The sequence below is a fragment of the Coprococcus hominis (ex Arizal et al. 2022) genome, assembly GCF_040094675.1.
GTDB classification, from domain to species: domain Bacteria; phylum Bacillota; class Clostridia; order Lachnospirales; family Lachnospiraceae; genus Coprococcus_C; species Coprococcus_C hominis.
Window position 1 is genome coordinate 1 of the sequence record NZ_JBBNHG010000019.1, and the last position, 57,671, is coordinate 57,671.

The window sequence follows — 57,671 nt, forward strand, 5'->3', positions numbered from 1 at the left end:
GAAAAACTCCCCAATCGGAAGCTGATAGGAAGCAAGCGGGTTGGGGAGAAAATCGAGGAACGGGAAAAACTCCCCAACCGGAAGCTGATAGGAAGCAAGCAGGATGGGGAGAAAGTGGAGGAACGGGAAAAACTCCCCAATCGGAAGCTGATAGGAAGCAAGCGGGTTGGGGAGAAAATCAGGGAAACAGGAAAATTCCCCAACTGGAAGACAGAGAGAAGAAAGTTGATTGGGGAGAAAATCTGAAAACAGAAAGATTCCCCCAATTTGGAGAATGGAGAGAGAAAAGATAGTTGAAACGGGGGAATTGCATATGTATAATAGGGATGCTTAGCAAGAAATAGAGACAGATAAGAATAATATAGAATATTTAACCTCTGTCGAAAAATAAAACAAGAATAATAGGAGAAAAATCATGCGAATTGTAATACAGCGTGTTAATCACGCGTCCGTAAAAGTAGATGGAGAGACAATCGGAAGCATCGGCAAGGGCTATCTGCTTCTGCTCGGTGTGGCAGAGGGAGATACGAAGGAGATGGTTGACCGCTATGTGAAGAAGCTTTCAACCCTCCGGATATTTGCAGACGAAGAGGGCAAGACGAACCTGTCAATTACCGATGTAGGTGGAGAAGTGCTGGTCGTATCCCAGTTCACATTATATGCGGACTGCAAGAAGGGAAACCGACCAAGCTTTGTGAAGGCGGGTGCGCCGGACTTTGCTGAGGAAATGTATGAGTATTTCAAGGCAAAATGTGTGGAGACATTTGGAAAAGTGGAATGCGGAAGCTTCGGTGCTGATATGAAGGTCGAACTGGAGAACGATGGCCCATTCACAATCTTGTGGGACAGCGAGGAATGGTAAAACATGAAACAAGACAGCCAGATGTTTGGCACAGAGAAAATCAGTAAAATACTATGGAATATGGCACCGCCCGTGATGCTGGCGCAGTTGATACAGGCACTTTATAACATTGTGGACAGCTTCTTTGTCGGGCGGTATTCCGAGAGTGGACTGACCGCGCTGTCCATCATCTATCCAATCCAGCTTCTGATGATCGCATTTGCGGTGGGAACCGGTGTTGGTATCAATACGTGCATGGCGCATTACTTAGGCTTGTCCGAGGACGAAAAGGCAGACGAAATCGGTGGGATCGGCACGCCACTTACTTTGTTTATGTGGACAGTATTCGCCGTGTTCTGTTATTTCTTCATGCCCGCATACGCGAAGATGTCGACGGATTCCGCAGAAGTAATCAAAGAGGTTGTGATGTATGGACGGATTGTATGCGTCTTTTCTTTCGGACTTTTTCTAGAGAGCATCTGGACGAAGATCCTGCAGGCAAACGGCGACATGAAGACGCCGATGATCGCGCAGATTGCAGGTGCGGTTACAAACATCATACTCGATCCACTCTTGATTTTTGGTATGTTTGGATTGCCGAAGATGGGAATCGCAGGAGCTGCGGCAGCAACCGTCGTTGGTCAGATCGTAGCGGCGCTGATCGTCATGCGCAGAGGATTCCGGAAGTCACCGGCGTTATCTGTATATCTGCCGGACATCCGCAAGATTTATAAGATGGGAATCCCGAACATCCTGATGCAGTCTGCGTACACGTTCTATATATTCGGACTTAATATGGTACTTGCAACCTTCTCTGATCAGGCGGTGACGGTACTCGGCCTTTATTACAAATGGCAGGCGTTTTTCTTCATTCCGCTCGGTGCGATGCAGACCTGTATCGTGCCAATCTTAAGCTACAATTATGCAACGATGAAGATTGACCGCTGCAAGAAGACGCTGTCATTGGCACTTATATATGGAGTATCCCTGATGATGATTGGTGTGCTTTGCTTTGAACTGATGCCGGGGCAGATGCTGCATGTATTCTCGCATGACGCAGAAGTGATCCGTATTGGGAAGGTGGCGTTCCGTATCATTGCGGTGAGCTTTATTCCGCTTGTGACATCATTGACATTTCCGGTGTTCTTTCAGGCAGTTGGAAAAGCGTTTACAAGCAGTATGCTTACGGTGATAAGAACGGTATTTTTGTTTGTGCCGCTTGGGTATGCATTCTCAAGAATCGGGCTAAACTTCTTCTGGCTGACGTTTCCGGTTACGGATATTATTACGTCGATTGCCGGATTTTTGCTGTACCGCCGATTCCTAAGATTCACCAAAAGTTCATAGAATTTGCGTTGTTTCAGCAAATCTCCTGTGCTATCATATGTAATAATTTGGAAGATATAGAATTAAGGCATAAGAAGTGTTGAAAATACAAAAAAGTATATTGTAATCTGGTTCTGTATGTGTAATTCCTGCAACTATGTTTGGAATATGCATATGTTTGAGGCTTAGAAGTTCTTAATGTTCTGGATAATAACAGCAATGTTTGAACACGATGTTCAAACAAGCCGCCACTGAGCCATGGATGGCGAGCGGAGGGCGCATATGAATCGTAGATTCATATTTAGGATGCGCCCGACAATCTGCCGACGAGCGAAGCGAGGGGGCAATACCCGGGCGGCGGTTGCGTACGATGATAATATTGTATAACAGAACATTTAGAATTTCTTGGGCTCAATACATCGCATATGCAAACATAGTTGCAGGAATATACTATACAGAATCAGATTGCAGGATGCAGCAAGGGTATTTTCAAAAAGGAGAAAACTATGGGACTTACGCAGCAACAAGTACAGGAGCGGATCGATCAGGGACTGACGAACGAGAGCGACCTGTCTACCGATAAAACAACGAAGGAGATTATCGTCTCCAATACATTCACATATTTTAACCTGATCTTTTTGATCATTACGGTCTTACTCTGTCTGGTCGGTTCTTTTCGGAACCTGACTTTCCTGCCGATTGTCATCGGCAATACACTGATTGGAATTATACAGGAGGTTCGCGCGAAGCGGACACTGGACAAGATGAATCTGCTGAATGCACCGCACGCGATCGTCGTGCGGGACGGCGTGAAGCAGAAGATTGAAACCGAACAGCTTGTACAGGATGATGAGATCATCTTAGAGGCGGGCAACCAAATCTGCGCAGATGCAGTCGTTGTGGAAGGAAGCGTGCAGGTCAATGAATCGCTGCTTACCGGAGAAGCGGATGAGGTAGAGAAAAATCCCGGCGACGAACTCTTCTCAGGAAGCTTTGTCGTATCCGGACGATGCCATGCCGAACTCACACACGTTGGAAATGAATCCTACATCGCGAAGCTCTCACAGGAAGCAAAGACGATGGGAAGCGGCGAGCAGTCTGAGATGATCCGTTCAATCAACCAGATCGTCAAATGGGTTGGTATCGTTATCATCCCAATCGGACTTCTGTTGTTTTATCAGAGCCATTTTATCAACCATGAGACAATTCGCCGGAGTGTGACAGCGACGGTTGCGGCGATCATCGGTATGATTCCGGAGGGATTATATTTACTTACGACAATCGCACTGGCTCTCAGCACCATGAAGCTTGCCAGCCGGAAGGTGCTGCTGCATGATATGAAGAGTATCGAAGCACTTGCACGTGTCGATGTGCTGTGTGTGGATAAGACCGGTACGATCACCGAGCCGACGATGAATGTCAAGCAGATCATATGCAGTAAGAACGGGAAGAATCTGTTGCACACGCCGGAGGAATTGCAGGAATTACTTGTGGATTATACTCTTGCATCGAACGACAACAATGCGACGATGCAGGCACTCCGCACATTTGCAGAAAATGATGGTGCGACACCGCATCGGATGGTTGTGGAGCGCTATCCATTTTCCTCAACAACGAAATACGGTGCAATCGTATTTACAGAAGGAACTTATATATTAGGGGCGCCGGAATTTGTCCTGCGAGATGCATATGCGACGGTGGAAGAAGAGATTACAACCTTCACGAAGGATGGTGACCGCGTCCTGCTTTTTGCAAAATACGCAGGAACAGATTTAAAGCACGGACTTACAGAAGAGGTGATTCCGCTTGGATTTGTCATACTTGCGAACCCGATTCGTGAAAATGCAAAGCAGACATTCGAATATTTTAACAATCAGGGCGTGGCAATCAAGGTTATCTCCGGTGATAATCCGGGAACAGTTTCTGAGGTTGCGCTGCAGGCGGGAATCCCGGGTGCAGAGAATTATGTGGATGCGACCACACTTGATACAGCGGCGAAGCTTAGGGATGCAGTGGAACAGTACACTGTCTTTGGACGTGTGACACCGAAGCAGAAACAGAAGCTTGTGAAGGCATTGCAGATCAAAGGACATACAGTTGCGATGACCGGCGATGGTGTCAATGATATCTTAGCGATGAAGGATGCAGACTGTAGCGTGGCGATGGCATCGGGAAGTGAGGCAGCAGCGCAGGCAGCACAGGTTGTATTGTTGGATTCGGATTTTGCACATATGCCGGATGTTGTGTATGAAGGAAGGCGTGTCGTTAACAACGTACAGCGGTCAGCGAGTTTGTTCCTTGTAAAGAATATATTTTCCCTGTTGATGGCAGTATTCTCGATGGTTTTGATGATCACATATCCGCTCGAACCGGCGCAGGTATCCTTGATCAGTATGTTCACAATCGGCGCACCGGGATTTCTGCTTGCTTTAGAGCCGAACAAGAACCGGATCGAAGGCAGGTTTATCACGAATGTGTTGCTTAAGGCACTGCCGGGCGGTCTGACCGATGTGATTGCAGTCGGAGCCCTTGTCATGCTTGGATCGGTATTCGGACTTCCGGATGCGAGTGTGGCGACAGCCGCAACACTGGTTTTGTCGGTTGTTGGATTTATGATTTTATTTAAGATCAGCGAACCGCTTAATAAGATGAAGTACGGCGTGATCTTCCTGAATATATTCGGACTTGTATTCTCCGGAATCTTCCTGAAGAAGCTGTTCGCATTAAGTGATATGTCAAACCGGTGTATATTGCTGATGGTTGTGTTCGGATTTGCGGCGGAATCCTTATTCCGGTATCTGACGCTGAGTGCGGAGAAGTTACGGGCACGTTACGAGAAAAAACAGAAGTATACCGGCTATAAACGGAAGAGAAAACTACGTCGATAGTGAAAATTACAGGAAATTTACAAGAAAATGACGAAAAAGGGATGCGTAATCATTGCTATCTGCCGAAAATGATATTATAATCGAAATGGTGTTTTTTGGATTATAGTAGAAAACGAAGGAGAGAGTAACATGATACGCTTCAAAAAGAGTAAGAAGATTCTTGCAGCCATTTTGACAGCGGGGATGCTGCTTGCGGGAAATGGAGTCCCGATTTGCGCAGCAGAACCAGTTTCGGTGGCACAGACAGAAGAACAGTTGAATTATCTGGTCGTCGGAAGTCCGGTTGTATGTACACCGGGAAGCCAGTTTGTTCTGGCGGATGTTGGAGATGGAACGGAGAAGCTTTCGGATGCGGTTTTGACTTACGTCAATGTGGAGACTGGTACTTCCTATGAAGTGACTGCGGATACCGTAGATGAGGGAAGCCTGCTGTTTAACATGGAGTTTGATGATACCCAGCCGAGCGGAGAATATGAAGTAACCACGATTGAGGTAGTTGCAGACGGAGAGAAACGAATCGTTCGTATGGTGGATACCGGAATTGAAGCCAAATTTGGTATCAATACGGATGTTGATTCTGAGGCGGATGCCTATGTCGTGGATGAACAGGCAGAGCAGGATGCAGAGGAAGCCTGCGGCGAAGACGGAATTACCGTGCTGGATGCCGAAGGACAGGAGATGACTTTTGATTCTCTGACCGAAGCTTTACAGGAAGCCGATGACAGTGTTGCAGACAGCGGAATCGCAACACAGTCGACAGCCAACCCGAATCTGGTTGTTGTGCTTGATCCGGGACATGGTGGTTCTGATCCGGGTGCATGTAAATATGGCTTGAGAGAAGCGGATTTGACGTTGAAAATCGCGCAGTATTGCAAGTCAAAGCTGGAAGAGTATAGCCATGTTGAAGTATACATGACACGAACGGCAGATACCGACAACAATCCTGCCAATCGTGTGGCGTATGCGAAGACATTTAATCCAGATGTGTTTGTCAGCATTCATATCAATGCTGTTGGTGGACAACATGGCGGTGCCGAGGTGTATTATCCAAACGGCAATTACATACCGGGTATCGGAACAGAAGGAAAAGAACTGGCAGAAGTAATCCAGCAGAAGCTGGTAGCACTTGGCCTATATAACAGAGGAATCAAGATCCGGAATACAGAGGACGGCAGCCAGTATCCAGATGGTTCGCCATCCGATTACTTAGGCGTTATCAAGCGTTCCAAGGAAGCTGGATTCCCGGCTGTCTTGATCGAGCATGCATTTATCGATAATTCTGGTGATGTATATAACTTTTTGGCAAGAGAAGATAAAGTAAAGGAAATGGGGTATGCAGATGCAACCGCCATTGCAGAATATTATGGATTGTCCAAGAACGGAAATTACGGTTCTAAGGCGACAATCGCAGACACAATCCGTACAGCATATGACGGTGGTACGTCCGAAGCATTGACACCAATCATGACGACTCCGACGACATCAGTTGATCGTATGGTATCGTATTATAAGTCCAATGCAACGTTCCCGACTTACTATCAGGAGCATGATACAGAGATCAAAGCATCGTCCAATCCATTGCAGACATTTTGCCAGATCTTTTACGACGAGGCAGTTGCAGAGGGCGTAGATCCGGGTGTTGTATTTGCACAGGCAATGAAAGAAACTGGATTCCTGCGATTCGGCGGCGATGTAAAGATTGAGCAGTATAATTTCTGTGGACTGGGCGCAACCGGAGGCGGCGCTGCTGGACAGGCATTTGGTTCGGTACGTCTGGGAGTACGTGCACAGGTACAGCATCTGAAGGCATACGCTTCACCGGAAGATCTGAAAAATGCAGTGGTTGATCCGAGATTCCAGTATGTGACAAGAGGCTGTGCAACTTTTGTAGAGTACTTGGGTATTCAGGAAAACCCTTGGGGAAAGGGCTGGGCAACTGCATCAAATTATGGATATAGTATTGTAAATGATTATATGTACAAATTCTGTACGGTAAAAAAGACATCCAGTACAGCAAATTCGTTCCTGAATGTAGCGTATAGCACACATGTACAGAGTTATGGCTGGCAGGCAGATAAATTTAACGGTATGACAAGCGGAACGACCGGACTTGGCAAGCGCCTGGAGGCAATCAAGATCAAGGTCAGTGGCGCGTATGATTTGGGCGTCACATATCAGACACACGTACAGACCTTTGGTTGGGGCGACTGGGTTGCCGATGGAGATTTAAGCGGAACAACAGGACAGTCCAAACGTCTGGAGGCAATCCGAATCAAGCTGACAGGCAATGATGCAGACAAGTTTGACGTATATTATCGTGTACATGCACAGACCTTTGGCTGGCTTGGCTGGGCAAAGAACGGAGAGACGGCAGGTACTTCCGGATTCGCAAAGCGTTTGGAGGCAATCCAGATCTACGTTGTACCGAAGGGCATGACACCATCAACAGGAACCAGTGCAGTTTCCTATGTACAGTACGGTAGGTCCGCATCGAAGAGTGATCAGCCGGGATTGATCAATTATGCAACGCATGTACAGACCTATGGCAACCAGCAGTTTGTATCAGATGGTTCCTTCTCTGGAACATATGGAGAAGCAAAGCGTCTGGAGGCAATCCGGATTCAGGTCAACAATGAAGCGCTTGGTGTAGATGGTGGTGTGACCTATCATACGCATGTGCAGAAATTGGGATGGCAGCCTTGGGTCAGCGATGGTGTAGTCAGTGGAACGACTGGACAGGCGAAGCGTCTGGAGGCAATCGAGATCAAGCTGACTGGTGAGCTTGCTGAGAAATATGATGTATACTACCGTGTACACGCACAGACCTTCGGCTGGTTGAACTGGGCGAAGAATGGTCAGACAGCCGGAACCGTTGGATATGCAAAGCGTCTGGAAGGAATTCAGATCGTACTCGTACCAAAGGGAGGCAAAGCACCGAGTGCAACGCCTTTGAATGATGGCAGAGCATGTATTATTAAATAAAATAACAAATCAAAAAAGAGTCCTGCGGATTTGCAGGACTCTTTTTGTATGTAAATATATCAATGTATGATTTGTATGAATTCAATTACATGGCAGCTACTCTGGCGTCGATATAGCGAATCAGTTCTTCTGCTGAAGCTTTCAGACCAAGGCGGCTGGTATTGATGCAGACATCATAGTACCGGGAATCGCCCCATTTGCCAGAGGAGAAAGAATTGTGATACTGCTTCCGGCTTTTATCGTGGCGTTTCATTTTTGTGAGCGCCTCGTCTGCGGATACATGCTTGACTTCCATGATTCGCTTCTGCTTCACATCGGTGTCGCCGACAAGGAAGATGGAGATCAGTCCATCATTATCCTGTAAGATGTCCTCGGCACAACGACCGAGTACTACATAGGATTCTCCGCTTTCTGCCTTTTCCTTCAGGAAATTAAACTGCATTTCTGCAATAATCTTTTCTACGGAGTTTGACTGTCCGAGTACCGTTCTGGTGATAAAAGGATTTGCTGGCTTTTCATCGTACTTCTTATAGACATCGTAAGAATTTCCGGTTTCCTTGGAAAGCTCGTCGAGAATATTTCTGTCATAAAGTGGAATATTGTAATGCTTGGCGATCATTTCTGCGATTACATGTCCGCCGCTTCCATACTCTCGTCCGATTGAAATAATGACCTGTTTGTTCATAAATATACGCTCCCTTCTGTCGTGAAATGTGTCTGCCATTCGCGCTTTTTTTATTTACAATTATACATAAGATGGACGGAAAAAGTCAATGTATGTATGCAGGAAAAATGGGAAAAACTGTATCTGTGAAGAAGTATAAAAACAGGGAGAAACAGACAATGAAAAAAACAACTGAATTTACACCGACAGCTTTTATTTTAGGAATTTTACTTGCCGTTGTATTTGGTGGTGCCAATGCCTATCTGGGGCTGCGTGTCGGTATGACGGTATCCGCATCCATTCCGGCAGCCGTGATCTCGATGGGGATTGTGCGGCTGTTGTTAAAGCGGGATTCGATTCTGGAAAATAACATGGTACAGACAATCGGCTCCGCCGGAGAATCGCTGGCGGCAGGTGCAATCTTTACGCTTCCAGCGTTGTTTATGTGGGCGAAGGAGCATGGAACGGCGATGCCGTCTTTTTTTACGATCGCGATGCTTGCCATAAGCGGCGGTCTGCTTGGGGTGCTTTTCATGGTGCCGCTTCGCCACGCGCTGATCGTGGAAGAACATGACCGCCTGCCATACCCGGAGGGAACGGCATGTTCGAAGGTGCTGCTTGCTGGAGAAGAGGGTGGCGCGAAAGCAAAGAAGGTATTAAAAGGATTGCTCGCGGCAGCTGTCTATAAATTTTTAGCAGACGGATTGAAGCTGTTTCCAAGTGAAGTCGATTTTGAAAGCCGGAAGCTGCGTGGGGCAGGCTTTGGTATCGACGTGCTACCGGCATTGGTGGGTGTTGGATATATCTGCGGCGCGCGTGTGTCTTCGTATCTGTTGAGCGGGGCGGTACTTGGCTGGCTCGTGCTGATGCCGGCGTTCGTGCTGGTTGGTGGGGATAATATCTTGTTTCCAGCGACGAGAGCAATCGGCACTTTAACCACATGGGAATTGTGGGGAAACTATATCCGCTATATTGGAGCCGGAGCAGTTGCGGCAGGCGGAATTATCAGCCTTGTAAAGACGTTGCCATTGATCGTGACGACCTTCCGTAAGGCAGTGCGTGGCTATGGGAATACGGGAAGGGAACGGACAGAACGTGATATTCCGATGCGGTATGTGATCATTGGAATTGTGGCAATCCTGTTGTTCCTGTGTGTGATGCCACAGATCCGGCTGTCTGTGCCGATGGCACTTTTTATTGCCGTGTTTGGATTTTTCTTTGCAACCGTCAGTGCACGGATGGTTGGTCTTGTCGGTTCTTCGAACAATCCGGTATCTGGTATGGCAATCGCGACATTGCTGCTTGCATCCTTTGTGCTGAAATTAACCGGGCAGACCGGATTAAAAGGAATGACAGTTGCAATCTCAATGGGAACGGTCATCTGTATTGTCGCGGCAATGGCAGGGGATACGTCGCAGGATTTGAAAACTGGTTTTATCGTCGGGGCAACACCGTGGAAGCAGCAGGTTGGAGAGCTGATCGGGGCGGTTGTTTCCGGACTTGCAATCGGTGGTGTGCTGTATCTGTTGCAGGCAGCATGGAGCTTCGGCGATCCGGAGCTTCCGGCACCGCAGGCAACATTGATGAAGCTGGTTGTGGAAGGTGTGATGGGAGATTATCTGCCGTGGGGACTGATTCTGATCGGCGTATTTATCGCAGTTGCGGTTGAGATCGTTGGGATTCCGGTGCTTCCTTTTTCTATCGGATTGTATTTGCCGATTCATCTGTCAACAGCGATCATGGTTGGCGGTCTGTTGCGCGCGTTTTATGAAAGGAAAAAGAATGAGGCGTATGTGCAGGATGGAATCTTATTTTCTTCCGGACTGATCGCCGGAGAGGGATTGATCGGAATTCTGTTAGCGGTGACGGCTGTACTTGGTGTGAGTGCAAAATTTGATTTATCCGGGCGTGGAATCAGTCTGGGAGCGGCAGGAAGTCTGGCAGCATTTTTGAGCCTGCTTGTCATAATGATCTGCGTGATAAAAAAACAGGAAAAAATGGAAATTGATAGTTGACATCTGAAAAAGGAATGCTATAATAAACAAAAACATATGAATAATTGTTCATATGATATCGAGAAAAAAGGAGATACGATGATGAAGAAAACTTACAAAATTGATGTTGATTGTGCAAACTGTGCAAATAAGATGGAGGACGCTGCTAAGAATACAGCTGGTGTCAAGGACGCAACTGTAAACTTTATGGCACTCAAGATGATCGTAGAGTTTGAAGAAGGTGCAGATGCAAAGGCAGTTATGAAGGACGTTCTGAAGAACTGCAAGAAGGTAGAGGATGACTGCGAGATCTTCTTATAAGAGATCTGCACAGATGCAGCAGGTGTGCATAAGTAAGTAGAAGAAGCAGACAGAGATAGGAAGTGACGGCTATGACGAAGAAGCAGAAGAAGGTATTGATTCGGATCATTATTGCAGCGGTATTGGTGATCGCTTTGCAGTTTATCCCGGTGAAAGGATACGTGCGGTTCGGACTGTATATGATTCCGTATTTTGTAATCGGATATGATATCCTGAAGAAGGCAGGAAAGGGAATTTTGAACCGACAGATTTTCGATGAGAATTTCCTGATGGCAGTTGCCACCATCGGTGCGATCGCACTCGGGGATTACAAGGAAGGTACTGCGGTTATGCTCTTCTATCAGATCGGAGAGCTGTTTCAGAGCTACGCTGTTGGCAAGAGCCGCCGGAACATCAGTGATCTGATGGATATCCGCCCGGATTATGCAAATGTAGAGAAGGATGGAGAGCTTGAGCAGGTTGATCCGGATGAGATCGAGATCGGTACGGTTATCGTTGTACAGCCGGGTGAGAAGGTGCCAATCGATGGTGTCGTTGTCGAGGGAACATCGTCCTTGAATACAAGTGCACTGACGGGTGAGAGCGTACCGCGGGAAGTCAGCGTGGACGATGAGATCATCAGTGGATGTATCAACATGACCGGACTTTTGAAGATCCGTACGACGAAGGAATTCGGCGAGTCGACGGTATCGAAGATTTTGGAACTGGTAGAGAATGCAAGCTCCAGAAAATCACGTTCCGAGAACTTTATCTCGAAGTTTGCGAAGATCTATACACCGGCAGTCTGCTATGGTGCTCTGGCACTTGCCATCTTACCGCCGATCGTGCGGATGGCATTTATGGGGCTTGCACCGGAATGGGGCGACTGGGTATACCGTGCCCTGACATTCCTTGTAATCAGTTGTCCATGTGCACTGGTAATCAGTATTCCGCTTAGCTTCTTTGCAGGCATCGGCGGCGCGAGCCGGGAAGGTGTCCTTGTCAAAGGCTCAAGCTTCTTAGAGACATTGTCGCAGACGAAGATCGTCGTATTTGATAAGACCGGTACGATGACGAAGGGTGTATTTGAGGTAAATGGTATCCACCACAGCCCATATAAGGATGAGGAGCTGCTTGAGTATGCAGCCCTTGCAGAGAGCTATTCCACCCATCCGATCAGCAAGAGCTTACAGCGTGCGTATGGCAAGCCGATCGATAAGAACCGCGTCAGTGACGTGGAGGAGATCGGTGGTCATGGTCTGACAGCAAAGGTGGACGGAAAGGTTGTTGCAGCTGGAAATGCAAAGCTTATGAAGAAGCTCGGTATCGAGTATCACGACTGCAGCCATGTTGGAACGATTGTCCATGTAGCGATTGATGGTAAATACGCCGGACATATTCTGATCTCCGATGTCATCAAGGAGCATGCGGCAGAGGCGATCGCCGCACTGAAGAAGTCCGGTATTGAGAAGACCGTTATGCTGACCGGAGATGCCAAGAATGTGGCAGATCATGTAGCCGCACAGCTTGGAATCGATGAGGTATGCAGTGAGCTGCTTCCGGGCGATAAGGTAGAAAAGGTTGAAGAACTCTTGACGAAAAAGTCGGAAAAGGATAAACTTGCATTTGTGGGTGATGGAATCAACGACGCACCAGTTCTCTCACGTGCCGATATCGGTATTGCGATGGGCGCGCTTGGCTCCGACGCAGCGATCGAAGCTGCCGACATCGTATTGATGGACGACGATCCACTGAAGATCTCGAAGGCGATCCGGATCTCAAGAAAATGTATCCGTATCGTATATGAGAATATTTATTTCGCGATTGGTATTAAAGTAATCTGTCTGGTACTCGGCGCACTTGGTATTGCAAATATGTGGTTTGCCATTTTTGCAGATGTCGGAGTTATGATACTGGCAGTGTTAAATGCAATCCGTACATTGTTTGTAAAGAAACTTTAGTGTGAAAAGAGGATACTATGGCACATACGCAGAAAATGATAGAATGTTGTGAGAGTCACGAGGTGCACAAGGATCTGCTGAAGATTGTGAATGAGAAGCTGCCAAGTGAGACAGAATTGTATGATTTGGCAGAGCTCTTCAAGGTATTCGGCGATTCAACGAGAATACGGATTTTGTTCGTATTATTTGAGGCAGAGGTGTGCGTGTGTGATCTGGCTGAGGCGCTCGGCATGACACAGTCCGCAATCTCACATCAGCTTCGTATCTTGAAGCAGAATAAACTGGTGAAGAACCGAAGAGAAGGAAAATCAATTTTCTATTCTCTGGCGGATGAACATGTCCGCACAATTATCGCACAAGGTTGCGAGCATATTGAAGAAGATTAAAGTTGTTTCATTTCGTTCTGACGCACAAGGGTTCGTCCCGCGTGGAAAGGCGAGTAATAAAAGAGGGTACTATGGATAAGCGAATTTCCGTAATCAGTATTATCGTATATGAGAGAGATCAGGCGGCGAAGGTGAATGCGGTTCTGCATGAATATGCAGACTATATCATCGGCCGTATGGGACTTCCGTATGAGAAGAAGGGTGTTTCTATCATATCCGTCGTTATGGATGCGCCGATGTCGTGTACCAGTGCGCTTTCCGGCAAATTAGGGATGATCGATGGTGTGACTGCGAAATGCAACACAGCTAAGATCTAAATATTATAAGGTTAATTTAAAGGAGAGCAAATCTATGAACGAGATGAGACGAAATGCAAAGAAGAGACCGGCAGTGAAGAAAGTATTTGCTTTGTTGCTGGCTTTTTCTATGTTCTGCATGCTTTTGGCAGGATGTGGAAAGAAGGAGAGAACAGATGATGTAACTGTCCGTGTCGGTGCGATGTCCGGCCCGACCGCAATGGGTATGGTCAAGCTGATGAAGGATGCTGAAGATGGGACTGCAAAGGGCACATATGAGTTCGCAGATCTATCCACCGATCCATCTACATTTGTGGCACCGCTTACAAAGGGTGACATTGACATTGCAGCGGTTCCATCGAATCTGGCTTCTGTGATCTATAACAATACGAACGGTGGCGTGCAGATCCTTGCAGTTAACACACTGGGAGTCCTGAACATCGTGGAGCGTGGAGACAGCGTACAGAGCATTAAGGATCTGGCAGGCAAGAAACTGTATGCAACCGGACAGGGTGCAACACCAGAATACACACTGCGCCATATTTTGAAGCAAAATGGCATTGATCCGGATAGTGGTCTTACGATCCAGTGGTGTGCAGATACAACGGAAGCACTGTCTTATATTGCAAATGATTCTGAAGCGATTGCTATGTTACCACAGCCATTTGCGACAGCCGCAATGGGACAGGTTGACGGCTTGCGCGTTGCAATCGACTTAAATGATGCATGGACAGAGATCGAGGATTGTGATATCGTGACTGGTGTGGTTGTTGCCCGGACAGATTTCGTGAAGGAGCATCCACAGGCAGTTGAGACGTTCCTTTCAGAGTATGAGGCTTCCGTTGCTTATACAAATGACAATGCAGCCGATGCGGCAGAGCTGATCGCCGGATATGGTATTGTGGCGAAGGCGCCGCTCGCAGAGAAGGCGATTCCGAAATGCCATATCACATTCCTGAAGGGACAGGAAATGAAGGACAGTGTCAGCGGATATCTGCAGATTCTCTTTGACGAGAACCCACAGGCAGTTGGCGGTACACTCCCAGCCGATGATTTTTATTATGGATTGTAAATATGAACTATAAAGAAGTATTAAAGAAAGTGGGTGCAGCGTTGCTTGCACTCACTTTTTGGGAAATTGCAGCACTTCTCATCCACCAGCGGATTCTGCTTGTAACACCGGTTGCAGTTGCAAGACGGCTTTGCACGATCTGGCGGGTGGAGGGCTTTGCGCGTGCGATATGGTTCTCGTTCTACCATATTGCAGGCGGTTTTTTGCTTGGGTTGATTCTGGGCTGCCTGCTTGCTTATCTGGCGGCGAAGCACCCGGTTGTAGAGACCTTGCTGTGGCCGTGGATGGCGACAATCAAAAGTGTGCCGGTGGCATCGTTCGTCGTGATCTGTCTGATCTGGCTGTCCGCCCGGAATCTGTCGGTATTCATATCGTTCCTGATCGTAATTCCGATCATATATCAGAATGTCTTAGAGGGACTACGTGCAGAAAACCGGGAGATGCAGGAGGTCGCAACAGTCTTTCAGCTGCCATGGCGCAAACGCTTCCGCTATATCGAGCTGCCGAAGCTTCGCCCGTTTCTTCTTTCTGCCTGCCGTGTGACAACCGGTATGGCATGGAAGGCAGGTATCGCCGCAGAAATCATCGGCGTGCCGAACGGTTCGATCGGCAAGATGCTTTATACAGCAAAAATATACCTTGATACCGACGACCTGCTTGCGTGGACGGTGATCATTGTGGTAGTCAGCGTGGTGGCGGAGAAGGTATTTCTGGCAGGACTGTCGAGGCTGCTTAATCCGTGCTCACGTTTTATGGAGGATACGGATGCAGGATATTAGAATAAAAAATGTATCGAAAACGTATGGCGAAAAGCAGGTGCTAAGCCAGCTCTCGAAGGAGTTTCCGGCAGGAGAGACGACTGTAATCATGGGTGTGTCGGGCTGTGGCAAGACAACCCTGCTTCGGATTCTGTTAGGATTAGAAAAGGTGGACAGCGGCAAAGTAACTGGCATGCCAGAGCGGGTAGCTGTATTGTTTCAGGAAGACCGGTTGTGCGAGGATGTTTCAGCCTATGAGAATATTGCCCTTGTGCTGGAACGTAAGAAGACGCATGCACAAAGGGACGCGCAGAAGTGCAGGATAGAACAGGAGGCAGCACAGGTTGGTATCACGGCGGATGACTTAAAACAGAACGTCATGAAACTAAGTGGTGGCATGCGGCGGCGGATCGCCCTGCTCCGGGCATTGTTGTACGATGCGGACTGTGTGATCTTAGATGAACCATTTAAAGGATTGGATGCCACGACGAAGCAGATCGTGATGCAGTATGTGAAGGAGAAGACTGCAGGGAAGACGACATTTCTGGTGACACACGATGCTGCGGAGGCAGACTTTTTTGGCGGGAACAGATGGAACCTGCCAACCGAAAATAAAAATGCAAATGATGAGTAAAATTTTACTAAAAAAAGAGACGTAAATGATAGACGTCTCTTTTCTTATGTGGAAAAATACGATATAATTGTAATGTGCGTGATTGCGCGCATCTGGTTGTTTGCAGAGACTGTCAGACAACCTCTAAAACAAGAAAATAATATAAGAATTTTAATAAAAAGGAGTGTTGAAATGAAGATTAATTATGTAGGAAATCAGGGCGACTTTACTATGGAGAATCCAGAGATGCTTAGTTATCTTTATTTTCCAATCGCAAATGAATCAGGGGTTATGAGTTCGGTTGCACCCGATCTCGCAGGTGACTCGAAGATGAGTCAGAATTCATTCCTTATGCCACCAGTGAGCTGTGAGAATCTGCACAATGACAAGTCATCCAGAAATGTATGGTGCAAGATCAATGGCAAGACACTCTGGTCATTGACTGGGCGTTCCGCTGCCCAGCAGGCAGAGCTTTTTACAGAGGACAAGGAACCAACCTATTTGGAGGCAGGCTTCATGCATCACAAGATCACACGTACATCTGAGAAGAACGGTGTGAAGGCAGCGCTTTCCAGCGTGTCACCAATCAGCGGTGAGAAGCTGGAGCTTCTGAAGGTAGAGCTTACAAATATTTCGGAGGAAGAAATGACAATGCAGGTCGTGACTGCGATTCCACTTTATGCAAGATCCGCAGATAACATCCGTGACCACCGTCACGTAACGGCTCTGCTTCATCGCATTACAACCAATGAGACAGGCATTCTTGTAAAGCCGACGATGACATTTGACGAGCGTGGACATAAGCGCAACGAGATCAACTATGGTGTGTTCGGTGGAAATGAGAACGAGACACCGATCGGCTATTATCCAATCGTAGAGGATTTCATTGGCGAGGGCGGTAATCTGGAGAACCCACGTGCACTTTATAAGAATCCACTTGCGCCATATGCAAAGGGCGAAGGCATCGACGGCTACGAAGCATTGGGCGGTGTTGTATTTGCAGAGAAGAAGGTGGCTGCCGGTGAGACAATCTCCTATGTGATCGCAATGGGTTATGGCGACAGCGCAGAAGAGCTTACAGCAGCTGCAAATAAGTTCCTGAGTGTCAAGGCGTTTGACAAGGCATGGGATGAGACAATCGCATACTGGCAGGAGAAGGTCAATGTCTCTTACCACACAGGCAACAAGGATTTCGACCAGTGGATGAAGTGGGTAAGCTTCCAGCCAATGCTGCGTCGGATCTATGGATGTTCGTTCCTTCCACATCATGATTATGGTAAGGGCGGCCGTGGATGGCGTGACCTGTGGCAGGATTGTCTGGCACTTCTTATCATGAATCCGGATGGCGTGCGTCAGATGCTGATCGACAACTTCGGTGGTGTGCGTCTCGATGGTACAAATGCAACAATCATTGGAAGCAAGCAGGGCGAATTTATCGCTGACCGTAATGGTATCGCGCGTGTATGGATGGATCACGGCGTATGGCCATATCTGACAACCGAGCTTTATATCAATCAGACAGGAGATTTGGATATCCTGTTAGAAGAAAATACATATTTCAAGGATCTTCTGATCTGTCGTGGCGAGGACCGCGATACAGACTGGGATATCTCACAGGGTGAAAAGCAGAAGGATGCAGCAGGAAATGTATACTCCGGAACATTGTTAGAGCATCTGCTGATTCAGAATCTGTCTTCCTTCTACGATGTCGGAGATCACAATGAGATCCGCCTGCGTGGTGCAGACTGGAACGATGCACTCGATATGGCAGCACAGCGTGGTGAGAGCGTGGCATTTACAACGATGTACGCAGACAATATGGATCACATCGCAGGACTGCTTGCAGCATTCGAGGCATCCGGCAAAAAGACCGTGAAGATCGCAAAGGAGATGCAGCAGCTTCTTGTATCCGGTGCAGATCTGTATGACGACGTAGCGAAGAAGCGTGAAGTACTGATGAATTACTGCGAGACATGCAGACATACATTATCCGGTGAGAAGGTAGAGATCTCTGTATCAGAGCTTGCTGCAAACCTCAAGGGGAAGGCAGACTGGATGCGTGAGCACATCCGCAAGACCGAGTGGGTACAGACTGCAGAGGGCGATGGCTTCTTCAACGGTTATTATGATAACTCCGGCAAGGCGGTTGAGGGCGATATCAATGGCGGTGTCCGTATGATGCTTACCTCACAGGTATTTACGATCATGTCGAAGACAGCAACCAACGAACAGGTGGCCCAGATCGTGAAATCCGCAGATAAGTATCTGTACGATGCTTCTGTTGGCGGTTACCGTTTGAACACCGATTTCCATGAGGTGAAGATGGATCTTGGACGTATGTTTGGATTCGCGTATGGCCACAAGGAAAATGGTGCCGTGTTCTGTCACATGGCAACGATGTTTGGAAATGCACTTTATCAAAGAGGCTTCGCGAAGGAAGCGTATAAAGTATTTAATACATTATTTGAGCACTGCAACGATGTCGAGAAGAGCCGCATCTATCCGGGTGTGCCGGAGTATGTGGATGCCAAGGGACGTGGCGTGTACCACTATCTGACCGGTGCTGCAAGCTGGCTGCTTGTAACGGTGATCACACAGATGTTTGGTGTGCGTGGACAGATGGGAGATCTGGCATTCGTGCCACAGCTTCTTCCAGAGCAGTTTGATGCAAATGGGGAAGCAGGACTTTCTATGATCTTTGCAGACAGAAATGTCAAGATCGTTATGAAGAATGCAGAGAAGAAGGCGCCGGCTGATTACAAGGTAAGCGCAATCACAATCGATGGCACACCTTACGACTTTGCCGGAACGCCAGTGATCAAGCGTGCAGATATCGAGGCACTTTCCAAGGATGCACAGCACACAATCGAAGTAACACTTGCTTAAGGAGGAACCAATTATGGAAGGAATTGAAATTATAGATTTTCAGCCGGAAGGCTACAAACCACTTGTTGATTACGAAAGCTGGAGAGTCGCAGTCTTAAAGTTCTGCGACGATCTGCTGATCGAGAATGTAAAGACAATGCAGAAGCATTTATATACGGACGAGGTATTCGTACTGGTACAGGGACACTGTACACTGTTCCTCGCAGGCGAAGGCGACAAGCCGGGCAAGATTACAGCCGTACACATGGAGCCGCACAAGATCTACAACATCAAGAAGGGCACATGGCATAACCATATCATGGATACAGACGGCGAAGTCGTGATCGTAGAAAACCGCGACACTTGCGACGACAACTCCCCAATCCTGCCACTCGACGAGGCACAGATCAAGGAATTATACGCCGCCGCAAAGTAAAATTTGCAGTCAAAGATAATTTAAATTTATAGATAAAAACAGGATAATTGTTCAAAAATGTATATCGAATGATGGATATTGCAGATTCTAAAGCAGACCATTGGAACACGTCAGCACTTAACGAGCTGCGCCGGAAGAATGAGGGCGCAGGGAGTTTAGTGTCTGCTACGTGTGGAAGTGAGCGAGAGCGCGTCTGCGTAGAATTGCAATATCCATTATTCGTAGAGATGTAGATTACAATTATCCGTACGATTTAGAAAGGGGAAAATATGTTTGACAATAAGAACCGCTTTGTAATCGAAAACTACAACAAACAGTCCTGTTTCGCAAGCTTCCTCCCGGGCATCAGCGGTATCCACGGAACCCCGCTCTGGAACTTCTACGTTAACCGTGGACAGGCAATCTGCAGCTTCGGCTCAGAGAACAAAGATCATTCCATCATGGAATTTTATCCGGCACATCAGTCCTACCAGTTTACAAAGACGATGGGCTTCCGCACGTTCCTGAAGGTAGACGGAACATTCTACGAGCCGTTTGTGGACGACGATATGCCACACAAGATGTACATCGGTATGAACGAGCTGGAAATCGAGGAGACAAACGAAGCACTTGGCATCAAAGTAAATGTCCTGTACTACACAATGCCAAACGAGCGTCTCGGCGGTCTGGTCCGTACTGTGACGATCACGAATCTCGCTGGTGCGAAGAAGGACGTGGAAGTGTTAGATGGTATGCCGGCACTGCTTCCATACGGTATCGCATTAAAGGATATGAAGGAGACGGCACAGACGACAAAGGCTTGGATGCAGGTCGAGGATGTAAACGAGAAGCTCCCATATTACCGTGTGCGTATCGCACTTGCCGATGCGGCAGAAGTTTCCGAGGTAGAGGCAGGAAACTTCATGGTATCTGTCAATAAGAACGGCGAAAAACTTCCGATCATCGCAGATCCGGAGCTGATCTTTGATTACGATACAAGTCTGGCAAAGCCAGTGAAATTCTTTCAGACAGAGGTACTTGCACTTGCGGCAGAGCATCAGCTGTGTGCGAATCAGGTACCGGCAGGGTTTGCGTGTGCGCATGAGGACATCACAGACAGTTACACGATCTATTCTGTATATGGTCAGGCAGGCACGAAGGAGCTGTTCCATACATTTGCAGATGCTGGTTTGAATGCAGCATATTTTGCAAGAAAGCATGAAGAAAATGACGCGATCATCAACGAACTTGCAGATACGATCGCAACGACAACGGCAGATCCAGTCTTCGATGCGTACTGCAAGCAGACCTATATTGACAACGTCCTGCGTGGCGGATATCCGGTGAAGCTTCCGGGCGGACATATCTTCTATGTATATTCCAGAAAGCACGGCGATGTGGAGCGTGATTACAATTTCTTCTCCATGCTTCCGGAATATTATTCACAGGGAAATGGAAACTTCCGTGATGTAAACCAGAACCGTCGAAGCGATATCTATTTTGCGAACTTCGTCGGCGATTACAATATCAAAGTATTTTACGATCTGCTGCAGTTGGATGGTTACAATCCATTGCAGGTAAAGCAGATTACATATTCATTAAAGCCAGAGGCAGAAGCGGAAGTGCTCTCCTATGTAACTGAGAATGCGGATGTTCTGAAAAACTTATTTGCAAAGCCATTTACACCGGGTAAATTATACGCACAGATCTACAATAAGAAGGTTGGACTTACCATTGAGGAAGACAAGTTCTTCGCCGTTGTGATGGAACACAGTGTTGAGAATCTGAATGCAGATTTCGGTGAGGGCTACTGGAGCGACCACTGGACATACAATCTGGATCTCGTTGACGCATATCTGTCTGTCTATCCGGAGAAGGAAGAGACGATGCTCTTTGATGAGAAGGATTACACCTACTATGAGTCAAAGGCAACGGTTCTTCCACGTGTGAAGCGTTATGTCAAGACAGACAAGGGTGTCAGACAGTACAACTCGATCGACGAGGAGAAGAAGGCAGAGGTAACATTTGACAAGGCGCGTACAGCGTATGGAAAGGGTGACGTTTATACTTCAAATCTTGCAACGAAGCTTGTGCTGATGAGTACACTCAAGTTCGATGCACTCGATATGAAGGGCATCGGTGTCGAGATGGAAGGTGGAAAGCCGGGCTGGTATGACGCGTTAAATGGTCTGCCGGGATTATTTGGTTCTTCTGTCTGCGAGACATACGAATTACAGCGGATGTTATTGTTCTTGCGTGAGGAGCTTGCGAAGTTTGACCGTGCGGTAGACGTTCCTGCAGAGCTTGCCGAGCTGATTGAAAAGACAGATGCAGCACTTAAGAATTATACAAAGGGCGGTGACCGTCTGGCAGTATGGAATGCTGTGAATATCGCAAAGGAAGCATATCGTGAGAAGACCGCATTTGGCATTGACGGAAAAGAAGAGACGATTCCGGCTGCAACGCTTATTGCAACTCTTGACCGCATGATCGCATATGTAGAGGAAGGAATTGAGCTTGGTTGTGCGATGAAAGATGGCATTGCACCGGCTTATATGGCATACAGCATGTCGGATTACACAGAAAAGGACGGCGTGATCACACCGGAGAATCTGCAGGTGGTTGATATCCCGTTGTTCTTAGAGGGACCGGTTCGTTACCTGAAGCTGCCACAGACATATGCGGCGAAGGAAGCACTTTATGAGAAGGTAAAGGCTTCAGATATGTATGACAAGAAGCTTGATATGTACAAGGTAAATGCACCACTTACAAAATGCTCTTACGAGATTGGACGTGCGCGTGCATTCTCCCCGGGCTGGCTGGAGAACGAATCCATCTGGCTGCATATGGAGTACAAATATTTACTGGAACTGTTGAAGTCCGGACTGTATGAAGAGTATTTCGCAGACTTAAAGAAGATGGGCGTTCCATTCCTGCCTTATGAGACATACGGCAGAAGTCCGCTCGAGAATTCATCCTTCTTAGTAAGCTCTGCAAACTTCAATGAGAAGATCCACGGAAAGGGCTTTGTCGCAAGACTGAGTGGTTCAACTGCAGAGTTCTTACAGATGTGGGAGCTTATGATGAACGGCGAGAAGTTATTTACAATGCAGGATGGTACACTTACATTTAAGCTTGCACCGGCAATCCCGGCATATCTTGTGAAGGACGACGGCAAGGTAGAGACAACGTTGTTTGGCAAGATCAAGGTTGTATATGACTGTGGCAGCAAGCGGGATATAATTCCGGGACAGTATGCAGTTACAAAGTACGAACTTGTGGCGGCTGATGGAAGTATAGAGTCCTGTGAGGCAGCAACTGTATCCGGAGAAGCAGCACAGCGTATCCGCGATGGAAAGGTTGCAGAGATCCGTGTAACAATCCAGTAAAACAGAATGTAATAGAAAGTTCGTGACAAGAACAGGAAAATTATATATAATAAATGTCAATTATGTGATTTACAAAAATCAAGTGAAGGAGAAGCGGGCTTTCAAGGACGCGTACAGGATTATGAAAAAAATAGGAGCATTTTTATTATCGCTTGTGATGCTGCTCAGTGTGATCGTATTGCCAACGAATACCACACAGGCAGCGGAGGCGATGCCGACAGTATCATATAGTGTACATGCACAGAGTTACGGCTGGATGAATCCAGCTCAGAATGGTAAGACGGCAGGTACGACCGGGCAGGGGAAACGTCTCGAAGCGATTGCGATTTCTTTAAAACAGAATGGGACATCTTATGCAGGCGGACTTCGCTATCAGGCACATGTGCAAACTTATGGCTGGATGAACTGGGTGGATGCCGATACGAATGGAGCATCCCCAAGAAGTCTTGCAGATAAAGGACAGTATGCCGGAACGGTTGGGAAGTCAAAGCGTATGGAAGCAATCCGGATGGAACTGACGGGTGAACTTGCAAATCGCTATGAGGTATTATACCGTGTACATATGCAGACGTATGGCTGGAGCTCATGGACAAAAGGCGGCGATACAGCTGGCACAGTTGGACAGGGAAAACGTCTTGAAGCAATCGAAATCAAGCTGATCCAGAAACCATCGGTAACGCCGGCTGCCACAGTAAATTATCAGGTACATGCACAGTCTTATGGCTGGATGAATACAGTGCCAGGTGGAACAATCGCGGGTACTACTGGAAAGGGTAAACGTCTCGAAGCGATCAAGATTGATTTAAAGACACAGGGTGTAACAGGCGGTATCGTCTATAATACCCATGTGCAGTCCCTTGGCTGGACAAAGGATGTTTCGAACAATGGCGTGAGTGGTACGACAGGTCAGTCAAAGCGGATCGAGGCCATCTGCATGCATCTGACCGGCGATATTACAGCATATTACGATATTTACTATCGTGTCCATTGTCAGTCACTCGGCTGGCTTGACTGGGCGAAAAATGGACAGATGGCAGGTACAACCAATGGTGGAAAACGGATGGAGGCAATCCAGATCCAGCTCGTCAAAAAGGGCGGAAAGGCACCGGGGACAACGGCGAAGCCGTATGTTTATATTGAACCACCAGCGATTACGAAGGATACATATGAGATTCGTGTAAACAAGCAGGAGAGCTGCATTACGATCTATAAGGATGGCGTGCCAATCAAGGCAATGACCTGTTCGCCGGGTGACGCCACTCCGGTTGGAACCTTCTATCTGGCTGGTAAATGGCGTTGGAATGCACTGATGGGTGGTGTACAGGGACAGTATTGTTCTCAGATACAGGGCGATTTCTTATTCCATTCGGTGTTATATAATAAGACGAATCCGCGCACACTGATTCCAAGCAGCTATAACAACCTCGGAAAACGTGTATCGCATGGATGCGTCCGGTTACAGGTTATTGACGCAAAGTGGATCTTTGATAATTGTCCAAGAGGCACAAAGATTACGATCTATAATTCCAGTGATCCGGGACCACTCGGTAAGCCGGTATTGCAGAAGATACCGGGCAGCCAGACATGGGACCCGACCGATCCAGCAATTTAAATAAAAAAGCGGGGTGTCGCATCGGAACATAGTTTATGTCTCCGGTGCGACTGTCGTGTTTTTGGAAAGAGACAAATGAGCGCAGCTTATTTGTAAAAGAGGAACTATGTACTTAGAAGAACAACGAAGAAGAGCATTGAGTTTGCTTGCGAATTTGATCATATGGGTATTTGAGGCAGTATCATTTGGTGTGATCTGGTTTGGAGAGTATCACAATCCGTTATTCTTTCGGGGAAATTATGTCGTGATCGGGTTGTATGCCGTCTTTCTGTTTCTGATCACCAAAAGCTTCAATGGATATAAATTAAGCTATATGCGCGTGCTTGATCTGTGTCTGTCACATGGACTTGCAATCGTGATCGGTGGAGCTGTTGCGTATATTTTCATCTGCATGGTATCGCGTGATTATATGAACGTGCTTCCGGTTATCATAATGGTAATCATACAGATTGTGTTTGAGACGCTCTGGGTGATTTTGATCCAGCATATCTACATGCTGTTTTTCCCACCGCGGAAGCTGATCGTGATCTATGGTATTTATCCGCCGGAGAATTTCCTTCTTAAGATCAATGCCAGACGTGATCGTTATCAGATCTGTGAGGTATTAAATTATCAGCAGGGTATGGAGAAAATCCAGCAGGATGTATTGGATTTCGAAGGCGTCGTGCTGTATGATCTGCCGTCAGAAGACCGAAATAATATATTGAAATATTGCTTTAAGCATTCTATCCGTACCTATGTCATTCCGAAGATCACGGATATTATCATGAAAGGCTCGGATGATATGCATCTGGTAGATACACCGGTATTTTTGTCAAGAAATATCGGCTTGCAGGCAGATCAGCGTTTCTTCAAACGCGCAACCGATCTGTTAATATCCGGGGTTGGAATTATCGTAGCATCCCCAATCATGCTGATCATTGCGATCGCGATTAAGGCATATGACCACGGACCGGTCTTTTACCGGCAGGTGCGGCTGACACGGGGTGGAAAACAGTTTATGATCTATAAGTTCCGAAGTATGCGTATTGATGCGGAGGCGCACGGTGCGCAGCTTGCGAAGAAAGATGATGACCGAATCACACCAGTTGGAAAGGTGCTGCGAAATCTCCATCTGGACGAACTGCCACAGCTGTTCAATGTCTTTGTCGGCGATATGTCGATGGTTGGTCCAAGACCGGAGCGACCGGAGATCTTCGAGAAATACGAGGAGTCGGTACCGGATTTTGATTTCCGTCTGAAGGTAAAGGCGGGATTGACCGGATATGCACAGGTGTACGGTAAATACAACACCACACCGATTGATAAATTGAAACTGGATCTGACATATATTCAGGAATACTCCTATCGGTTGGATCTGAAATTATTGCTTTTGACCTTCCGTATCGTGTTCCGTAAGGAAAGCTCGGAGGGTGTGGATAAGAATCAGCAGACCGCATTAAAGGATAAAAACGAGAAAGGATAAAGGTATCGCACATGAATGTAGCAGTGATTATTGCCGGAGGCTCCGGACAGAGAATGGGACAGGATATCCCGAAGCAGTTTATCAACGTATATGACAAACCGGTTTTGATCTATACGCTGGAGAGTTTTCAGAGAAATGATCTGATCGATGCAATCGAGGTTGTCTGTATCGACGGATGGCATAACGTGTTATGGGCGTATGCCAAGCAGTTCAATATTACAAAGGTAAAATGGGTGATCTCTGGTGGAAACAGCGCACAGGAATCTATCCGAAATGGTGTCTACAACTTGAAGGATGTCTGCTCTGCAGATGATAACATCATCATTCATGATGGTATCCGTCCTCTGGTCGACGACGAGGTGCTCGAGGATGTCATTGCGAAATGTAATGAGTTTGGAAATGGTGTTACGTCCCTTCCTTACAATGAGCAGATCTTCGTGATTGACGATGAGGCATCTACAACGAAATACATTCCACGTGAGACACTGCGCCGCGTATCGACACCACAGGCATACAAGTTCGATAAGCTTGTGTGGGCATACGAGAAGGCATTTGCAGAGGAAATCGGTATCTACGGTTCTTCTTATACAAATACGATGATGGTAGAGCTTGGCGAGCGCCTGTATTTTGCGAAGGGCTCGGACAAGAACATCAAGCTTACGACGAAGGATGATCTGGAGATTTTCAAGGGTTATCTGACCGCAGAGAAGGATAAATGGTTAAAGTAGGAGAGACAGCGATGCATTTATATGACAGTGAACTTTATTTGCAGGATGTGTGTGCCGTTGCAAGCATGATCGAGGTACAGGAGCTTGCAGACGAATCGGTGCTGATCTCCGGAGGCACCGGCATGATCGGCAGCTTCTTGGTGGATGCACTTTTGTACGCAGACAAGCATTATCAGGCAAATACGCAAGTGTATATATTAGGCAGAAATGAGGAGAAGGCGCGTGCCCGTTTCGCGGACTATGCGGATTGTCCACAGTTTCATTTTATTAAGCAGGATATCAATGAGAAGGTAGTCGGAAATCCGGCTTTGCCAGCGAAAATCGATTATGTAATCCATGCGGCGAGCAACACCCATCCGGTTGCCTATGCGAGCGATCCGATTGGAACAATCACCGCAAATGTATTCGGTACCCAGTATCTGCTCGATTATGCGAAGGAGGCAGGCTGCAAGCGGTTTGTATTTTTATCTTCCGTTGAAATCTACGGAGAAAACCGTGGCGATACGGATAAGTTTGCAGAGGACTATCTCGGCTATATCGACTGCAACACGATGCGTGCCGGATATCCGGAGAGCAAGCGTACCGGTGAGGCATTGTGTCAGGCATACCGCAAACAAAAGGCGATGGATGTCGTAATTCCGCGTCTGTCCCGTGTGTACGGTCCGACGATGCTGCTGAGCGATACAAAAGCACTGTCCCAGTTCATCTTAAAGAGTGTGAAGCGGGAAGATATCGTGTTAAAGAGCGAGGGAACACAGGAGTTTTCATATGCCTATGTGGCAGACTGTGTCGCAGGTATCCTTGCTGTCATGTTAGATGGCAAAGATGGTGAGGCATACAATATCTGTTCGAAGGATTCGGATGTGCAGCTTCGCGATGTCGCAAAGCAGCTCGCGGATCTCGCAGATAAACAGGTCGTGTTTGACTTACCGGATGCGACGGAGCAGGCGGGCTATTCGAAGGCGACCAAGGCAACACTTGACACGACAAAGCTTCAGACAGAACTTGGCTTTGTGCCACAATACGATATGAAGACCGGACTTTCCCACACCGTACAGGTGCTTCGGGAAATCATGTAGACAGGGAATAGGAAAAATATGGGAACAAAAATCAAGGAGTTTCGTCAATATAACAATTTATTTACGGAGCTTGTCAGAAAAGGAATCAAATTAAAATACAGACGATCGTATCTCGGAATCGTCTGGTCGATGATCGAGCCATTGCTTACGATGATCGTATTGACGTTGGTATTCGGTACGCTGCTTGGACACAAGGAGAAATCATTTCCGGTCTATATCCTGACCGGACGGCTGATGTATACGCTGTTTTCACAGTCAACGACGTCTGCCCTAAAGTCCATCCGTCAGAATGAGGCGATGATCAAGAAGGTGTATGTTCCGAAATATCTGTATCCGCTTGCGAATATCTGTTTCAATTACATTTTGTTTCTGATATCGCTTGTTGTGCTTGCGGTTGTTGCACTGGTGCTGGGCGTGTTCCCGACATGGCGTACACTGCTTGCCATCGTACCGCTGCTAAATCTGTTTTTGTTGTCCATTGGCGCGGGTATGATACTTGCGACGATTGGCGTGTATTTCCGGGATATGGAATATCTGTGGAACGTTGCATTGATGCTGATTATGTATACTTGTGCGATCTTCTATTATCCAAAGAAGATTTTGAATAGTAATGTAAGCTGGATTTTGAAATTCAATCCGCTGTTTTGTATTATCAACAATTTCCGTAACTGTGTGTTCGGCAGGGCGATGAGTGCGCATATGCTGATTTATTCCTTCACCTTTGCATTTGTCTGCATCGTGATCGGAATTGCAGTATTCAATAAGAAGCAGGATCAGTTTATCCTGCATCTGTAAGGCATGGGAGGAGATATCGTGAGCGAAGAGACAAGAAAAGACGTAATTACATTATCCCATGTTGGCATGGAGTTTCATCTGAATAAGGAAAAGGTCGACAGCCTGAAGGAATATTTTATCAAGCTTGTCAAACATGATATTGCATACACGGAGTTCTGGGCATTAAAGGATGTGACCTTTTCGGTCAAGCAGGGCGACAGAGTCGGAATCTTAGGCTTAAATGGCGCGGGCAAATCAACCTTGATGAAGGTGATTGCAGGTGTGTTCAAACCGACAGAGGGAACGATTGAGAAACAGGGTGTGCTTGCGCCGATGATCGAGCTTGGTGCCGGCTTTGACATGCAGTACACCGGGGCGGAAAATATTTTCCTCTACGGGGCGGTGCTTGGACATTCGCGCAAATTCATGGAAGAAAAATTCGATGAGATCGTGGAGTTCTCCGAGCTTGGCAAGTTTATCGATGTACCGCTGAAGAACTATTCCTCCGGTATGAAGGCGAGACTTGGATTCTCGATTGCGACCGTGGTGCGTCCGGACATTCTGATCCTGGATGAAGTGCTGTCGGTCGGCGATGCGAAATTCCGTAAGAAGAGCGAGAAGAAGCTGGTCGATATGATGGATACCGGAGTGACTGTACTTTTTGTATCGCATAATCTGGACCAGGTGAAGCGTATCTGCAACAAGGCCATGATCCTGGAGCATGGGGAAATGAAAGCATTTGGAGATATCGATGAGATAGCTCCTGTCTATGAAGAGATGATTGAATAATATGGGTTTTTATATCAAACAGATTATAAAAATGATGGCACAGCATGTGCTGTTTCCGATCTACTATTTTATTTGCTGCAGAAAGCCTGTGACAAAGGGGCTCGTTGTGTTCGCGGATGAACATAAGACAGCATGCCCTCCGTCGATGCAGCGGCTGCATGATGCACTGCTCTTGCAGGAAGGATTGACGGTAGTGGATGATTTCTTCGATCTGCAGGCGATGTCTGCGCAGGCAGGTATGCGTCGGATGCTTGCATTTATGAAGCTTTATGCACAGGCGGAGTTTGTTATTCTGCAGGATAATTTCTTGCCGGTTTCCTCCTGCCATAAGCGTAAAGGAACAAAGGTGATCCAGCTCTGGCACGGCTGCGGCGCATTTAAGCGGTTTGGCTATGATGCACAGGATGATATTCCCCGGTTTTATAGGGGGAATGTCTATAAAAACTATGATCTTGTCACAGTGAGTAGTTCTTACTGCCGGCCGTTTTTTACCTCGGCGATGCGGATTAAGAATCCGAAGACGGTGCGGGCGTACGGAAGCAGCTATACAGACTGTTATTTTGATGAGGCATATAAAGGTGCGATGCGGGAGAAATTCGAGCAGATCTATGGTGCAAGGAACGGAAGAACCGTGATTGTTTGGGCACCGACCTTCCGGGGCAATGCCGGACAGCAAAGCAAGGGTGAGCGGACAATCGGGGAGGCATGGATCGATGAGCTTGCGAAAAATCCCGATTATCTGGTGATAAAAAGTCTGCATCCGCATATGCTGAAACGGGGAGAGGCGCAGCCACTTACGACGGGCGAACTTCTTTTTTCGGCGGATCTGCTGATTACCGATTATTCGTCTGTTTTATTTGAATATTTGCTGCTTGACCGGCCGCTGCTGTTTTTTGCACCGGATCTCGAAACCTATGGCACAGACCGCGGATGGTATCTTTCCTATGAAGATATGCCGGGTGCGATTGTGACAGAGGGAGAACAGCTCGCGGATGCGGTTGCTGGCACATTGGGGAAGGATGTGTACGCAGAGAAACGTCATGCGTTCCGGGAGCAGTATATGAGCTGTTGTGATGGAAATGCAACGAAACGATTGATTCGATATATTTTACATGAGGAGACAAAGAGAAACGATGTTGAAAAGCTTGTTTAAAAAATTCAAGAAGACGATTGTATTTAAGACGATTCAGAAGACGATTCCATACCGGGCACTGCGGAAAGTGTACCGTGCGTGCAGAAAGCAGATCCGCAGGATGTACCGTTATGAGATGCTGCGAAAGCATTATCCGAAGCTTTACAATAAATATGCGGCAAGACCGGTCAACGAGAAGAAGGTTGTCTTTATCGAGGTGCGGGAGAGCAAGATCAGTGACAGTTTTTCCCTGATGTACAAGAAGGTGCAGGAGGAACACAAATACGAGATTCATACACATTTCCTGCGCAGCGGATTCTCAAAGCGGAAGGATTATCAGCATGCCTGTGAGGCGATGATCACAGATATCGCAGATGCAAAATATATCTTTTTAAATGAGTCTTCGGATGTCATCGCGGCACTTCCAATGCGTAAGGAGACGATCGTTACGCAGCTCTGGCATGGCTGTGGTGCGTTTAAAAAGTTCGGTATGAGTACCGCAGAACTGATCTTTGGTGATGACAGAAAGACATTGGAGAAATACCCATATCATGGAAATTACACCTATGTGACAGTCAGCTCCCCAGAGGTTGTCTGGGCGTATGAGGAGGCAATGTCGCTGCAGGATAAAAAGGGCGTGGTTGTGCCAACCGGTATTTCCCGTTCGGATATCTTCTATGATGAAGAAGCAAAAAAGGCAGCACAGGAAAAACTGCTTTCGGTAGTGCCACAGGCAAAGGGTAAGAAGGTGATTTTGTATGCACCGACGTTCCGTGGCAGGGTTGCAAAAGCAAAGACACCAAATAAGCTGGATATTGCGGCATTTGGTGATGCGCTGGGCAAGGACTATATACTCTTGTTTAAATTACATCCATTTGTGAAGAAACGGACTGCGATTCCGGAAGGATACGAGGATTTTGCCTTTGATCTGACGGATGATATGAGCATCGAGGAATTATTGTTTGTGGCAGACATCTGTATCTCAGATTATTCGTCGCTTGTATTTGAGTATTCGCTGTTTGAAAAGCCGATGATCTTCTTTGCATTTGATCTGGATAACTATTATGACTGGCGTGGATTTTATTATGATTATAAGGACTTTGTCCCGGGACCGATCCACACGACGACTGAAGAGATGATTGAGTATATCCAGCATGTGGATGAGCGGTTTGATAAGAAAAAGGTACAGGAATTCCGGCAGAAATTTATGAGTGCCTGCGACGGACACGCGACCGAGCGGATTATGAAAATGATGTTTGGAGAGTAAATATGGTTTCAGTGATCATTCCATGTTACAACGCAAGACAGTATATATGCGAGGCACTTGCCTCCGCGGTGGCACAGGAATATGTGCACGAGGTGATACTGGTGGATGACTGCTCAACGGATGATTCCGTGGCATGTGTGCAGGCGTGGCTCGATGTGCACGCGGCACAGACGGCAGATATTTCCATCCGGGTGCTGCAGAATGCAGAAAATAGTGGAGTCGCGGTGTCAAGAAACCGGGGCGTGCAGGAGGCAGACGGAAAATATATTGCATTTTTAGATGCGGATGACCGGTTTGCACCGGGAAAACTGAAAAAGCAGGTGGAGCTTCTGGAACAGACGGGAGCCTGTCTTTGCAATACCGCCCGTGTGCTGATGACGCCGGACGGAAGCCTGACACAGACGATCATGCATACCCCGGAGAAAATCACACTTGCAGAGCTGGAGAAAACGAATGTGATCAACTGTTCTTCCGTGGTTGCACCAAGGGAGATTCTGCTGAAATATCCGATGCAGCACAGCGAGGTGCATGAGGATTATCTGACTTGGCTTCAGATGCTGCGGGCATATCCATATGCGGTTGGCATCGATGAACCGTTGCTGGAGTATCGTTTATCCGCGCATGGAAAGTCAAGGAACAAGCTGAAATCGGCACGGATGACATATCGTACCTACCGGCTGGCAGGGTATCCGGTATGGAAATCCTGCAGGATGTTTTTGAGCTATATGATAAATGGTTTGAAAAAGTATGCTACGCATTAAAAATTCACCGTATTTTCAAATAGTACAGGGAATCAAAGATTGATTTTAAAGGCAAGATGCGATATGATAAGAAAGAACGGCTTTGCCGAATAAAGGTTTGAGAGGTATGGATATGGTTGACGAGAAGAAAACCATCCTTATGACGAAGCTTGCGATATTTGAGAAACATGAGAAGAACAAAAGCTTGGTTGTGAGTAAATATTATAGAAGTGATTATGTCCGTTATAATGTGTTAAAAACATGGGTGGCAGTGACAGTACTATACTGGTGTGTCATTGCAGGATACATATTCATGACATTTGACAGTATCTTAGAGAAATTGAATGATCTGGATTATTTTGCAGTCGTATATAAGATGCTGGGTGGCTATGTAATCATCTGTGCAATCTATTTTCTGTTTGCATTTGTCCTGTATAATTATCGGTATAAGAAAGCAAGAAATGGACTGGTACAGTACAATATTAACCTGAAAGAACTGATCCATGCGGACGATCCGCCGGAGATGCAGCGACGCATGGTAGACGATACAAAGCGTACGACCGATGATGTCTCTGCAGCCAGAGCGCATGCGCCACAGCAGGCATCCCGTGCCAATGTCAGCCGTTCGGAGATGGTACAGCGGCAGCTGCAGGCACAGCAGGAACGCAAGAATCAGGAGATTATCGAGAATGTAAAGCGTCGGAATGAGCGTATTTCAGAGAAGCAGCAGGAAGAAGCGCAAAGACAGCGAGAGATGGAAGAAGAACGACGCAGAATCCGCGCACGCCGCGCGCAGTTAGAGCGCGAACAGCTGGAGCGGATCAGACAGGAACAGCAAGGTATGTACCGGGAAGATCATGTCTATAATACAAATACACCGAACGGTGCAGGAAGGGGAGAAAACGAATGACTGGATTGATAGCAGTGAGAAATTCCATACGTGATTTTTTGAGAAAATATGATGAGGTAACCACTCCGATTCTTCGGTTTATCTTCTCGTTTATTGTATTTTCCTGTATAAATTCTCTGTTTGGATATAGTGAGTTTTTACATAGAGGTGTTATCACATTTTTATTGTCTGTGATCTGTGCACTTGTGACAGGACCGGTTGTTGTATTTCTGGCTGGTGTTGTCGTTGCCGTTCATTGCTTCTCGGTATCGATGGACGTAGGCGTTTTGTGCCTGTTGTTATTCCTTGTGATGTATTGCTCCTATATTCGGATGTTCCAGAACACGGGATATGTACTGGCATTGGTGCCAATCTTATATATGCTGAAGATTCCATTTGCGGCGCCTGTTATGGTAGCAATCTTTGCAGGATTTTCTGGAGCGGTTCCAGCCGCCTTTGGTGTGGTAATTTATTATTTTGCACAGTATGCGAAAGAGGCAAGAGCAACCATCCTTCTTGGTGAGGATGCGGATTTTCAGGGATACTCCTATATTGTAAATGGTATGATGAAGGACAAGGCAATGCTGCTTGCAATCATTGCATTTGTGGTTATCGTTATGGTGACGGCACTCATTCATCAGTTGAATTTTGACTATGCATGGTATGTCGCGATCGGTGTTGGAAGCGTATTTACGATTCTGGTATTTATGGTATGCGGCATGTTGGTTGACGTCAGCGTTCCGGCGGGCAGTCTGGTACTCGGCGCGATTCTCGGGGGTGTGCTTGGCGTGATTGTACAGATGTGTAAGAGTGTGATTGATTACTCGCACAAGGAATCCGTGCAGTTTGAAGATGATGATTACTATTATTATGTAAAGGCGATTCCGAAGGTGGAAAATGCACAGAAAAAACGTGTAAAAACCATGACGGAGGAAGAAGTTGCGGAACAGGTGAAGAAACCACGTCCGCAGCAGGGCACAAATGGTCAGGCAAGACAGCCACGTCCGCAGCAGGGCACAAATGGTCAGGCAAGACAGCCACGTCCGCAGCAGGGCGCAAATGGTCAGGCAAGACAGCCACGCCCACAGCAGGGTGCAAATGGTCAGGCAAGACAGCCACGCCCACAGCAAAACCGAAACAACGGACAGATAAATCGATAAGACTAGCGATGGTTAAGGGGTGTTAGTTTGAAAAAGTTACTCACAGCATTAAGTGTATATTTTGATTGGTTTTACATACCGAAGATCCATGTGACGGACATTATTGAGATCATTATTCTGTCGTATGTAATTTACCATGTCATGATCTGGTTTAAAAAGACGCGTGCATGGACCTTGTTCAAAGGAATTGTTGTGTTGTTTATCTTTGTCGGACTGGCAACCCTTTTTCGTTTGAATACGATCCTGTGGATATTCCGGAACACGATCAGTGTCGGTATTATTGCGGTGATCATTCTGTTCCAGCCAGAGCTTCGGCGTGCACTGGAAGAACTGGGACGAAAGAAGATCTTTACAGATGTTCTGGCGAGGGATGATAAGAACCTGCATCTGGAACGCGTCAACAATCATACGATCGATGAGCTCGTTGCAGCTTCGATTGATATGGGTAAGGTAAAGACCGGTGCGCTGATTGTTATCGAGCAGGATGTTGCACTTGGAGAATACGAGAATACAGGTATTCTGATCGATGCGGCTTTGACAAGGCAGCTTCTGATCAATATATTTGAGCACAATACCCCATTGCATGATGGTGCGGTAATTATACGGGATAACCGTGTACTTGCAGCAACCTGTTATCTGCCGCTTACGGATCGTATTGATCTGAACAAAGCACTTGGAACGAGACACCGTGCGGCGGTTGGTATCAGTGAAGTGTCTGACAGTATGACGATCGTGGTATCCGAGGAAACCGGAGAAATCTCTATCGCGTATGGTGGAACCCTGTATCGGAATCTGGACGCAATTGAACTTCGAAAGAAATTGACCTCTTTACAGCCGGTTATTCCGGAGCACAGACGTGCGAGACTGCGGAAAGGGGGCAAAAAGAATGGGAAAAAATAAGAAAGAGCTTGGACATATCGGATACAAGATTTCGGCAGTTTTGCTCGCGATTGTTGCCTGGCTTGCGGTGGCAAATATTTCCGACTACCAGACGACACGGCAGATATCCAATATTCCGGTCACTCAGATCAATGGCGATGTGCTTGATGAACTGGATCAGGTGTACGATGTAGTGAGTGGAGATACTGTGGATATCATAGTCAAGGGCAGACGATCTGTGGTCGGTACACTTGATAAAGATGATTTTACGGCAATTGCGGATTTGTCCACGATGTCGATTACCGATACCGTATCGATATCTGTGGAGGCAAAAAGCAACACGGTTCAGAGTGAGATCAATATTACCTGCGTGGATAATACGATGAAACTCAATCTGGAAGAGAAGGTGACACAGCAATTTCCAATCAAGGTGGTCACAACTGGAAGTACAAAAAACGGATATGCGGTAAGTGGAACGAGTTCTACGCCGAATATCGTAAAGGTTGAAGGACCGAAGAGCGCGGTCGAGAAGATTACAGAGATCCGGGCATCGGTCGATGTAGACAAGAAATATTCCAGCTTTGAAACAGAGTCGGAGCTTCATATCTATGATGCGTACGGAGAAGAAATTACAAATGATAAGATTACCCTGGACGTTGCATCGGCAAAGGTAAGCGTTGAAATCTATGCAACCAAGTCCGTGCCAATCGAGGTGAACCTGCGTGGAACACCGGGCGATGGCTACGGCGTGGAAGGCGTGGTATATCAGCCACAGAGCGTGGAACTGGTTGGACCGGCGGATGCACTTGCCAAGATAGAAACCGTGGATGTGGATGATGTGTCCGTGAGTGGAATGACCGAAGATTACCAGACGGATGTAGATATTCGTGATTATCTACCGGATGGAGTTTCGGTGGTAGATATCCCACCAGAGATTACCGTGAATATCTCGATTACGAAGCTGGAAGATAAGAAGCTGACTGTGACAGTAAACAGCTTTGTGCTTGACAAGCAGGTGGATGGCTATCAGTATGAGGTGACGATCAATAACTTTACGATCACGGCATCTGGATTTGCAGATGTGGTATCGAAGCTGACGTTGGATGATGTTGTTCCAACGATTGACTGTTCCGGACTTCCGGTTGGCAATCATGGAAATGTGACTGTAACTTTGAAGGAGATTGACGGTGTGACGTATACGATGAGTGGTACGGTCAGTGTCAATGTCACAAATGCAGAGAATAAATAAAGGGTGATTGATCCTCCAGACGGAGTATGGAAGAGAAGAAAGAAGCGTGAGAATGTGGAACAGGGAAAGATAGAACAGTTCAAGGAAGCAGTTGCACAGTGTAATTCGATTGTATTCTTTGGCGGTGCGGGTGTGTCGACGGAGAGCGGAATTCCGGATTTCCGAAGCACAGACGGTCTGTATAACCAGAAGTACAAATATCCACCGGAGACGATTGTCAGTCACAGCTTTTATATGCAGCGGACGGAAGAATTCTATGAGTTCTATAAGGACAAGATGCTGTTCCCTCAGGCACAGCCAAATGCTGCGCACAAGAAGCTTGCAGAGTTGGAACAGGCTGGGAAGCTGAAAGCAGTCATCACACAGAATATCGATGGACTGCATCAGGCGGCAGGCAGCAAAGAGGTGTTAGAGCTGCATGGCTCCGTACACCGGAATTACTGTACGAAATGTAAGAAGTTTTTCCCGCTTTCGTATATCGTAGAATCAAAAGGCATTCCAACGTGCGACGAATGTGGTGCAATTATCAAACCGGACGTTGTTCTGTACGAGGAAGGACTTGACCAGAGTATCCTGACACGCTCGATCAATCATATCGCGAAGGCAGATATGCTGATCATCGGTGGTACATCGTTAGCGGTATATCCGGCGGCAGGACTGATCGATTATTTCCATGGGAAATATCTGGTTGTCATCAATATGGCATCGACACCGCGTGATTCCTATGCGGATATTGTGATCAATGGCAAGATCGGTGAGGTATTGTCACAGATCGAGGTCTGAGACAGGACTTGACAGACAAAAACGATGGTGCTAAAGTACAGTTGTGTCAAAAAGTAAATAAATATTTACTCGGGGCGGGGTGTGATTCCCCACCGGCGGTATAGCCCGCGCGCAGTGATGCATGATTTGGTGAGATTCCAAAGCCGACAGTATAGTCTGGATGAGAGAGTAAGGATAGAGTTGCAGGAGAAAAATGGCAGTGCGTGATGCACGATGACAGCCATTTGATTTCGATGCGGATAAGCCCCGGGACATAATGATATGTGATCGGGGCTTAATTTTTGGGTGAATAGAACAAAGAAGGTGATAAAGTGGCATACAAACAGGAATATATGGAGCTTGCAATCGAGCTTGCGAAAAAAGGAACCGGCGCGGTCAATCCGAATCCGCTTGTCGGTGCGGTGATCGTGAAGGACGACCGGATCATCGGACAGGGGTATCATGCAAGATATGGGGATCTGCATGCAGAACGGGCAGCATTTGCAAGTCTTACCGAGGATGCAACAGGCGCGGAAATGTATGTAACGCTGGAGCCATGCTGTCATTATGGCAAACAGCCCCCATGTACGCTTGCCATCGTGGAACACGGCATAAAAAAAGTCTATGTTGGAAGTGATGATCCAAACGACAAGGTGGCTGGAAAAGGCATTGCGTTTCTGCGGGAGCATGGCGTCGAGGTGGAAACCGGCGTGATGAAGGATGCCTGCGATGCGATCAATCCGGTATTCTTCCATTATATAACGACAAAGTTACCGTATGTGGTTATGAAATATGCGATGTCAATGGACGGCAAGATCGCAGCGTACACCGGAAAGAGCCAGTGGATCACCGGGGAAGCGGCAAGACAGCATGTGCAGGAGACACGGAGCTGGCTGAAAGGAATCATGGTGGGCTGTAATACGGTCTTACAGGATGATCCGGCGTTGACCTGCCGGATTGAAGGAGGAAGGAATCCAGTCCGGATTGTCTGCGATAGTCATCTGCGAATCCCACTGGACTGCCAGTTAGTACAGACGGCGGTGGATGTGCCGACGATCGTGGCAACACTCGATGGTGCATCGGACAAGGCAAAGGAATTGCAGCGGGCAAATGTGCAGATACTACAGTGCAAGGAAAAAGATGGACGCATTGATCTGTATGATCTGATGGTGCAGCTTGGTGCACAGGATATCGACGGCATCCTGTTAGAAGGCGGCGGCACGTTAAATGAGCAGGCACTCGCACAGGATATTGTACAGGAGGTGCAGGTATATATCGCACCGAAGATCATAGGTGGTGCGGAAGCGAAAACCCCGGTGGAAGGCAAAGGCGTACCGGATCCAAATGGTGCGTACCGGTTTGCATTTGACCGGATGGAGCAGGTCGGAGACGACATCTTACTTCGATATCGAAAGGAGAAGCGGGAAATATGTTTACAGGAATCATAGAAGAGGTTGGAACGCTTCTTGCCACGCGGAAAGCATCGAAATCGGAAAGCCTTACGATTGAGGCACCATATGTCTTGCAGGATGCGAAGGTTGGAGACAGTATCGCGGTCAATGGCATCTGTCTGACGGCAACTTCGATTTCGGGCAATACATTTACGGCGGATGTCATGGCGGAGACGATGCGGCGGACATCGCTTGGCACACTGCATACCGGAAGTAAAGTCAATCTGGAACGTGCGATGGCGGCAGGTGGACGCTTCGGTGGGCATATCGTATCCGGACATATCGATGGCACTGGAACGATCGCAAATATGGAGCGGGAAGAAAATGCAGTCTGGGTGACAGTTGAGACGACACCACAGATTATGAAATACATCATCGAGAAAGGTTCGATCGTGATTGACGGCATTAGCCTGACGGTCGCGACGGTCAGCACCGACCGGTTTCAGGTATCAATCATTCCGCACACCGGTCAGGAGACGACGCTGCTTACGAAGAAGGCAGGCGATATTGTGAATCTGGAAAACGATGTGATCGGAAAATACGTGGAGCATCTGCTTCATTTCAAAGAGCCGGATAATAAGAAACAAAGCTCGAAGGTTGATATGGGATTTCTTGCAGAGCATGGATTCTTATAGAGAAATTAGCGATAATTACACATAATAGAGTTATGAACAGACAATGATAAACAATTCATAAAATGGAGGAACAACATGGAATTAAACAGCATTGAAGAGGTTGTAGAGGACCTCAAAAAAGGAAAATGTGTTGTGATCATGGACGATGAAAATCGCGAGAATGAGGGCGATGTCATCTGTGCCGCAGAATTTGCAACAACAGAGAACGTGAACTTTATGGCAAGCTATGCCAAAGGTCTGATCTGTATGCCAATGGCACCGGAATATACAGACAAGCTACATCTGCCACAGATGTGTATTACAAATACAGACAATCACTGCACCGCATTTTCCGTATCGGTCGATCATGTGAGTACGACAACTGGTATCTCAGCCTATGAGCGAGGGATTACAGCACGCAAGTTTGTGGAGGACGATGCGAAGCCAGAAGATTTTCGCAGACCGGGACATATGTTCCCACTCGAGGCAAGACCAGGTGGCGTGATCGAGCGTCAGGGACACACCGAGGCAACGGTAGATCTGATGAAGATTGCAGGATTGAAACCGGTTGGTCTTTGCTGTGAGATCATGCGCGACGATGGTATGATGGCAAGACGCGATGACTTGGAGCAGTTTGCAAAGCAGCATGATCTGAAGATCTCTACTGTAGAGAAACTGATCCAGTATCGTAAGGAGCATGAAGTATTTGTCGAGTGCGTGGCAAAGGCAAAGATGCCGACACGTTACGGCGAGTTCATGATTTACGGCTATGTAAATAAATTAAACGGCGAGCACCATGTCGCACTCGTAAAGGGTGACATCACCGATGGCGAACCAGTTCTTTGCCGTGTACATTCCGAGTGTCTGACCGGCGATGCACTTGGTTCTGCACGCTGCGACTGCGGACAGCAGTATGATGCAGCAATGAAGCAGATTGCCAAGGAGGGCAGAGGCGTGCTTCTCTACCTGCGTCAGGAAGGCCGTGGAATCGGACTTATCAACAAGATCCGCGCGTACCAGTTGCAGGATCAGGGACTTGACACGGTCGAGGCGAACTTGAAGCTCGGCTTCCCGGAGGATGCCCGTGACTACACGATCGGTACACAGATCCTTGTAGACCTCGGCGTACACAAGATGCGCCTGCTCACAAACAACCCACTCAAGGTATACGGCCTTTCCGGCTACAACCTTGAAATCGTCGAGCGTGTGCCAATCGAGATGGAGCCAAGCAAATACGATATGTTCTATTTAAAGACAAAGAAAGAAAAGATGGGACATATTCTCGATAACGTAGATTGATGACATTGATATATAAAAAACTAACAAGGATAAATTTCAGGAAAGACGGTATACCAAACACATAAAAGGTGGTGAATGCCGCCTCTCCGTACAAATATGAGAATGTTTATAGCCACATCCTAAAAGGAAAATGTGTATTGCGATGTTCTTCTATGTATGATTCCAATGCAGACCATTGGAACACGCCAGCACTTAACAAGCAGTGCCGCCATCGAAAAATGGTGGTGCTGCGAGTTTAGTGTCTGCTGCGTGTGGAAGTGAGCGAGAGTGCGTCTGCATGGAACATACATAGGAGAACATTGATAGAAAGAATGTAGAGATGTGGCATAAGAATAAAAATAAGGAGAGAAAGAAAATGAACAAATTAGAAGGAAAATTAGTCGCAGACGGCGCAAAAATCGGAATCGTAGCAGCAAGATTTAACGAATTTATCGTATCCAAATTAGTCGGTGGTGCGATGGACGGTCTGATCCGTCATGACGTGAAGGAAGAGGACGTCACAGTCGCATGGGTACCAGGTGCATTTGAAATCCCAGTTGTCGCAAAGAAGATGGCAAAGTCTGGAAAGTATGACGCGGTAATCTGTCTTGGCGCCGTTATCCGTGGAGCAACAAGCCACTATGATTACGTATGTAACGAAGTATCCAAGGGCGTAGCTTCCGTATCACTGGAGACAGAGATTCCGGTATTGTTCGGTGTCGTTACAACCGAGAACATCGAGCAGGCAATCGAGCGTGCAGGTACAAAGGCTGGAAACAAGGGATACGATTGTGCCCTTTCAGCTATTGAGATGATCAACCTCATGAAGCAGATCTAATTACCTGCGATACACCAGAAGTTTAGTTTTAAGTAAGGATAGACGAATATGAAAAAAGAACGTTGTATGTTGTTTTTTGATATTGATGGGACATTGATCACAACCGATGGCAAGCGGACATTTCCGGAGAGTGCGAAGCGTGCGCTGCGCGAGGCAAGGGAGCGAGGACACCTCGTCTACATCAACACCGGGCGCGTCATGGAAAATGTGGATGATTTCATCCGCGAAGTCGGTTTTGATGGATATGTCTGCGGTTGCGGAACATATATTGTGTCTGAGGGAGAAGTGATGCTGCATCACCGTATCCCGCAGGAACGCTGCCGCGAGATCGCGTATAAGTGCCGGGAATGTCACATGATGGCAATCTTTGAACACACGGATCATACCGGTTATGATAGCGCACTGGCTGGCGAGGACGCCGGGTATCAGGAGATTCTGCACTATTTCAAATCCATGGGGCGCCATATGATTGATAACATTGAAGATCCGGAATTTTGCTTTGACAAGTTTGCCTGCTGGTATGAGGAAGGCAACCCGAAGCTGCAGGAATTTATTGATTATATGTCTGAAGATTTTACCTGTATTCAGCGTGAGGGCAATTTCTTAGAGGTTGTGCCACACGGATTTTCCAAGGCGACTGGTATCCGGTTTTTGATGGAGAAATATGATATTCCGCTTGAACGCATTTATGCGTTTGGGGATAGCAATAACGACCTCGATATGTTACGATATGTACAAAACAGTATTGCGATGGGCGTCTGCACAGAGGAAGTGGCTGAGGCTGCTTCGTACCGTACGGATACGGTAGAACAGGACGGCATCGAGAAAGCCATGCGGCATTTTGGGATGATAGAGTAAGCGATGAATGAACGGCGTTTTCGACAACTGAATATATTGACGATCATTGCCGTAGCGGTCGGGATAGGGATGATGCTCTTTTTTGCATTTGTCGTATCGGACGGTGGCAATCAGAAGATTTCCTTCCGCACGCCAAAGAAGCTTGATGATACATGGGTGTTGTACCGGCAGGGCGAATCGGATGAACAGATCATAGATCTGCCGACGAAGCTCAAGGCGAAAAAAGGCGAGATCATCACAATCACACATCAGATGCCGGAGGATGCCGGCGAGGACAGCGCGATCTGTTTTTACACAGAGTTTCAGAACGTGATCGTTTCCATCGGTGATCGTCGTGTCTATGAAAGCGGTGTGCTGGCAGATAACAAGATGACGAAAAATGCTGTGCCCGGATATCACGTGGTAGATATTGACGCGAGAGCCGGGGAGACAGTAACGATCCAGCTTGCCTCGGCATATGGCAGATACAGTGGCAGAATACCGGGGATTTATTATGGTTCGCGTGGAGATATTGTATCGTGGCTCATACGGAGAAATGGTATTCCATTTGTTGTGTCACTGATGATCTTAGTGCTTACGATCCTGCTTGGCGTGTCACTGTTATTTATGACAAATGAAAACATCAACAAGCAGAAGGCAGCGTATGGATTTGGGTTTATTGTCTTTGCGGCAGCTTGGATTTTTTTTGGAAATACGATGATGCAGCTGCTGACGAAGAATCAGTTTGCAACGTACATGGCGAGCCAGATTTTCCTGCTTTTGATGCCGCTGTTATATTTTATGTATCTGCGAAGCTTCGCGATGAAGCGGCGCTATGCGAAGATCTTTGAGATTTTGATTTATGTTTATGCGGTGAATTTCCTGACTGGAATCGTATTCCAGTTAGTGGGTGTCTGCGATTTTGCAAGCTATATGTTCTTCACGAAGATTCTGATCATGGTTGGCTTGCTGTTGCTATGTCTGATTATGTATTTAGCGGCAGACACATATGCAGATAAGAGCATTTACAGCAATTTTTGGGCGAATGTGATACTGACCGGATCGTGTCTGGTGGAATTCATCCTGCATTTCTTCCGGTTTTACAAGAGTTATCAGGGCGTTGTCCTGCAGATTGGATTGTTTGTATTTGCGGTGCTGTTGATGATTTCTATCGAGAAAACGGTGATTCAGGAGATGAATGCGGAGCGTGATGCAGCGCTGAGCAGTGTCGGACATGAGAAGTCGCAGGCGGTGCGCACGATCAATACCGCACTGATTTATCGGGCGTTAAATACTGCGATTACAGATTTGAAGACACATGATCAGTCGAACAGCCGCCTGATTTACGATACCTCGATGTTTATGCAGCACAATATGGATGCAGTTTATAAGCAGGGGCTTGTTTCTTTCGATACAGAGCTTTCGTATATCCGGGCATATCTCGGCATGCAGAAACGGATTCATCCGGGACTTGAGGTGCTTGTGGAAGACAAGGTGACAGAGTTCAAGGTACCATACAATACGATTGAACCGCTTGTGGAAAATGCAGTCGAGGCGGCTGTGGAAACGAAGCAGGATGGAAAGGTTGTTGTGCGAAGCTATGAGCGGCTGGACTGTTTCGCAATCCAGATCGTTGACAATGGAAATGGTGTTTCACCAGTAAAGAAATTCCGGGCAAAGCAGGATTTCCGGGGACTGCAAAAGCAGTTGAAATCGTCGGTGGGTGCTTTGATTGAAGTGCGCACAAAACCGGATAAGGGTACGATATTGACTGTGAAGATCCCAAAACAGGGATATGTAATAAAGGAGTAAGAAGATGACATTTTCGGAACAGATCGTGTATGGCTGGTTTAAGCCATCCAAATATAAAGATATGATAGAGTTACCGCGCAGGCGATTTGTTGCGTATGTGATCGTTATGATGCTTGTCTTGTCGATTGTCAGCTACGTCGTTCCGACGGCTTCGATCATCTTTGGATTTGGCGGATTTGAGAAGCTTTTCACACAGAGTCTTGGAGAAGTAAATTATACGGACGATACGCTTTCGGTGTCCAATAATTTTGATATGCATATCAACGCCGCGAATTTCTTAGTGGATACGTCACAGGAGACGGTGCAGAACGAAAGCCTCAAAAAACAGGGCATGTTTCTTGCGGTTGGAAGCAAGACCGTGCGGATCAGCATGGTACTAGGTTCCAAGGTGACAGATTACGGGGTATATTATCTGTCTGATTATTTGCAGGATGGGTTTAACAATGACAGTCTTGTTGCGATGATTCCGTCGATCTACGCGGTACTTTTCGTGACACTGCTTGGAACGATGCTCAGTTATTTTGTAAAATACGCAGTGGTTGCGCTGCTCTTTTCTATCCTTGTGAACAGCATGAATCATCAGTTTCATTTGAACTTACAATTCGGACAGGTGTTTGCGCTTTGTTTCTATGGACAGTCGTTTGCAATGATCCTGTCGAATTTCAATCAGGCAATCGGTCTTTTGCCAACGCTGCTTGTATCGATCGTTGGAATTTTCGTGACTGTTCATATGATTACCGTGAGTGTTGCGCTTATGAAAAACGAGCGGGAATTGTAGCAGAAAAGGATTTCAGTTTGTAAATCAAAATTTGATATAACATACACTTATAGTCGGATATAAAAACCTTGTATTTTTCAGAATTGCCTTATAGCTATATAATAGGGGCATGAAAGAAATTGATCGAGGTGAGAACGATGAGACAGATTTTATGTTATGGAGATTCGAATACATATGGATTAGTACCGAAGGAAAACGCACGGTATCCATGGGGGATCCGTTGGACAAGCCGGTTGAATGAGAAGCTTGGACTTCTGCAGTACCGTGTGATTGAGGAAGGGCTGTGCGGACGGACGACCATCTTCGATGATCCGTTCCGAGACCATCGAAATGGCGCAAAATTTGTCAATGCAGTGTTGGAGACACACGGGGCATCGGATCTTATCATCCTGATGCTTGGAACCAATGATTGCAAGACCGCATACAAGACGACACCACAGTTGATTGGAAAGGGTGTGGAGACGGTAATCGCGAAGATCCGAAGCTTTGCTCCGGATAGCAAGATCCTGCTTGTGTCACCGATCCATCTGGGCGAGAAGGTCTGGGAGAAATCCTATGATCCGGAGTTTTCCAGAGAGTCGGTCGATGTATCGAAGGGGCTTGCCGATGTCTATGCGGAGATCGCGAGAAATGAACATCTGTATTTCTTAGATGCATCCGATGTGGCTGCACCGAGTGACACCGATCAGGAGCATCTGAATGAGGAAGGGCACGCGAAGCTCGCGGAAGCAATCTACGAGAAGGTGGATGATATATTCGCGGAGGCTGCGTAGATTTCTTCGCAGAATAATTATAATTTAGTACGAATATAAGAAGCCGGTAAGAGACTATTTCATATAGTTTCTTACCGGCTTCTGTGTTAACTACAGATACCCATATTTCTTCCGCTGTGAGAACACGAAGAAGAGCGTCATGCACAAGGTGATTGCTTCCGCTACAATGATCGCGCCCCAGATACCGTCTAATCCGAGGATTAGTGGCAGCAGCATGACGGCGGATAACTGGAACACAAGTGTCCGCAGGAATGAAATCAACGCAGAAATCAAGCCATTGTTTAACGCCGTGAAGAAGGACGAACCATAAATGTTAAATCCGTTGATCAGGTAGGTAAACGAATAGATCAGGAATCCGTGTTTGGTTAGTGCAAACAGTTCTGCATCATATCCAACGAAGATTTTCGTCAGAGGTCCTGCAATCACATGTGCCAGCAGGACAAGCAGGATACCCCAGATGGCAATCAGACTGGTACTTTTTTTGAACATATTCTTAAGCTCATCCCGGTTCCCGGCACCGTAGTGGTAGCTGACAATCGGTGCACTGCCGACCGAATATCCAAGGAAGATCGATATGAATATGAAGTTTACATACATGATCGCGCCGTAGGCAGCCACACCATTTTCGCCTGCGTATTTCATAAGCTGCAGGTTGTAGAGCGAGTTCACGAGAGAGGAAGAGAGGTTCGTCATAAGCTCGGAGGAACCATTTGTACATGTCTTCAACAAGACCACTCCGTCAAATTTTGTCTTTCCAAGTTTCAGCAGACTGGAATTCTTCCGTGCAAAATAGAAGATCGGGAAGAATCCACCGATGCATTCTCCGGTTACCGTCGCAATCGCGGCGCCCGGCAATCCCCAGCCCAAGACTGCGATAAACAGATAATCTAACACCATATTTGTCACACCAGCGATGATGATAACGCCAAGTCCCAGCTTCGGTTTCTCTGCGGTAACGAAGAAGCTCTGGAATACGTTTTGCAGCATAAAGGCTGGCATGGAGATAAAACAGATTCTTCCATATAGCACGCAATTATCCAGCAGTGCGCCTTCTGCACCAAGCAAGGATGCAACCGGACGGACTAATAGCATTCCGCAGAGACTGAAGATGACACCGCCGATGAAAGTCACATAGACAAGCAGCGAGAAATATTCGTTTGCTTTCTTGTGTTCGCCTTCGCCGAGTGTCTTTGCCACGATCGCGCTACCACCGGTACCGACCATGAAGCCGAGTGCGGACACACCCATCATGAGAGGCATAACCAGATTGACTGCAGCGAATGCTGTCTTGCCGACATAGTTCGATACGAACAGCCCATCGACGATACCGTAGATGGAAGTGAAGATCATCATGATGATGGACGGCAGGACGAAGCGCAGCAGCTTCTTATAAGTAAAATGTTCGGATAATTGTATCTTCATGTTGTAATTCCTCCAATTTTGTTATAGCTTCTGGATTCCTTCGCGCAGGGCTGCGAGATACTGTGCGTGGAAATGCAGAATCGTTTTGTATTCTTTTTCTGTCAGTTTTGGGAATGCTTCGTTCTCAATCTCTACCATCGGGAAGATCGTACGGCGCACGAGCTGCAATCCCTGTTCGGTCAGATAGATGTGCATGCTCCGTCCCTTTCCGGACGCGAGTGTCAGATATTCCTTCTTCTGTAATGACCGGATCGCTGAGTTGACGGTCTGCTTCGGGATGAAGGTTGTGCGGCAGATGTCGCTTTGCTTACAGCCATCCCCCAGCTCGCAGATTGCGTACAGGGTGTCGAACTCGCTGTTCGAGAGACCAAGCCGCATCGCTGCGTCGTGGTAGATGATGTTATATTCTTTGTAGATGTGGTTGAATGCAACCAGCTTGTCACTCATATATGGTTGTTCTTCTTCGTGTTTTTCTTTCATAGAGGCTCCTCTCACAATTCGACAAAATATGTCTGATTTCGTACTCAAGTAAGTCCGAAAACATACTTAGTATAGTCTGATTTCGGACTTATGTCAAGAGGAAGATGGATGTAAATTATTTGTAATTATGCAAGGAAAACATGGCAAGATACATTGCTATTTTACAGGGATTGAAGTATACTTAGGGGCGAAAATAAATATGTATAAAATATTATAGAACGAAAATTATAGACAAGGGGAACAGGACAGGAGTAAAAAGATGCTGACACAATTTTCAAGAACTGAGCTGCTGCTTGGAAAAGAAGCGATGGAGAAATTACAGAATTCCCGTGTCGCCGTATTCGGAATCGGTGGTGTAGGTGGTTATGTCTGTGAGGCGCTGGCACGAAGCGGCGTTGGAGCCTTTGATCTGATCGATGATGATAAGGTGTGTCTGACGAATCTGAACCGTCAGATTATTGCGACCTATAAGACAATCGGAAAATATAAAACGGACGTTATGAAGGAACGGATCTTGGATATCAATCCGAAAGCGGATGTACGTGTGCACAAATGTTTCTTCCTGCCGGAAAATGCCGATGAGTTTCCGTATGAAGACTATGACTACATGGTTGATGCAGTGGATACGGTAACTGCAAAAATCTCTCTCGTGATGAAAGCACAGGAGAAACACATTCCGATCATCAGCAGTATGGGCGCCGGCAATAAATTAGATGGCAGTCAGTTCAAGGTGGCAGATATCTATAAGACGAAGGTCTGTCCGCTTGCGAAGGTCATGCGGCGGGAACTTAAGAAGCGCGGAGTGAAGAAATTAAAGGTTGTGTATTCGGAGGAACAGTCGATTCGTCCGATTGAGGATATGTCGATCAGCTGCCGGACGCGCTGTGTATGTCCGCCGGGTGCGAAACACAAATGCACCGAGCGGAGAGATATTCCGGGCAGTGTCGCATTTGTTCCATCGGTGGCAGGTCTGATCATTGCCGGTGAGGTTGTGAAGGATCTGGTGAAGGACATACCGCGGACAGCAGAAGAACCGACAACATAAATACGGGCGTAGGCAAAATAAAATATAGTAACTCGTGTAATTGGTATGCATGTGATGGAACAGGAGGCAGAAACAATGACATTAGAGAAGCATGTGATTGATACAGTGAAGGAATGGCAGACGAAGATCGGCACGGATGATGCAGGCGTGCGCCTCTATTATCCGAAGGTGTCGATGTGCGGATATCTGAAGCTTCCAGTGGAGGAGGATTCCGAGAAGATCTGTCAGGAGGCAGAGGCATATTTCGAGAAAAGTGTACCAGAACTTGGACACGTGACAGTGACCGAGAAAGCAGACCGGTTCTGCGTGTTTGTCAGTCCGGAGGGCTGTGATTATATTAACCGTGAGATTCCTGTTTCGGAATTTTTAGAGGGATTTCTGAAGGTGCTTAAGACGCAGGATATGCAGCAGGTACGGGCGTATTTTCAGGCATTTGCGAAAGCACATGGCACGACGGTCTGTGAGGAGGACGATGAGGAGGATCTCGGAACGGTGCTCTCTTTTGCGGATAAGGATGTGGAGCCTTATCTGTACTGTGTGACAGACGATCAGTTTGGAATTACCTATCACCGGTTTACGAAGGATGATTTCGATACGATTTAAAAAAGTCTTAAACAAAAGCGGAGTTTAATAAAAAAGATACAATTTGGATACAACCATGATTTAAAATAGAAAAGGAGTTTTCCCATGAACGAACAAACGAAAGCGAGAATCAAGGAGTTACAGAAAGAAAAAGATGTTGTGATCTTAGCGCATTATTATGTGGATGGTGAAGTGCAGGAAATCGCAGATTATGTCGGCGATTCGTACTATCTGGCGAAGGTTGCAACGACAGTGGAACAACAGAATATTTTGTTTTGCGGTGTCTCCTTTATGGGTGAGAGTGCGAAGCTTCTGAATGCGAAGAAGCATGTCTATATGGCAGATGATGGAGCGGATTGCCCGATGGCACATATGGCGGAAGTGGAGAAGATCGAGGAAGTGCGGAAGGAATATCCGGATGTGGCAGTTGTCTGCTATGTAAATTCAACAGCAGAATTAAAGGCACATTCCGATGTCTGCGTGACATCATCCAATGCACTGAAGATCGTCAAGGCATTGCCGAACAAGGACATCTATTTTATTCCGGATTACAATCTGGCACATTTTATAGCGGAGCAGGTACCGGAGAAGCATTTTATCTTCAACGATGGATTCTGCCATGTACATAAGAGTATTCACAGTGAAGATGTGAAGAAGGCAAAGGAACTGCATCCGGACGCACTTGTTCTGGCACATCCGGAGTGTACAAGTGACACGCTGGCACTGGCGGACTTCATCGGAAGTACGTCCCAGATCATTGATTACGCAACCGCATCGGACAGCAAGAAGTTCCTGATCTGCACCGAGATGGGTGTGTTCTATGAGTTGATGCAGAAGAACCCGGACAAGAAATTCTTCTCTGTCGGACACAGACAGTTCTGCCCGAACATGAAGAAGGTCAGTCTGGACAAAGTACTTGAGAAGCTCGAAGATCTGAAGGATGAAGTGATCCTTCCAGAGGAAATGTGTGAGCAGGCGAAGAAACCGCTCGACGAGATGCTTCGTCTGGCACAGTAGCAGGACTGGTGCGTTAGTGGGTGCATCAAACCGATCAGGCGGGATCAGGTAAGTTGGCAGATGTATGAAACCACCGAACGAGGAGTATGAGATGAAACGGATTTTAATTGTGGAAGATGATATGGCGCTGGCGCAGGAATTGCAGTATCTGCTGATTTCGAATCAGTATGATGCGCAGTGCGTCGAAGAATTCACCGATGTAGCTGGACAGATTCTTGCTTCGCAGGCAGATATGGTTTTGCTGGATATTAACCTTCCAGAAGTAGATGGACAGAGTGTGTTGCGGGAACTGCGCAAGACATCGGATATTCCGGTCATTATGGTGACAAGCAAAAACACAGAGATGGACGAAGTGATCTCGATGAGCTTCGGTGCGGATGATTTTATTGCGAAGCCATACAATCCTTCCATTTTGCTGCTACATATCGAGGCAGTATTCAAGCGGCTTGGAAAGATGGATGCGGACAAAGGACTTACCTATAAGAACATGACACTCGATACGTCACGTGGAGTTCTGACGGTCGGGGATAACAGCGTGGAGCTTACGAAAAATGAAGCGGGTATTTTATCCTATTTGCTGAAGCATCAGAATACGATCGTGACGCGTGATGAACTGATCAGTTATCTGTGGGATTCGGAGGCATTTGTCGATGATAACACGCTGACGGTCAATATGAACCGTGTCAGAAAGAAGCTTGCTGATCTCGGCGTGGAGGATATAATCCGGACAAAACGAGGACAGGGGTACATTCTGGCATGACAGTTCGAAGTTATCTAAAAGACAGAATTAGCTTTGTTGCAGCGACAGTGTTTATCATGGTCGTATTAAGGCTGTTAGGATTTGCCTGCAAGGCGCGGATGGATTTCATCTGGGTGATGGAGGGCATCATTTTTGTGACGGCATTGTGCGTGTGTCTGGCGGACTATCGCAAGCGCAGGCATTTTTATCGGGAATTGCTGGGAATCTTAGAAGGGCTTGACCAGAAATACCTGATCACGGAGATGACGGTACAGCCGGATTTCGAGGAAGGTAAGATCTGGATGGATGTTCTGTATGACACCGGGAAATCCATGCGGGACAAGCTGAACGAAACAGAAGATTCGCTGCGGGATTTTAAGGAATATCTGGAGCTTTGGATTCACGAGATCAAGATTCCAATTGCCGCTTTAAACCTGATGAATTATAACGGCAGTCAGGATTTGAAGAAGCAGAAGGCACAGCTTGCACGGATTAACAGCTTTGTGGAGCAGATTTTATTTTATGCGCGTGCAGATGCGGCAGAAAAGGATTATCTGCTTACCGCGTGTGATCTGGATGTGACGATCAATAAAGTACTGCAGCAGCAGAAGGATCTGCTGATTGGAAATAAAATACGAATCGAGAAAAACGATACAGCCCATTCGGTTGTCACGGATTCCAAATGGCTCACATTTATGCTTGGGCAGATCGTGAACAACAGTATCAAATACCGGGATGCTGCAAAACAGCCGCGTATTTCTTTTGCAGTAGAGGAGATGGCAGATAAGACTGTTCTAAAGATCCGCGATAATGGTATCGGGATTCCGGAACAGGATATCGACCGGGTATTTGACAAGACCTTTACTGGGGAGAATGGACGCAAAGGAAATGCTTCTACTGGAATGGGTTTGTATATATGTAAACAGCTTTGTAATAAGCTCGGACATGCGATTACGATTGCGTCCGTGTACGGGGAATACACCGAGGTGGAGATCGCCTTCGGCAAAGAGACTTTCTTGACGAAAGAGTAGTCTATAACCTTACAAAAATGTAAGGTTGTTGTCATGAACTACGATGGATAGAAAGCATGAGAGAATGTATGATGCAGGCAGGATAGATGCCTGAGATGCTAATTTAGAAGAAAGGCACAGTCTGGTACTGTGGCGAGGATTTGGAACATGGCTTATCATGAATCCATGTATTTTTTAGTATTTTTACCGGTGGTTCTCATCGGATATCAGCTTGCACCAAAGCGGGTGCGCTTTGGTGTACTGCTCTTTTTTAGTTATTGTTTCTATTTTTTATTCAGCCACAGATTAATTGTATATTTGCTTGGCGCAACTACAATCACCTATCTGACAGGACGGCTGGTTGCGACTGGTGAGAAAAAACGCAGAAAAACGATTCTGATCGTGGGTGTCTGGCTGTTACTTGGCATGCTGCTTGTGATGAAGTACAGCGGATTTTTCGCAGAGAATGTGAATGCGCTTTTCGGAACGATAAACCTTGGACTCCGGCTTCCGGTGCGGCGGTTCCTGCTGCCGCTTGGTATTTCCTTTTACACACTTTCTGCGATTGGCTACATGGCGGATGTGTATTGGAAGAAGATTGAACCGGAGAAAAACATTGCGAAGCTTGCCCTCTTTTTAAGCTTCTTTCCAATCATCATGGAAGGTCCAATCTGTATGTACAGTGATACCGCAGAGACGCTTGCAAAAGGTGAAGACATTCGAAGCGAGAACCTCATCCGTGGCTATATGCGGATTGGCTGGGGATTGTTGAAGAAGGTTGTAATCGCTGACCGCCTGTATGTCGTTGTGCAGACGCTGTTTGATGGGTATGCGTCCTACCACGGCGTGATGATCGTCGTTGCGGCAGTGTCCTATACAGTGCAGCTTTATATGGAATTTTCTGGCTGCATGGATATCGTGATCGGAAGTGCGGAATGTTTTGGCGTGACGCTGCCGGAGAATTTCGCGCAGCCGTTCGTATCGAAGAATGCATCTGAGTTTTGGCGCAGATGGCATATCTCACTTGGCAGATGGTTCAAGACATATATTTTCTACCCGGTTTCCATGTCGAAGCTTACCAGAAAATGGAACCGGTTTGCGAAGAAACATACAAGCAAATACATAAAGCTGATGGTTGCATCGGCAATCGCATTATTCCCGGTGTGGGTGTGCAACGGACTGTGGCATGGTGCGAACTGGAGCTACCTGTTCTACGGCATGTATTACTTCGTCGTAATTATGATTGAGCTGATGTTGGAACCCGCGGTGAAGAAGCTTTGCGCGGCATGGAAAATCGCAGAAGACGCGGCATGGTGGAATGTCCTTCGGATCTTGAAAACATGGGTAATTATTTTTACCGGAGAACTGTTTTTCCGGGCGGATACACTTGGCATTGGCATGCACATGTTCCGGTCGCTGTTCCATGATTTTTCGATACAGAAGCTTTGGGATGGTACGTTGCTTACACTTGGACTTGGCAGAGTGGAGATCGGAATTATTTTAGTCTCTCTGTTGATTGTCGGCGTAGTAAATCATTTCCGTGAGCAGCAGATTGATGTGCGCGGTGTGATCTTACAGAAGCGGTTGCCAGTGCGCTGGCTCGTGTATCTTGCGCTCATCTTTGTCGTACTTATATTCGGTGCGTATGGACCGGGATATCAGGAGGTGGATCTGATCTATGCAGGCTTCTAAAGATATGGATATACAAAAGAAAGATATTTCGGGAAATACGGATTCTGGAAGAAAAAAATCCGGGACACATAAGATATGGCTTCGGGCAGCCGCATTTGCAATGGTGGTTTTGCTGCTTCTTGTAGCAGCCGGGAAGATATGTGATCCGATCCGGCTTGGCTTGCAGGATTCGGTTTCCGAGCGGGAACGGTACCTGCTGCATCTGCTGTCCGAACCGGAGGATATGGTTGATGTGGCAATCCTTGGCGACAGCGAGAGCTATACGGTATTGTCCACCTATCAGTTATGGAAGGACGCGGGGATTGCATCATATATCGGTGGACAGTCCGGACAATGGATCGGGGAAAGTTATTTCTCGCTTAAGAAGATTCTGAAACGGCAATCTCCGAAGGTGGTAATCTTAGAGACGAATGAGTTTTTCTCCAGAGGAGATGCAAGTGTGGTACGGGATGCGGCAAAATCCGCGCAGGAGCTTGCACGGCAGATGTTCCCAGTCTTCAAATACCACCGGTTCTGGAAGATGGAACCTGCCGATCCGAAATTGCAGACGACGATTTTCAATGGATTTGAATTGCGTGCGGCAGTGACGCCGTATACGGGTGGTGGCTACATGCATGCAACCGACGATAGAACACCGGTGACTTTTATCACAAGGTATTATCTGGATAAGATCAAGCGTTTGTGTGATGCACATGGAACGAAGCTGTTGTTTGTGACAGCCCCTTCCCCGGTCAATCATACGATGCAGCGGCACAATGAGGTGCAGGCACTTGCAGATGCGCTTGCAGTTCCATACCTCGATCTGAATCTAAATACCGAGGAGCTTGGAATCGACTGGAATCTGGATACCCTCGATGGTGGCGATCATTTAAACTATACCGGTTGTCAGAAAGCTACGGCATATCTGCAGCGGTATATGCAGACGCATTATACGTTGCCGGATCGCCGGGATGATGTACGGTACGAGGCGTGGAACAAGCAGGCGGAAGAATTTGAAAAACTGCTTCCACAACCTTAAAGAAATCTTAAACGATTGCTTGGTTTTATCTTAATATTTAAGTTGCTATACTATGTAACAGAACAAAGAAATGCGGCGGATGAACCTGCACGCATGGAGGACATTATGAAAAATGTATTAGAATATCTGGAACAAAGTGCAAAGATGTATCCGGACAAAATTGCAGTGAAGGATACGGCATGTTCCTATACATATGAACAATTACAGAACAAAGCGAAATGCATTGGTGCCTGTCTGGCAAAGCAGACAACACCGCGCCATCCGGTCTGCGTATTTGCCGATAAGAGTGCGGATACACTGGCAGTCTTTTTTGGAATCGTCTATGCGGGCTGCTTCTACACACTGGTTGATCCTTCGTTTCCGGAGGCACGCATCCAGTCGATGCTCTCGGTGTTACAGCCGGATGTGATCGTGGATGGAAGTGATGCGTCGGAGAAGCTTACCGCGTGTGGCTACACAGAAAATGTGGTTCGGATGGAAACGCTGACACAGGGGATGGATAGTGAATGTATAGGTTCCGATGAAAATCAGTTACAACAGATCCGGGAATCTATGATTGACACCGATCCACTCTACTGTAATTTTACTTCCGGCTCGACCGGAACCCCGAAGGGGGTGCTTGTGGCACATCGGTCGGTGCTTGAATTTATCGATCAGTTTACAGAGATCTTTGATATCACGGAAGCTGATGTGATCGGCAATCAGGCGCCGTTTGATTTCGATGTATCAGTGAAGGATATTTACAGTGCGATGAAGATGGGCGCAACCTTAGTTGTGATTCCGAAAGCGTATTTCATGTTCCCAAACTCCGTTGTGGACATGCTCGATGAGAACCATGTCACGACGCTGATCTGGGCGGTGTCGGCACTCTGCCTGTTGAACCGGCTGCATGGACTGAAACATAAGGTACCAGCAGATATCAACAAGATTTTGTTCAGCGGCGAGGCAATGCCGATCCGGCAGCTTCATGCATGGCAGAGCTACTACCCGGATGCGATGTTTGTGAATCTCTACGGACCGACGGAGATCACCTGCAACTGTACCTATCACATTTTAGACCGGGCATACAGCGAGGACGAAAAACTTCCGATTGGAATTCCATTTCCAAATGAACGTGTATTCCTGCTCGATGAGGAAAATCGTCTGATCGAACCGGAAAGTGCTGGCAAGACCGGAGAGCTTTGTGTGGCAGGTACGACGCTTGCCCTTGGATATTACAGAAATGCAGCGGCAACGGCGAAGGCATTTGTGGCAAATCCGTTACAGACCGATTACCCGGAGACAATCTATCGGACGGGAGATCTGGCAAGCTACGGCGAAGATGGGCTGCTTTATTTCGCGGGACGGAAAGATTTTCAGATCAAGCATATGGGACACCGCATCGAGTTAGAAGAGATTGAACATGCACTGGCGGCAATCCCGGAGATCGAAGGTGCCGCGTGCTTTTATGACCACGAGAAGAACAAAGTCGTTGCCTGCTATATCGGAATTGACGATAAGAAATATCTGATTACTGCGATGAAGAAAAAGGTGCCGGATTACATGGTGCCAAATGTATTTTGCAAGGTGGACATGCTGCCACTCAACAAAAATGGCAAGACGGACAAGAAGCTTTTGGAGGCGCAGTACAGGGAAGGAGCGTTTGCATGAATACAGAGGCGTTAAGAACGGTTGCGGCGACATATGGAACGCCGACCTACATCTTCGATGTGCGGGAAGTGGAAGCGCGAATACGGTTGCTTCGCAGCTTGCTGCCGGAGGACACCGGACTTTGCTTTGCCGTAAAAGCAAATCCATTTCTGATCCCATATGTGGCAGATCTGGTTGATCGGCTGGAGGTCTGCTCGCCGGGCGAATATGAGATCTGCATACAGGAACAGATTGCACCGGAGAAGATCGTGGTATCCGGGGTAAACAAGACTTACGAATCCATGAAACGCATCCTGTCTTACAGCAAGGGTGCTGGGATCTATACGATCGAATCGGAAGAGCATGCGAAGATCCTGCGGACACTTGCAGAGAAAAATCAGATGCCGCTTTCGGTACTGATCCGGCTTTCGAGTGGCAATCAATTCGGCGTTGATGCGGAGACGTTCCTCCGGCTGGCAAAGGAGATACAGGAAAGCCCGTATCTGACACTGGCGGGCGTCCATTATTATGCAGGGACACAGAAGCGGCAGAGCAAGCTGGAGAAGGAACTTGATACCTTAACCGCATTTGCAAAGACGTTTGAAGAAGAGACCGGAACCGTGCTGAATGAGCTTGAATATGGAGCAGGCATGAAGGTGTCTTATTTCATAAATGACAGCGAGAAGGATCAGAGGGAAAGCGAGCCGGAACCGCAGATACAGGCACTTGCCGAAAAGCTTCGGACATGTGCCTACGGCAAAAAGACGATCGAGCTTGGGCGGTTCCTCGTCTCCATGAGCGGCTATTACCTGACGCGTGTGATGGATGTCAAGCGGACGGCACAGCCGGGATTCCTGATCTTAGATGGCGGAATCCACCAGATCAACTACTATGGCTGGATGATGGGAATGAAGCAGCCGGAGATCGAAGTCTTGGCAGAAAAAGACGGTGACGAGGAACTGTTTCATTTGTGCGGATCGCTCTGTACAGTCAATGATGTGCTGGCGCGGGATGTTGCCCTGCATGATCCGCAAAAAGGCGATGTGATCTGTTTCAAACGATGTGGCGCATATGCAGCGACCGAGGGCATGGCGATGTTTCTAAGCCGGGAGCTTCCGCAGGTTCTGATCTGCAAGACAGACGGGAAGATCGAGAAGCTGCGCGACCAGATGGAGACGTATCTGTTTCATGTGTCTGCAACAACATAATACAAAACACATGTGGAATCATTGGTAACAATACATGAGAATTCATGGATTTATAATAAAGATTAGGAGGATTTGTAACATGGAAGAATTATTGGAGATTTTGGAAGGAATTGCACCGGGTGAGGATTTTGAGAACTGCACAACGTTGATTGACGATCATATCTTAGATTCCT

52 protein-coding genes and 1 riboswitch (1 of these 53 running past the window's edge) are annotated in these 57,671 nt (G+C 47.1%); of the genes, 49 read left to right on the forward strand and 3 right to left on the reverse strand.

Translation table 11 applies throughout. The features are described from left to right. The 5 genes from AAAT93_RS00990 to AAAT93_RS01010 all read left to right on the forward strand — a co-directional run. Positions 1 to 246 (forward strand): hypothetical protein (locus tag AAAT93_RS00990; RefSeq protein ID WP_349095442.1); only part of this gene is annotated, 246 nt, incomplete at its 5' end. Positions 247 to 415: 169 nt separating this feature from the next. Next, positions 416 to 862 (forward strand): D-aminoacyl-tRNA deacylase, encoded by a 447-nt coding sequence (dtd, locus tag AAAT93_RS00995; RefSeq protein ID WP_195541343.1) that lies wholly within the window; start codon positions 416 to 418, stop codon positions 860 to 862. Positions 863 to 865: 3 nt separating this feature from the next. After that, positions 866 to 2,188 carry an MATE family efflux transporter gene (locus AAAT93_RS01000; protein ID WP_227573310.1) on the forward strand — a complete coding sequence of 441 codons (1,323 nt, stop codon included), beginning with the start codon at positions 866 to 868 and terminating at the stop codon, positions 2,186 to 2,188. Between the two features lie 485 nt (positions 2,189 to 2,673). Continuing rightward, positions 2,674 to 5,055, forward strand: a complete 2,382-nt coding sequence (locus AAAT93_RS01005) for a cation-translocating P-type ATPase (protein ID WP_227573311.1) — start codon at positions 2,674 to 2,676, stop codon at positions 5,053 to 5,055. A gap of 129 nt (positions 5,056 to 5,184) precedes the next feature. Next, on the forward strand, positions 5,185 to 8,037 hold the full coding sequence (locus tag AAAT93_RS01010) for an N-acetylmuramoyl-L-alanine amidase (RefSeq protein WP_227573312.1): 2,853 nt from the start codon (positions 5,185 to 5,187) through the stop codon (positions 8,035 to 8,037). Between the two features lie 85 nt (positions 8,038 to 8,122). On the opposite strand, the gene AAAT93_RS01015 is transcribed toward AAAT93_RS01010, so the two are convergent. After that, positions 8,123 to 8,722, reverse strand: coding sequence for an AAA family ATPase (locus AAAT93_RS01015; protein ID WP_227573313.1), 600 nt, complete (start codon positions 8,720 to 8,722; stop codon positions 8,123 to 8,125). Positions 8,723 to 8,880: 158 nt separating this feature from the next. Between AAAT93_RS01015 and AAAT93_RS01020 the strand changes: the two genes are divergently transcribed. The 34 genes from AAAT93_RS01020 (at position 8,881) to AAAT93_RS01185 (ending at position 45,656) form a co-directional block, all read left to right on the forward strand. Continuing rightward, positions 8,881 to 10,716 (forward strand): OPT family oligopeptide transporter, encoded by a 1,836-nt coding sequence (locus tag AAAT93_RS01020; protein WP_227573314.1) that lies wholly within the window; start codon positions 8,881 to 8,883, stop codon positions 10,714 to 10,716. Between the two features lie 81 nt (positions 10,717 to 10,797). Beyond that, positions 10,798 to 11,016 (forward strand): cation transporter, encoded by a 219-nt coding sequence (locus tag AAAT93_RS01025; RefSeq protein WP_117780764.1) that lies wholly within the window; start codon positions 10,798 to 10,800, stop codon positions 11,014 to 11,016. A gap of 71 nt (positions 11,017 to 11,087) precedes the next feature. Next, positions 11,088 to 12,956 (forward strand): heavy metal translocating P-type ATPase, encoded by a 1,869-nt coding sequence (locus AAAT93_RS01030; protein WP_117780765.1) that lies wholly within the window; start codon positions 11,088 to 11,090, stop codon positions 12,954 to 12,956. 17 nt (positions 12,957 to 12,973) lie between these two features. Then, the gene (locus tag AAAT93_RS01035) at positions 12,974 to 13,342 is read left to right on the forward strand and encodes an ArsR/SmtB family transcription factor (RefSeq protein ID WP_177970046.1); all 369 of its coding nucleotides are present in this window, start codon (positions 12,974 to 12,976) and stop codon (positions 13,340 to 13,342) included. A gap of 71 nt (positions 13,343 to 13,413) precedes the next feature. Beyond that, complete coding sequence (locus AAAT93_RS01040; protein ID WP_021985758.1) at positions 13,414 to 13,659, forward strand: TM1266 family iron-only hydrogenase system putative regulator; 246 nt, start codon at positions 13,414 to 13,416, stop codon at positions 13,657 to 13,659. Between the two features lie 34 nt (positions 13,660 to 13,693). Then, positions 13,694 to 14,710: an ABC transporter substrate-binding protein gene (locus AAAT93_RS01045; RefSeq protein WP_227573315.1), complete on the forward strand. Its 1,017-nt coding sequence runs from the start codon at positions 13,694 to 13,696 to the stop codon at positions 14,708 to 14,710. Between the two features lie 2 nt (positions 14,711 to 14,712). Continuing rightward, positions 14,713 to 15,489, forward strand: coding sequence for an ABC transporter permease (locus AAAT93_RS01050; protein WP_118734809.1), 777 nt, complete (start codon positions 14,713 to 14,715; stop codon positions 15,487 to 15,489). Further along, positions 15,476 to 16,102: an ATP-binding cassette domain-containing protein gene (locus AAAT93_RS01055; protein ID WP_118734810.1), complete on the forward strand. Its 627-nt coding sequence runs from the start codon at positions 15,476 to 15,478 to the stop codon at positions 16,100 to 16,102. Before AAAT93_RS01050 ends, AAAT93_RS01055 begins: the two co-directional genes overlap by 14 nt. Before the next feature lie 171 nt (positions 16,103 to 16,273). Further along, entirely contained in the window at positions 16,274 to 18,967 is a 2,694-nt protein-coding gene (locus AAAT93_RS01060; protein ID WP_227573316.1) for a GH36-type glycosyl hydrolase domain-containing protein, read from the forward strand. A gap of 13 nt (positions 18,968 to 18,980) precedes the next feature. Then, on the forward strand, positions 18,981 to 19,382 hold the full coding sequence (locus AAAT93_RS01065; RefSeq protein ID WP_227573317.1) for a hypothetical protein: 402 nt from the start codon (positions 18,981 to 18,983) through the stop codon (positions 19,380 to 19,382). Between the two features lie 68 nt (positions 19,383 to 19,450). Then, complete coding sequence (locus AAAT93_RS01070; protein WP_349095446.1) at positions 19,451 to 19,615, forward strand: hypothetical protein; 165 nt, start codon at positions 19,451 to 19,453, stop codon at positions 19,613 to 19,615. Between the two features lie 36 nt (positions 19,616 to 19,651). Continuing rightward, entirely contained in the window at positions 19,652 to 22,750 is a 3,099-nt protein-coding gene (locus AAAT93_RS01075) for a hypothetical protein (protein ID WP_227573318.1), read from the forward strand. Between the two features lie 121 nt (positions 22,751 to 22,871). Next, a complete protein-coding gene (locus AAAT93_RS01080) occupies positions 22,872 to 24,362 on the forward strand; it encodes a L,D-transpeptidase family protein (protein ID WP_227573319.1) in 1,491 nt (496 codons plus the stop codon). Between the two features lie 106 nt (positions 24,363 to 24,468). Further along, positions 24,469 to 25,827, forward strand: coding sequence for an exopolysaccharide biosynthesis polyprenyl glycosylphosphotransferase (locus tag AAAT93_RS01085; RefSeq protein ID WP_227573320.1), 1,359 nt, complete (start codon positions 24,469 to 24,471; stop codon positions 25,825 to 25,827). An 11-nt stretch (positions 25,828 to 25,838) separates the two neighbouring features. Further along, complete coding sequence (locus AAAT93_RS01090; protein WP_021985749.1) at positions 25,839 to 26,555, forward strand: IspD/TarI family cytidylyltransferase; 717 nt, start codon at positions 25,839 to 25,841, stop codon at positions 26,553 to 26,555. Then, the gene (locus AAAT93_RS01095; RefSeq protein ID WP_227573321.1) at positions 26,543 to 27,634 is read left to right on the forward strand and encodes an NAD-dependent epimerase/dehydratase family protein; all 1,092 of its coding nucleotides are present in this window, start codon (positions 26,543 to 26,545) and stop codon (positions 27,632 to 27,634) included. Before AAAT93_RS01090 ends, AAAT93_RS01095 begins: the two co-directional genes overlap by 13 nt. 18 nt (positions 27,635 to 27,652) lie before the next feature. Next, positions 27,653 to 28,429 (forward strand): ABC transporter permease, encoded by a 777-nt coding sequence (locus tag AAAT93_RS01100; RefSeq protein WP_021985747.1) that lies wholly within the window; start codon positions 27,653 to 27,655, stop codon positions 28,427 to 28,429. A gap of 66 nt (positions 28,430 to 28,495) precedes the next feature. Continuing rightward, entirely contained in the window at positions 28,496 to 29,197 is a 702-nt protein-coding gene (locus AAAT93_RS01105) for an ABC transporter ATP-binding protein (protein WP_242995418.1), read from the forward strand. 1 nt (position 29,198) lies between these two features. Continuing rightward, on the forward strand, positions 29,199 to 30,350 hold the full coding sequence (locus AAAT93_RS01110; RefSeq protein ID WP_227573322.1) for a CDP-glycerol glycerophosphotransferase family protein: 1,152 nt from the start codon (positions 29,199 to 29,201) through the stop codon (positions 30,348 to 30,350). Then, positions 30,331 to 31,596, forward strand: a complete 1,266-nt coding sequence (locus tag AAAT93_RS01115) for a CDP-glycerol glycerophosphotransferase family protein (RefSeq protein ID WP_118545840.1) — start codon at positions 30,331 to 30,333, stop codon at positions 31,594 to 31,596. The genes AAAT93_RS01110 and AAAT93_RS01115 overlap by 20 nt, the downstream gene beginning before the upstream one ends. Before the next feature lie 2 nt (positions 31,597 to 31,598). Next, positions 31,599 to 32,357: a glycosyltransferase family 2 protein gene (locus tag AAAT93_RS01120; RefSeq protein ID WP_117780778.1), complete on the forward strand. Its 759-nt coding sequence runs from the start codon at positions 31,599 to 31,601 to the stop codon at positions 32,355 to 32,357. 112 nt (positions 32,358 to 32,469) lie between these two features. Continuing rightward, positions 32,470 to 33,246, forward strand: a complete 777-nt coding sequence (locus AAAT93_RS01125; protein WP_117780779.1) for a hypothetical protein — start codon at positions 32,470 to 32,472, stop codon at positions 33,244 to 33,246. Further along, complete coding sequence (locus AAAT93_RS01130; protein WP_118545842.1) at positions 33,243 to 34,385, forward strand: proline-rich domain-containing protein; 1,143 nt, start codon at positions 33,243 to 33,245, stop codon at positions 34,383 to 34,385. Before AAAT93_RS01125 ends, AAAT93_RS01130 begins: the two co-directional genes overlap by 4 nt. Before the next feature lie 27 nt (positions 34,386 to 34,412). Continuing rightward, entirely contained in the window at positions 34,413 to 35,285 is an 873-nt protein-coding gene (cdaA, locus tag AAAT93_RS01135) for a diadenylate cyclase CdaA (protein WP_021985740.1), read from the forward strand. Continuing rightward, the gene (locus AAAT93_RS01140; protein ID WP_021985739.1) at positions 35,272 to 36,513 is read left to right on the forward strand and encodes a CdaR family protein; all 1,242 of its coding nucleotides are present in this window, start codon (positions 35,272 to 35,274) and stop codon (positions 36,511 to 36,513) included. Before cdaA ends, AAAT93_RS01140 begins: the two co-directional genes overlap by 14 nt. A gap of 54 nt (positions 36,514 to 36,567) precedes the next feature. Then, positions 36,568 to 37,296 carry an NAD-dependent protein deacylase gene (locus AAAT93_RS01145; protein WP_117780837.1) on the forward strand — a complete coding sequence of 243 codons (729 nt, stop codon included), beginning with the start codon at positions 36,568 to 36,570 and terminating at the stop codon, positions 37,294 to 37,296. 61 nt (positions 37,297 to 37,357) lie between these two features. Further along, positions 37,358 to 37,472, forward strand: a riboswitch (FMN riboswitch). A gap of 156 nt (positions 37,473 to 37,628) precedes the next feature. Continuing rightward, the gene (ribD, locus tag AAAT93_RS01150; RefSeq protein ID WP_227573351.1) at positions 37,629 to 38,723 is read left to right on the forward strand and encodes a bifunctional diaminohydroxyphosphoribosylaminopyrimidine deaminase/5-amino-6-(5-phosphoribosylamino)uracil reductase RibD; all 1,095 of its coding nucleotides are present in this window, start codon (positions 37,629 to 37,631) and stop codon (positions 38,721 to 38,723) included. Further along, positions 38,705 to 39,361, forward strand: a complete 657-nt coding sequence (gene ribE / locus AAAT93_RS01155; protein WP_227573323.1) for a riboflavin synthase — start codon at positions 38,705 to 38,707, stop codon at positions 39,359 to 39,361. Before ribD ends, ribE begins: the two co-directional genes overlap by 19 nt. 75 nt (positions 39,362 to 39,436) lie before the next feature. Then, positions 39,437 to 40,639 carry a bifunctional 3,4-dihydroxy-2-butanone-4-phosphate synthase/GTP cyclohydrolase II gene (locus AAAT93_RS01160; protein WP_227573324.1) on the forward strand — a complete coding sequence of 401 codons (1,203 nt, stop codon included), beginning with the start codon at positions 39,437 to 39,439 and terminating at the stop codon, positions 40,637 to 40,639. Between the two features lie 355 nt (positions 40,640 to 40,994). Beyond that, positions 40,995 to 41,456, forward strand: a complete 462-nt coding sequence (ribH, locus tag AAAT93_RS01165; RefSeq protein WP_021985734.1) for a 6,7-dimethyl-8-ribityllumazine synthase — start codon at positions 40,995 to 40,997, stop codon at positions 41,454 to 41,456. 48 nt (positions 41,457 to 41,504) lie between these two features. Beyond that, on the forward strand, positions 41,505 to 42,314 hold the full coding sequence (locus tag AAAT93_RS01170) for an HAD family hydrolase (protein ID WP_117780783.1): 810 nt from the start codon (positions 41,505 to 41,507) through the stop codon (positions 42,312 to 42,314). A gap of 3 nt (positions 42,315 to 42,317) precedes the next feature. Further along, positions 42,318 to 44,105, forward strand: a complete 1,788-nt coding sequence (locus AAAT93_RS01175; RefSeq protein ID WP_227573325.1) for a hypothetical protein — start codon at positions 42,318 to 42,320, stop codon at positions 44,103 to 44,105. A gap of 4 nt (positions 44,106 to 44,109) precedes the next feature. Continuing rightward, positions 44,110 to 44,883 carry a DUF1189 family protein gene (locus AAAT93_RS01180; protein WP_021985731.1) on the forward strand — a complete coding sequence of 258 codons (774 nt, stop codon included), beginning with the start codon at positions 44,110 to 44,112 and terminating at the stop codon, positions 44,881 to 44,883. A gap of 137 nt (positions 44,884 to 45,020) precedes the next feature. Continuing rightward, on the forward strand, positions 45,021 to 45,656 hold the full coding sequence (locus tag AAAT93_RS01185; RefSeq protein WP_118545844.1) for a GDSL-type esterase/lipase family protein: 636 nt from the start codon (positions 45,021 to 45,023) through the stop codon (positions 45,654 to 45,656). A 90-nt stretch (positions 45,657 to 45,746) separates the two neighbouring features. On the opposite strand, the gene AAAT93_RS01190 is transcribed toward AAAT93_RS01185, so the two are convergent. Together AAAT93_RS01190 and AAAT93_RS01195 are read right to left on the reverse strand one after the other, a co-directional pair. Beyond that, positions 45,747 to 47,078, reverse strand: coding sequence for an MATE family efflux transporter (locus tag AAAT93_RS01190; protein ID WP_195541329.1), 1,332 nt, complete (start codon positions 47,076 to 47,078; stop codon positions 45,747 to 45,749). A 21-nt stretch (positions 47,079 to 47,099) separates the two neighbouring features. Continuing rightward, on the reverse strand, positions 47,100 to 47,558 hold the full coding sequence (locus AAAT93_RS01195) for a MarR family winged helix-turn-helix transcriptional regulator (RefSeq protein WP_021985728.1): 459 nt from the start codon (positions 47,556 to 47,558) through the stop codon (positions 47,100 to 47,102). 259 nt (positions 47,559 to 47,817) lie between these two features. Between AAAT93_RS01195 and AAAT93_RS01200 the strand changes: the two genes are divergently transcribed. The 10 genes from AAAT93_RS01200 to AAAT93_RS01245 all read left to right on the forward strand — a co-directional run. After that, entirely contained in the window at positions 47,818 to 48,603 is a 786-nt protein-coding gene (locus tag AAAT93_RS01200; RefSeq protein ID WP_118545850.1) for a tRNA threonylcarbamoyladenosine dehydratase, read from the forward strand. A 75-nt stretch (positions 48,604 to 48,678) separates the two neighbouring features. Further along, positions 48,679 to 49,206 carry a DUF3877 family protein gene (locus AAAT93_RS01205; RefSeq protein ID WP_196021148.1) on the forward strand — a complete coding sequence of 176 codons (528 nt, stop codon included), beginning with the start codon at positions 48,679 to 48,681 and terminating at the stop codon, positions 49,204 to 49,206. 84 nt (positions 49,207 to 49,290) lie between these two features. Beyond that, complete coding sequence (gene nadA, locus AAAT93_RS01210) at positions 49,291 to 50,202, forward strand: quinolinate synthase NadA (RefSeq protein WP_021985725.1); 912 nt, start codon at positions 49,291 to 49,293, stop codon at positions 50,200 to 50,202. Between the two features lie 91 nt (positions 50,203 to 50,293). Next, positions 50,294 to 50,962, forward strand: coding sequence for a response regulator transcription factor (locus AAAT93_RS01215; RefSeq protein WP_227573352.1), 669 nt, complete (start codon positions 50,294 to 50,296; stop codon positions 50,960 to 50,962). Next, entirely contained in the window at positions 50,959 to 51,972 is a 1,014-nt protein-coding gene (locus AAAT93_RS01220; RefSeq protein ID WP_227573326.1) for a sensor histidine kinase, read from the forward strand. The genes AAAT93_RS01215 and AAAT93_RS01220 overlap by 4 nt, the downstream gene beginning before the upstream one ends. Before the next feature lie 165 nt (positions 51,973 to 52,137). Next, a complete protein-coding gene (locus AAAT93_RS01225; RefSeq protein WP_349095448.1) occupies positions 52,138 to 53,643 on the forward strand; it encodes an MBOAT family O-acyltransferase in 1,506 nt (501 codons plus the stop codon). Continuing rightward, entirely contained in the window at positions 53,630 to 54,661 is a 1,032-nt protein-coding gene (locus AAAT93_RS01230) for an SGNH/GDSL hydrolase family protein (protein ID WP_227573327.1), read from the forward strand. Before AAAT93_RS01225 ends, AAAT93_RS01230 begins: the two co-directional genes overlap by 14 nt. Positions 54,662 to 54,766: 105 nt before the next feature. Beyond that, the gene (locus AAAT93_RS01235) at positions 54,767 to 56,311 is read left to right on the forward strand and encodes an amino acid adenylation domain-containing protein (RefSeq protein WP_227573328.1); all 1,545 of its coding nucleotides are present in this window, start codon (positions 54,767 to 54,769) and stop codon (positions 56,309 to 56,311) included. After that, positions 56,308 to 57,498 carry a diaminopimelate decarboxylase family protein gene (locus tag AAAT93_RS01240; protein WP_117780791.1) on the forward strand — a complete coding sequence of 397 codons (1,191 nt, stop codon included), beginning with the start codon at positions 56,308 to 56,310 and terminating at the stop codon, positions 57,496 to 57,498. The genes AAAT93_RS01235 and AAAT93_RS01240 overlap by 4 nt, the downstream gene beginning before the upstream one ends. 79 nt (positions 57,499 to 57,577) lie before the next feature. Further along, on the forward strand, positions 57,578 to 57,671 hold the 5' end (the start) of the coding sequence (locus tag AAAT93_RS01245; protein WP_021985718.1) for an acyl carrier protein. It continues 134 nt past the right edge of the window; the window shows 94 of its 228 coding nt (coding positions 1-94); the start codon lies at positions 57,578 to 57,580; the stop codon falls past the right edge of the window.

Coding starts and splice junctions, on each gene's coding strand:
- AAAT93_RS01100 (WP_021985747.1), top strand. CDS start 27,653: ATGGGAACAAAAATCAAGGAGTTTCGTCAATATAACAATTTATTTACG.
- AAAT93_RS01025 (WP_117780764.1), top strand. CDS start 10,798: ATGAAGAAAACTTACAAAATTGATGTTGATTGTGCAAACTGTGCAAAT.
- AAAT93_RS01120 (WP_117780778.1), top strand. CDS start 31,599: ATGGTTTCAGTGATCATTCCATGTTACAACGCAAGACAGTATATATGC.
- AAAT93_RS01115 (WP_118545840.1), top strand. CDS start 30,331: ATGTTGAAAAGCTTGTTTAAAAAATTCAAGAAGACGATTGTATTTAAG.
- AAAT93_RS01170 (WP_117780783.1), top strand. CDS start 41,505: ATGAAAAAAGAACGTTGTATGTTGTTTTTTGATATTGATGGGACATTG.
- AAAT93_RS01140 (WP_021985739.1), top strand. CDS start 35,272: ATGGGAAAAAATAAGAAAGAGCTTGGACATATCGGATACAAGATTTCG.
- AAAT93_RS01055 (WP_118734810.1), top strand. CDS start 15,476: ATGCAGGATATTAGAATAAAAAATGTATCGAAAACGTATGGCGAAAAG.
- AAAT93_RS01045 (WP_227573315.1), top strand. CDS start 13,694: ATGAACGAGATGAGACGAAATGCAAAGAAGAGACCGGCAGTGAAGAAA.
- AAAT93_RS01235 (WP_227573328.1), top strand. CDS start 54,767: ATGAAAAATGTATTAGAATATCTGGAACAAAGTGCAAAGATGTATCCG.
- AAAT93_RS01035 (WP_177970046.1), top strand. CDS start 12,974: ATGGCACATACGCAGAAAATGATAGAATGTTGTGAGAGTCACGAGGTG.
- dtd (WP_195541343.1), top strand. CDS start 416: ATGCGAATTGTAATACAGCGTGTTAATCACGCGTCCGTAAAAGTAGAT.
- AAAT93_RS01225 (WP_349095448.1), top strand. CDS start 52,138: ATGTATTTTTTAGTATTTTTACCGGTGGTTCTCATCGGATATCAGCTT.
- AAAT93_RS01185 (WP_118545844.1), top strand. CDS start 45,021: ATGAGACAGATTTTATGTTATGGAGATTCGAATACATATGGATTAGTA.
- nadA (WP_021985725.1), top strand. CDS start 49,291: ATGAACGAACAAACGAAAGCGAGAATCAAGGAGTTACAGAAAGAAAAA.
- AAAT93_RS01215 (WP_227573352.1), top strand. CDS start 50,294: ATGAAACGGATTTTAATTGTGGAAGATGATATGGCGCTGGCGCAGGAA.
- AAAT93_RS01110 (WP_227573322.1), top strand. CDS start 29,199: ATGGGTTTTTATATCAAACAGATTATAAAAATGATGGCACAGCATGTG.
- AAAT93_RS01010 (WP_227573312.1), top strand. CDS start 5,185: ATGATACGCTTCAAAAAGAGTAAGAAGATTCTTGCAGCCATTTTGACA.
- ribH (WP_021985734.1), top strand. CDS start 40,995: ATGAACAAATTAGAAGGAAAATTAGTCGCAGACGGCGCAAAAATCGGA.
- AAAT93_RS01060 (WP_227573316.1), top strand. CDS start 16,274: ATGAAGATTAATTATGTAGGAAATCAGGGCGACTTTACTATGGAGAAT.
- AAAT93_RS01015 (WP_227573313.1), bottom strand. CDS start 8,722: ATGAACAAACAGGTCATTATTTCAATCGGACGAGAGTATGGAAGCGGC.
- AAAT93_RS01190 (WP_195541329.1), bottom strand. CDS start 47,078: ATGAAGATACAATTATCCGAACATTTTACTTATAAGAAGCTGCTGCGC.
- AAAT93_RS01030 (WP_117780765.1), top strand. CDS start 11,088: ATGACGAAGAAGCAGAAGAAGGTATTGATTCGGATCATTATTGCAGCG.
- AAAT93_RS01050 (WP_118734809.1), top strand. CDS start 14,713: ATGAACTATAAAGAAGTATTAAAGAAAGTGGGTGCAGCGTTGCTTGCA.
- AAAT93_RS01175 (WP_227573325.1), top strand. CDS start 42,318: ATGAATGAACGGCGTTTTCGACAACTGAATATATTGACGATCATTGCC.
- AAAT93_RS01180 (WP_021985731.1), top strand. CDS start 44,110: ATGACATTTTCGGAACAGATCGTGTATGGCTGGTTTAAGCCATCCAAA.
- AAAT93_RS01000 (WP_227573310.1), top strand. CDS start 866: ATGAAACAAGACAGCCAGATGTTTGGCACAGAGAAAATCAGTAAAATA.
- AAAT93_RS01205 (WP_196021148.1), top strand. CDS start 48,679: ATGACATTAGAGAAGCATGTGATTGATACAGTGAAGGAATGGCAGACG.
- AAAT93_RS01065 (WP_227573317.1), top strand. CDS start 18,981: ATGGAAGGAATTGAAATTATAGATTTTCAGCCGGAAGGCTACAAACCA.
- AAAT93_RS01125 (WP_117780779.1), top strand. CDS start 32,470: ATGGTTGACGAGAAGAAAACCATCCTTATGACGAAGCTTGCGATATTT.
- AAAT93_RS01230 (WP_227573327.1), top strand. CDS start 53,630: ATGCAGGCTTCTAAAGATATGGATATACAAAAGAAAGATATTTCGGGA.
- AAAT93_RS01195 (WP_021985728.1), bottom strand. CDS start 47,558: ATGAAAGAAAAACACGAAGAAGAACAACCATATATGAGTGACAAGCTG.
- ribD (WP_227573351.1), top strand. CDS start 37,629: ATGGAGCTTGCAATCGAGCTTGCGAAAAAAGGAACCGGCGCGGTCAAT.
- AAAT93_RS01085 (WP_227573320.1), top strand. CDS start 24,469: ATGTACTTAGAAGAACAACGAAGAAGAGCATTGAGTTTGCTTGCGAAT.
- AAAT93_RS01005 (WP_227573311.1), top strand. CDS start 2,674: ATGGGACTTACGCAGCAACAAGTACAGGAGCGGATCGATCAGGGACTG.
- AAAT93_RS01020 (WP_227573314.1), top strand. CDS start 8,881: ATGAAAAAAACAACTGAATTTACACCGACAGCTTTTATTTTAGGAATT.
- AAAT93_RS01220 (WP_227573326.1), top strand. CDS start 50,959: ATGACAGTTCGAAGTTATCTAAAAGACAGAATTAGCTTTGTTGCAGCG.
- AAAT93_RS01080 (WP_227573319.1), top strand. CDS start 22,872: ATGAAAAAAATAGGAGCATTTTTATTATCGCTTGTGATGCTGCTCAGT.
- AAAT93_RS01070 (WP_349095446.1), top strand. CDS start 19,451: ATGATGGATATTGCAGATTCTAAAGCAGACCATTGGAACACGTCAGCA.
- AAAT93_RS01095 (WP_227573321.1), top strand. CDS start 26,543: ATGGTTAAAGTAGGAGAGACAGCGATGCATTTATATGACAGTGAACTT.
- ribE (WP_227573323.1), top strand. CDS start 38,705: ATGTTTACAGGAATCATAGAAGAGGTTGGAACGCTTCTTGCCACGCGG.
- AAAT93_RS01105 (WP_242995418.1), top strand. CDS start 28,496: ATGGAGTTTCATCTGAATAAGGAAAAGGTCGACAGCCTGAAGGAATAT.
- AAAT93_RS01130 (WP_118545842.1), top strand. CDS start 33,243: ATGACTGGATTGATAGCAGTGAGAAATTCCATACGTGATTTTTTGAGA.
- AAAT93_RS01040 (WP_021985758.1), top strand. CDS start 13,414: ATGGATAAGCGAATTTCCGTAATCAGTATTATCGTATATGAGAGAGAT.
- AAAT93_RS01240 (WP_117780791.1), top strand. CDS start 56,308: ATGAATACAGAGGCGTTAAGAACGGTTGCGGCGACATATGGAACGCCG.
- AAAT93_RS01200 (WP_118545850.1), top strand. CDS start 47,818: ATGCTGACACAATTTTCAAGAACTGAGCTGCTGCTTGGAAAAGAAGCG.
- AAAT93_RS01160 (WP_227573324.1), top strand. CDS start 39,437: ATGGAATTAAACAGCATTGAAGAGGTTGTAGAGGACCTCAAAAAAGGA.
- AAAT93_RS01090 (WP_021985749.1), top strand. CDS start 25,839: ATGAATGTAGCAGTGATTATTGCCGGAGGCTCCGGACAGAGAATGGGA.
- AAAT93_RS01075 (WP_227573318.1), top strand. CDS start 19,652: ATGTTTGACAATAAGAACCGCTTTGTAATCGAAAACTACAACAAACAG.